Here is a 57,671-nt window from a genome sequence, read left to right on the forward strand (position 1 = left end):
ACAGCCCTGCCAGGCGTCAGATACGCAGACGAGTCAGAACCCCGCGACACACCAAGGCAATCACCGATACGCCCGCTGCGCGGGCTACTCGATCAGCATGGAGCGCCTGTTGCGCGGGCTGCTCGATCAGCATGGAGGGCCTGTTGCGCGTCCCTGGCGCACAGCGATCGCGTCGTCGGGCCCCGACGCTAAAGTGACGTTCTGTCGATATTCGAGACGGGTCGCCTCCGCCGAGACGCACCTTCTGAGCTTCGGGCCGCCCGCCTCTCGAGGGAGAAGGAGCCGTCATGAGCGACGAGAACGTGCCGGGACCTCGCACTGAGCGCCTGCGAGCGGGGGTGTACGCGACACGGGACGCCAACGGCACGACCGTGATGGCGTGGCCACGAGCCCTGGCGCTCGGCGACGGCGCGGACGTCGACGAGCGACTCCGGCAGCTCGTCGAGGGCGGGCCGGGCGGTGCCGACGATGCCGTGACTGCGCGGCTGCGCGAGGAAGGCTGGCTCGTCCAGGAGTTCGGGGACGACGACGGTCCCGGCTTCGTCGTCCGCCCGCTGCGGGCCGCGGTCGAGCCCGCTCCTGAGCCGTCCGCCGACCTCGACCTCTCGAGGTTCGCGGTGGTCCGCCGCGACGGCGCCGACCTGCTCGTCGAGTCCCCGCTGGCCAGCGCCGAGATCGTGCTGCAGCGGCGATCGCTGCTCGCCGACGCACTCTCGGGCTCCGGCGGTCTCGCCGCCGCCCTGCGCCGCGAGCTCCAGCGGCACGGGTTCCTCGCGCTGCCGGGCGGACCGGAGGACACCGAGTTCCGCTACCGGCAGTGGGCACCCCACGAGCTGCTCTTCCACGACCGCAGCAGGCAGGGCTATCGCGGCCCGGCCGCCGACTTCGGAGGCACCTGGTGGGGTGGGAAGGCGGGTTTCCCTCCGGAAGGCGCCGCCCCGGTCCCGTTCGGCGGGCGCCGGGTCGCACTCCCCGCGGTCGATCTCGCCGCCCTGCGCGCGAGCGACCCGCCCTACGCCGAGGTCGTCGAGCGCAGGGCGTCCCTGCGCGAGCACGACGACGCCGCGCCGATCGACGTCGCCGAGCTCGGCGAGCTCCTGTTCCGGACGGCCCGGGTCCGCGGGCTGCGCATCGACCACGGGACGGAGGTGGTCAGTTCGCCGCGCCCGTCCGGCGGCTCGCTCGCGGAGCTCGAGCTGTACCTCGCCGTCTCGCGCTGCGCCGGGCTCGGGCCGGCGTTCTACCACTACGACGCGCACCGCCACGAGCTCGAGGAGGTGTGCGGCATCGGCGCTCCCGCCGTGCGCCGGATGGTCCAGGTCGCGAGTGGGGTCGCGGCGACCGGGGTCACCCCGCAGGTCCTGATCGTCGTCTCCGCCCGTGTCGGCCGGGTGATGTGGAAGTACCAGAGGATGGCGCTCGAGCTCGTGCTGAAGGACACCGGGGTGCTCTACCAGGCCCTCGCCGGGGCGTGCAGCGCGATGGGACTGGCGGGCTGCCCGCTCGGCACCGACGACCCCGTCGCCTTCGCCGAGGCGACCGGTCGCGACCCGCTCCTCGAGTGCAGCGTGGGCCAGTTCATCGTCGGCTCGACTCCGCGACCGGTGCCGGCGGTGACGCGATGACCCTCACCGTGGACACCAGCGCCTGCGTCATCGACCACGAGGGGCGCACCTACGGCATGACCGCCGCCGGTGACATCGAGCTGACCGGCGAGGTGGCGGGCTGGATGCGCGTGATCGCGGCGTGGATCCTGGCCGGGGACGACGTCGAGGAGCGGGCGCGGTCGCTCGATCCCGCCCGGGCGGATCAGGTCCGGCGCGTGCGGAGCGCGATGCTCAGCCTCGGCCTCCTCCGGGAGGCTCCCGTCGCCGGTCGCGTCCGCCTCCTCGGCGAGACAGAGCTCCTGCAGCGCGCGGTGGCGCGGAGCGGCCGTGCGCTCCCCGAGTGCTCGCTCGCGGTCGGCCCGGTCGGGGGGCGGTGGCTGATCGACGAGGTCCGCGAGCACCCGGAGCGGACGTACGGGGCGGTGCTGCTGCGTGACGGCGCGGCGCTGGTCGTCGGCCCGGCGCCCGGCGCGGAGCTGCTCCCGGTGCTGGTGGCAGCGGCAGAGCGCGGGGTCGAGGCGGGCAGGCCCGAGGGGCACGTGCTCCGGCTGGCCGTCGCCCAGCTGGTCCGCCGCGCTGCCTCCGGTCGCACGGATCCGTGGCGGGCCACGACGGTCACTGCGGACGGAACCGTGCTCACCCGGATCAGCCCGCACCCGTGGCAGGCCGGGCAGCCGGAGGCGACCGGCCCGTTCGAGGAGCGCGCGATGACGCTCGTCGATCCCGACTTCGGGGTCGTCCGGCTGATCGAGGAGGCGGACCTGCCGCAGGTGCCGCGGCACCACTCCCGAGCGCTGGTCGCCTGCGACGCCGTTACCGACCGGCGCGACGTCGAGGTCGTCGGCGAGGGCGCGGACTTCGCGGAGGCACGGGCGGACGCCGTGCGCCGGGCACTCGCGATCCGCGCGGAGTCGGTCCTCGATCCGCGCCGGGTGCTCGACGCCGCAGGACGCGCCGTCGCCGCGCCGACCGCGACCCTCGAGCAGCTGCGCGCGGCGGTCCGCGACATCGTCGCCGCACCCGCGGAGTGCACCGTGCCGGGCCGGCGCCTGGCCGACAGCGCGACCGTCCGGATACCGGTCTCCCTCGCCTTCCGCTGCTCGGACGCCCCTCCGGCGACTGGCGGCCTCGGGGTCGCCGCCACCGAGGAGGAGGCGCTGAGGCTCGCCGTCGAAGCGGCTCCCACCTCCGATCCGCGGGCGGTCGTGGTCGACCTGGACCACGATCCCGTCGTCGCGCGACTCGGGCTCGTCGTCCGGAAGGTGGTGATCCTGCCGTGAGCACGGGTGAGATCGACGCTGCGGACGCCGCGGACGGACTGCTCCAGGGCGCACTGGCCGGCGTCGGCGCGGCGAGCGGGGTCGTCGTCCGGGCGTCCGACACCTGGCGGATCCCGAGTCGTCCTGCCGCGGACGTCCCGTGGCTGCCCGTGCACGTCGAGGTGAACCGCATCGTCATCGGGCCCCTCGTCCGCCCCGGACTCCCGGGCTGCCCGCGGTGCCTGGCGCTCCGGCGGGAACGCCTCGGCGGCGCGGAGCCGTGGCGGGTGCGGCTGACGGCGGAGTACGCGGAGCAGCTCGAGAGCCGCCGCCCCGAGGCGCTCGACGAGCTGGCGACCGACGTCGCGGCGATCGCGCTCGAGCGCCTCCTGGCCCGGGAGCGCGAGGCTGCGGGTGCCCAGCGCCGGGTCGCGGTGGTCCGCCTCGACACCCTGGCGGTGGAGTTCCACGCCTTCCTCCCCGAGCCCCTCTGCGTGCTCTGCGGCGACCTCCCGGAGGACACCGCCGCGGCTGCCCAGCACGTCCTCGCGCCGCAGCCCAAGACCGTTCCGTTCGGAGCGCGGATCCGCGACGTCGTCGGCGAGGCCGACGCCCTCTGCTCCCTCTACATCGACCCCTTCTGCGGGACGATCGCCGCCACGCGGCGCGGGGACGAGGGCGGGCTGGTCATGGCGGCCGCGCCGATGCCGATGCGGCTCGACGGCCTCGTCGAGCCGGGCTACGGACGCGGCCGCGACTACCGGTCCGCCGAGGTCACCGCGGTGCTGGAGGCGCTCGAGCGCTACGGGGGAGTCGCCCCGGGCGGACGCCGGTCGACGGTGCGCGGGAGCTACCGGGATCTCGCCGCCGAGGCCGTGCATCCCGACGTCTTCGGCCGGCATCCGGACGAGTCCTACGACGATGCGGCCTTCCGCTACCGGCGGTTCGACGAGGACGTGCCGATCCAGTGGGTCTGGGCGCACTCCTTCGCCGAGGGCCGCGCGCGCCTGGTCCCCGAGGCCCTCGCCTACTACTTCTCGCAGCGACTGCGCGGGGACGACCCCGTCTCCTACTACGAGGTCTCGAACGGCTGCGCGCTCGGCTCCTCCTGGGAGGAGGCCGCCCTGCACGGCCTGCTGGAGACGGTCGAGCGCGACGCCTTCCTCTGCACCTGGTACACCCGCAGCACGCCGGCCGGCATCGACCTGAGCAGCTGCCGCGACCCGCTCGTCGCGGAGCAGGCGGCGGCGATCACGGCGGCGACCGGCTACGACGTCGCCGCCTTCGACGTCACGACGGACTGGGGCATCCCGGCGGTGTGGCTGCTGGCGACGCGGCAGGGCGGCTCCGGACCGGCCGCCCTCAGCACGGCCGGGGCGGGTTTGGACCCCGAGCGCGCCCTGCTCGGCGCGATGAACGAGCTCGGCCCGATCCTGGCGGACCTCCTCCGGCGCTACCCGGGCGAGGAGGCGCACGCCGCGGAGATGGTGCGCGACCCCTCCGCCGTGCGCACGATGCTCGACCACTCCGCCCTTTACGCGCACCCGGACGCCCGCCACCGCCTCGACTTCCTCCGCGGCGGTCCGACGATCCGCACCGACGACATCGGCGGAGCGGATCGCGTGCGCCCGGACGCCTCGGACCTGGCGGTCGATCTCCGCGCCGCGGTGGACCGGATCGGCGAGGTGCTCGTCGTCGACCAGACCACGCCGGAGCACCGCGCGGGCGGATTCGCCTGCGTGAAGGTGCTCGTGCCGGGCGCCGTGCCGATGACGTTCGGCCACCGCAATCGCAGGATCGACGGGCTTCCCCGGCTCCTCGAGCTGCCGCGTCGGCTCGGTCGGCTCGACCGCGACCTGCTCCCGGACGAGCTGAACCCCGATCCGCACCCGTTCCCGTGACGCCGTCATCAGGGAGCGGAGCTGACGCGTCGACCGACCCGGGTCTCCGCCGGGGCTCGGAGGTCGCCCATCCGCGCCGACCCGAGACCGCAGACCCGCGGCGGCGCGAGCGCATCCTCGACGCGATGCGCGATCTCGTCCTCCGCTGGGGCTACCGCAAGGTCTGCATGCAGGACGTGGCCGACGCCGCGCACGTCGGCAAGGGCACGCTCTACCTGCACTGGAGCAGCAAGGACGAGCTCCTCGACGCCGTCCTCGTCCGCGAGGCGGGCCGGATCGACGCCGAGCTCGGGGCGGCCCTCCTGCGCCGGCCGGAGCTGGTCGCGTTCGGCCTCACGGCCGCGATGCTCTACCACGGGACCATGGCGGTGCCGCTGCTCAGCGCCTACAACCGAGGGGACAGCGCGGTCCTCGGCTCGCGCGGCGCCCGGCCCGGAGCGCCCGACCGGCTCGGGCTCTCGCTCGTCTCCCGGCTCTCCGATCCGGGCTACCTCGGCGCCCTCAGCCGCCACCACCTCGTGCTCGGCGACGCGCGCTCGGAATCCGGGCGGCTGGCGGTCGGAGCGGTCGTCGGCGGCTTCGTCCTGCGGCCCGAGGGCGCCGGCGACGCGGATCGCAACGGCGACTGCGCCCGGCTCCTCGGCACGGTCCTGCAGCGGTCCTTCGGGCAGCCGACCCACGACCGGCACGCCGAGTACGCAGCGGCGGTGGCCGAGACGGTCTCGCCGGAGGGCCGGTGGGCTGCCCCTCCGGCGTCGCCGCGGACGGCAGAAGGCTCCCGTCCTGCGTGAAGCGGGACGGGAGCCCGGTGCGGCACGCGGAGGGACGCGTGCTCGCTTGCCGCGTCGAAGGGGCGACCGGCGCGCCCTCGGCGCTCAGGCGGCGGGGCCGCCGCAGCAGATGTAGCAGACGCAGTTGGAGTCGGCGAGCTCCTTCATGCCATGACCGGCGGTGAGGGACTCGACGACCCCGCCCTGGTCCGCCACCTCGAACACGGTCATCGGCAGGTCCCGGACGTCCGTCAGGTGCTTCTCGTTCATGGTCTCTTCTCCTTCACTCGGTGCGCGTCGCGCCCGGGTCGATCCCCGAGGCGTCTCCTCGACCCTGCGCCGGTCACCGTCGGGCCCACCCCTCCGATGAACGGGTGACCGGGATCCGAGCTCGGTCACCCCACCGCTCGGCGCATCCGTGGTGGCGCTGCCATCCGCCAGATGGCGGGCGAAAGCGCGTCGCTGTCCGGATGACTCCGGGCCGCTGCGTCGGCAGAGTGGCCGGTGGCGTCGATCCCCTCGCGAGGAGTCGCCCCACCCGCTCTGCCTGTCGAAGGAGACACGATGCACGTCCACGGACCCACCACGAGATCCCGCCGCCTGACGTCGGCACTTGCCGCGGCCGTGGTGGTGCTGCTGCCGCTGACCGGCTGTCAGAGCGCGACCCCGTCGCCCCCGGCCGGCGAGCGCCCGGCCGAGTGCGACGGCGTCGGGCTCACCCGCGTCGGCTACTCGCCGTACTCCAACTCGGGCGGCTACTTCCCGCTGGTCGAGAAGGGACTGCAGAGCGTCCTCGGCGACTGCGGCATCGACGTCGTCACCTCCGACCCCGACGGCGAGTCCGGCGAGCAGGTCTCCGGCATCGAGAACCTCGTCGCGGCCGGCGCCAAGGCGGTGATCGTGTGCCCGACGGACCCGAAGGCGATCTCGCCGGTGGCGCGCCGCCTGGCGGGGCAGGACGTCCTCGTCATCGGCCTCGCGACCGACATCCCCGAGGCGGATGTCGTCTTCAACCTCGACGACCGCGCCTTCGGCGAGCTCGAGGGCGAGAGCGCCGGCGGCTGGCTCGCGGCGAACCGCGCGGACGAGAAGCCCACCGTCGCGATCCTGCACCAGGACTCGGGCGGTGCACCGCTGATCGCCCGGCACGAGGGCGTGATCGCGGGGCTCGACGCGGCGCTCGGGGAGGGGGAGTGGACGCTCGTCAGCGAGGTCGAGGCGTATCAGGAGGACACCGGCAACGCGCAGACCTCGACCGTCCTGCAGGCGCACCCCGATCTCGACCTGATCGTCGGCCTGAACGACTCCAGCGCGCTCGGGGCGCTCTCCGCGGTCAAGGCCTCGGGACGCACCCCCGGCGAGGACGTGGCGATCGTCACGGGCGGCGAGGACGCGCGGATCCTCCAGGGCGTCCTGTCCGGGGAGGTCGTCTCGACGGTGGGACTCTTCCCGGTCCAGCAGGGCGAGATCATCGCCCGAGCGGTCCTCGAGCTCTCCTCGGGCGGCGACGTGGAGCGCGAGCAGATCGTGCCCGTCGAGCTCGTGACGGCGGAGAACGCCCAGGGGATCCTGGACTCCCTCGGATGACGGCACTGCACGGCAGCGCCCCCGTCCTCACCGTCTGCGGAGTGAGCAAGTCCTTCGGCGGGGTCGCGGCCCTCACCGGCGTCGATCTCACGGTGCACGCGGGCCGGATCCTCGGACTGGCCGGCGCCAACGGGGCGGGCAAGTCCACCCTGATCAACATCCTGACCGGCCAGCTGCCACCCGATTCCGGCGAGCTGCGGGTGGACGGGGAGCCCGTCTCGTTCTCCAGCCCTCGGGAGGCGCAGCAGAAGGGCATCGGCGTGGTGCGCCAGGAGCTGGATCTCGTTCCCGATCTCACGATCGCCGAGAACCTCTTCCTCGGCGACGAGCGGGTGTTCCAGCGGGCGCTGCGGCTCGACCGGCGGCGGATGCGCGAGGCCGCTCGCGCGCTGCTGCGCCGGATGGGGCTCGAGAACGACGTCGACACCCCGGTGTGCGACGTGTCGATCGGCGACCGCCAGCTGATCGCGGCCGCCCGCGCGCTGCGCAGCGCCGGATCCGTCCTGCTCCTGGACGAGCCGACGTCCTCGCTCACGCCGTTCGAGGCGGCTCGCCTCTTCCGCGTGATGCGCTCGCTCAGCGACGAGGGCGTCGGCGTCGTCTTCATCTCGCACCGGCTCGACGAGGTCGTCCAGCTCTGCGACAGCATCGTCGTGCTGCGGGACGGGCGCGTCGCCGGCGAATTCGGCGCCACCGCGGCCGTGCTGCCGCAGGTGGTCGACGCCATGGTGCCCGGGTCCGCCGCTGTCACCCGGGTCGAGCGGGCGGCCGTCTTCGGCGAGCCCGCCTTCGTCGGCAGTGCTCTGGTGGTCAAGGGACGCCCGCCCGTCGACCTCGCGATCCGGCGGGGCGAGGTGCTGGGCGTCTTCGGGCTCGTCGGCGCGGGCAAGTCGTCGATCGGCCGCTCGATCGCCGGGCTGGAGGCCCTGCAGTCCGGCTCGATGCAGCTGGCCGGCCGGCCCTACCGTCCCCGCTCCGCCGCCGCCGGCTTCGCCCGCGGTGTCGCGTACCTCTCCGAGGACCGCCGCAGCGAGGGAATCCTGCCGCACCTCAGCGTGCGGCGGAACATGATCGTCCGGGCGCCGCGGAACGTCGCTCGAGGCGGCGTCTTCGACCGGCGCGCGGTGACCGCCCTCGTCGCCGAGATGACGTCCCGGCTGCGGATCAAGGCCGCGAGCGACGCCCTCGACATCCGCTCGCTCTCCGGGGGCAATCAGCAGAAGGTCCTCGTCGGGCGCCTGCTCGCCGAGGACCTGTCCCTGCTCGTCCTCGACGAGCCCACCCACGGCATCGACGTCCGGGCCAAGGCCGATCTCATCGACACGGTCTGGGATCTCACCGCGCAGGGCGTCGCCGTCCTGCTCATCAGCTCGGAGATCGCCGAGCTGCGCGCCGCCTGCGATCGGATCGTCGTCGTCCGCAACGGCGCCGTCGTCCGGGAGCTCCCGGCGACCACCGCCACCGAAGGAGAACTCTTGTCCGCAGCGACCGGAGGCGTGTCATGACCCGCCTCGACACGCCCGTTCCCGGAGTGGCCCGCGCTCCGCGCCGCGGGTTCGACCAGGAGCGCCTCGCCACGATCGTCCTCCCGGTGGCGCTGGCCGTGATGATCGTCGTCTTCGCCGTCAGCTCGACGACGTTCTTCACCGTGGACAACCTCTTCGTCGTGCTGCGGCAGTCGGCGGTGCTCGGCGTCGCGGCGATCGGCGCGACGATCATCCTGATCGCCGGCCGGCTCGACATCAGCCAGGGCGCGCTGATCGCGGCGTCCGGGATCACCTGCGTCTCGCTCCTGCAGGCCGGGCTGCCGCCGCTCGTCGCCGTCCTCGGGGCGATCGCGCTCGGGGCCCTGCTCGGCCTCGTCAACGGCGTCCTGACCGAGAGCCTCCGGATCCCGGGGTTCATCTCGACGCTCGCGGTGGCGCTGGTGGTGCGCGGTGCCGCTCAGGTCTGGACCAGCGGGCAGTCGATCGCGGCGCCGGTCGTCGAGGGCTTCGACCTCCTGCTCTGGGTCGGCACCGGGTCGATCGGCCCGCTCCCGGTCGCGGTGGTGCTCGTGACCGTCCTCTACGTCGTCGCGTGGCTCGTGATGCGCACGACGACCTGGGGACTGCGGTCCTACGCGATCGGCTCGTCCGGGCGGGCCTCGAGGGTCGCGGGGCTGCGGGTGAACCTGCACGCGATGCAGGTCTTCGTGGTCGCCGGGGCGCTCTCGGCGGTGGCCGGCGTGCTCCTCGCGGGGCGGCTCGGCTCCGGATCCGCGAACAACGGCCAGGGCGCCGAGTTCGACATCTTCGCCGCGGTCGTGCTCGGCGGGACCTCGCTCTTCGGCGGCCGCGGCAGCATTCCGCGCACGGCGCTCGGCATCGTCTTCCTCTCGACGCTGAGCAACGGCCTCGTGATCCTGAATGTATCGTCCTACTGGCAGGGCATCGCGACGGGGACCGTGCTGGTGCTCGCCCTGGCGATCGACCGGTTGCGAGCACGCGATGACGAGTGAGGCTGTGACGCATGGAGGGTCTTCTCCGGCGGCTGTCCGAGGGCGGCGAGAGCGGTGCGGACGCGCTGCGCGTCGTCAGCTTCTTCGACAAGCTCCAGCAGTTCCGGGCCGGGATCGACGAGCTGGTGCGCTCGACGGCGATGCTGATCGGGACCGAGGCGGGGTTCGCTGGTCCGGGCGGTGGCTGCGGCTTCGACAGCCTCGGACGCGCGAGGCCGCACGATCCGCCGACCGGCGCGATCAGCACGACGATCGGCGGGGACACGGCGGACGCCGGCCTGGTCTGGGTGGTGCCCGCGAGCAGCGACCCGGACATGGCGCAGCTGATCCTCGAGCGCATGTCCCTGACAGCGGCCACGATCCTCATCCGGCAGGCCGACGCGGCCCGGCTGGGCGACGGCGAGCCGCTGCGGATGCTCATCGAGGCGCTGCCCTCGATCACGGAGCACCGGGAGGAGGCGCTCCGGCGGCTGGGCTTCCGGCCGGACTGGCGAGTGCGCGTCGTCCTCGCCCGGGGCGCGAGCGGACCGCTCTCGGATCCGCGCGGCTGGCGGGAGTGGTGCGGGCCGGAGCACCGCTGCACCGCTCCCGTGCGCTTCGGGACGGCGCACGCGGTGCTGCTGCACGGTCCCGGGACGCGGCCGGGCACGCTCCCCGAGGGCGCCGAGACCGTCGCCGTCGGCGCGACGGCCTCGGCGCTCTCGCCGCGGGACTCCTACCTCTCCGCGCTGCGCACGCTGCGGCTGTGCTCGCCGGTGCTCGGTCCGCGCGCGCTCGCGCACGACGCGCTCGGCTCGTTGCGCTGCCTCGCCCGGGTCTCCCCGGCGGAGGCCGCCGGCTCGGAGCTCGTGCAGCGGATGCAGCTCCTGGTGCGGACGCCCGTCGGTCTGGGCGAGATCCTCGCCCTGGACGCGTACTGCCGCCACGCGAACGTCCGCGCGGCGGCGACGGAGCTCCTGCTGCACCACAGCTCGCTGGGGCACCGGCTGAAGAACGTGGGCGCGAAGCTGGGGATCGACGTGTTCGACGCCGTGCAGCGCAACGACGCGTGGCTCGCGCTGCAGCTGCTGCGCATCGCCGAGGCGGAGCCGGACGAGGCGTGAGCGCCCTGGGCGCGGCAGGCGGTGGCCGCCGTGGACGCTGAGCTCGCCGCCGCCACCGAGCTGATGCTCCGGCCCGATCTGAACGACGTCGAGGGCACCCGGCGACTGATGGGCTCGTCGACGATGCAGCCGTCGTCCGCCGAGGTGGAATTCGGCGGGTCCGTCGCGATCGAGTCGCGCTCGGTGCGCCTCGACGGACACGACATCGGCCTCCGGCTCTATCGCCCGTCGGCGTCCGTCGGGTCCGCGCTGCTCTTCCTGCACGGCGGCGCCTTCGTCGCGGGGGACACCCTCTCCGAGAACGCCCGCTGCCTGCGCTACGCGGGGGACGCGGGCTGCCTCGTCGTCTCGGTCGACTACCGTCTCGCGCCGGAGCACGCGTATCCGCACGGCCTCCGCGACTGCCGGGCGGTGCTCCGGTGGATGATCGAGCGAGCGGCCGAGCTCGGGATCGATCCCGCCCGGATCGCGGTCGCCGGCGTCAGCGCCGGCGGCGCACTGGCGGCGGGAGTGAGCATGCTCGCCCTCGACGAGGGGGAGCGGGTGCCGCGGGCGCAGCTGCTGCTGTTCCCCGTGCTGGACGACCGCCTGCACAGCTCGTCGATGCGGGAGTTCGACGCCACGCCGGTCTGGGACAACCGCAACGCCGCGGTCATGTGGCGGCTCTACCTCGCCGGTGCGCCGGCCGACGAGTACGCGGCACCGGCGCGACGGGAGTCGCTGATCGGACTGCCCGAGACCTATCTCCTGGCCGCCGAGCTCGATCCCCTGCGCGACGAGGCGCTCCGATTCGGAGCGCGGCTCCTCGAGGACCGGGTCCCCGTCGATCTGCGGCTCTGGGCCGGCACGTACCACGTCTTCGATCAGCTGGTGCCGGACGCCGCCGTGTCGCAGGCCAGCCTCGAGGATCAGGTGCGGTTCCTCCGGCGGACGCTGCGGCCCTGAGCCCGGGCGTCGGCGCGTCGGTCAGCCGGTGTCGTCGCCCGGGCGCGCGGCGTCCACTGCTCGCGCGGCCAGGCGGGCGAACGCCGCGCGGAGCTCGACCGGCTCCACATCGGTGATCGGCGCGTCGAAGCGGGCGATCGACGCGGCGACGCCGGGCCAGGACCAGGAGCCGACGCGGATCCGGCAGCGGCCGTCCGGCTCGACGCTCAGCGTGCCGTCGCCGAGGTACGGGGCGATCTGCACGGCGTCGGCGTCGAGGATCGCCGAGCCCCCGCACGGCCAGGTGTCTGCGCCGGTCGAGCCCTTGAAGCGGGCTGAGAGGAACGCCGCGGGGTCGCCGCCCGGCACGGACCGCGGGGTGAAGCTGGCGCCGGTGTGACTGCGGAGCCGGATCCGGTCGACCCGGTAGGTGCGCCAGTCGTCGCGCTCGGGAGTCCAGCCGATCAGGTACCAGCGGCCGCCGGCAAGGACGAGGTGGTGCGGCTCGGTCGTGCGGGCGGCGGGTTCGGCGTCGGCCGGTCCTGCGAAGGAGTCGTAGTCGAACCGCAGGGTCAGCGCGTCGCGGATCGCGTCGCCGATCCGCAGCAGCACCCCGGCGTCGGCGTGCGCCTCGGCCGGGCGGGTCGCGGTGCCGGCGCTCGCCGCGAGTCCGTCGATCCGGTGCGCGAGGCGGCTCGGCAGCAGTCGGCGGATCGTCCGGAGCGCCCGCTCGGCCGCCTCGTCGAGGTCGGTGCCGAGGGCGCCGGCGGTCCGCAGCGCCAGGGCGATCACGACGGCCTGCTCGTCGTCGAAGAGCAGCGGCGGCAGTTCCGTGCCGGCGGCCAGGCGGTAGCCGCCGTCGGGGCCGCGCGTGGTCTCGATCACGTAGTCCAGTTCGCGCAGCCGCTCGACGTCGCGCCGGACGGTGCGCTCGCTCACCTCGAGTCGCCCCGCCAGCACCGGTGCCGACCAGTCGCGGCGCGACTGCAGCAGCGACAGGAGGGTGAGCAGCCGCTTCGAGGTGGAGGGCGAGGAGGAGGTGGGCACGGATCGATCATCGCGCGCGAAGCGGACGTTCCCTGGCCGGTACCGACGAGATCGTGTTCTCAAGCCCCGGAAGAACGGGGAGAACCGCGGCCCCACCACCGCGCAGCGAAGGAGCACACCCATGACCGCAGCAGTCGTCGCCCACCTCAACTTCACCGGAGCGGCCCGCGCCGCCCTCGAGTACTACGCCGCCGTCTTCGGCGGCCGGGCCGTCGTCCGCACATACGGCGACTTCGGGATGCCGGCGGGCCTGCCCGACACCGATCGCGTCGTCCACGGCCAGGTCGTCGGCGCGGGCGGCTTCACCGTGATGGCGTACGACGTCCCCTCGAGCGAGGCGGACCTGCAGGCGGGAGCCACGCGCCGCGAGAACGGCACGACGATCACCGACCGTCCCTTCTTCCTGGCCCTGCAGGCCGCGACGCTCGGGGAGGCGACCGGCCACTGGGACGCGCTCATCGACGGAGCGAGCGTCGTCGAGCCGCTCGCGGCGTCGGCCTGGTCGGCCGGCTTCGGCATGCTCACCGACCGCTTCGGGGTGGTCTGGGCGATCAGCGTCGTCGAGCAGCAGGGCTGAGCGCGGGGCGGGTGGCCGTGTGGCGCGGCCGCCCCTGCCCTCCGGCGCGAATTCCGGGCGACGGATGGCTTTCCGGAGCGCTCTGGGTACTATGTCCCGACGCGGTGGGAGTCCCCTCCTCCGCGCCCGCGGGTCCCAGGCCCGCCCTCAGCTCCACACCCCAGCCCCACCACCCCCAGCCCACAGACGAACGGGAGACGGATGCGCACGACGCGCCCTTCGACGGACCACTCCGCCGCGGACGAGTCGGCGCGCACGCCGCGACCCCACGTCCGGCACGGACGGCAGAAGCGCCACAGCCTGCCGCGGACCCTCGTCAAGGCCGCTGCGACCGTCTCGGGAGTGGGCATCGTCGCCTCGATCTCGATCGTCGCGATCGCCGCGACGCTGCTCGTGCAGTCCGCCCAGCCGTCCGTCAGCCTGCACCCGATCGCGGCGGGCTCCGAGGTCGCGGCCGGCTCGGTCCCCGAGATCGGCGCCCTCGAGGGCGGATTCAACGTCCTCGTCGTCGGCAGCGATTCGCGCCAGGGTCAGGGCGACGCCTACGGTGACCCGGACGAGGAGACCAGCGTCCTCAACGACGTGAACATGCTGATGCACGTCTCGGCCGACCACAGCAACGCGACCGTCGTCAGCTTCCCCCGCGACATGTACGTCGACATCCCGTCCTGCGTCAACGCGGTGACGGGGGAGACCATCCCCGCCCGCTACGACACCAAGATCAACGAGGCGATGGGCAAGGACGTCAGCCTCGGCTGCGTCGCCGGCGTCGCGGAGGAGCTGCTCGGCGTCCGGGTCGACTACGGCGCGGTCGTGCAGTTCAACGGCGTCATCGAGATGTCGAACGCGATCGGCGGAGTCGACGTCTGCGTCGCGACCGAGATCGCGGATCCGTACACCAACACCTACCTCGAGCCCGGCGTGCACTCGCTCGAGGGCATGGCCGCGCTGCAGTTCCTCCGCAGCCGGCACGGCATCGGCGACGGCAGCGACCTGACCCGGATCAGCAACCAGCAGGTCTTCCTCTCCTCGCTGGTCCGCCAGGTCAAGAGCGCCGACACGCTGCTCAACCCGGTCGCGCTCTACGGACTCGCCAAGGCCGCCCTGGGCAACATGACGCTCTCGACCGAGCTCAACAACGTCAATACCCTCGTGCAGATGGGCCTCGCGCTCAAGGACGTCGACATCGCGAACGTCGTGTTCGCGCAGTACCCGACCGGCTCGGTGTCCGGTGGCGTCGTCCCCGACCGCACCGCGGGCGACGTGCTCGCCACCGCCCTGCAGACGGACCAGCCGATCGCCCTCACCGGTGGCACCGGCGCCGGCGCGACGACCTCGGGTGAGCCCGCGGCTCCTGCGGCGACCGAGGCCCCCGCCGCCGGCCCCGCCACGACCGACCCGCTCGCGACCGCGGAGGCGACTCCCGGCGCGACCGCCGCGCCCGGCACGCCCGCGGCCGGCGCACCGGTCGAGCTCCCGGAGGCCATCACCGGCCAGCCCGCCGATCAGCAGACCTGCTCGGTCGGGTTCTTCGGCTGACGCCGGAGGCGGAACCGATGACCGACCCCGTCGTCTCGCGCCGGACAGCGGCCCGTCACGGGCGGCTGCGGCCGCACAGCGGACTCCGGTTCGCCGGGCGGATCCTCGCGGCCTGCGTCGGCGTCGGCGTGCTCAGCACGATCTCGATCGTGGTGATCGCCCTCTCGATGATCGCGGGCAGCGCGCGTCCCTCCGTCGACCTCGGCATCGGCTCGACCGACGCCGGCTCCGCCGTCCCGGAGATCGGCGCGATCGAGGGCGGCGTCAACATCCTGCTCGCGGGCAGCGACAGCGCCGAGGGCTCCGCGGCGGGCGCGTACGGCGACCGCTCCGAGAACCTCAACGACGTCACGATGCTGATGCACATCTCCGAGGACCACTCCACGGTCGAGGTGATCAGCTTCCCCCGCGACATGTACGTGCCGATCCCGTCCTGCACCGACCCGGCGACGGGCACCGTCTCGGACGCGCTCCGCTCCGCCAAGATCAACACCTCGCTGAGCTACGGCGGGCTGGCCTGCACCGTGCAGACCGTGGAGCAGCTCACCGGCCTCGACATCCCCTACGCCGCCCTCATCCAGTTCGACGGCGTCATCGAGATGTCGAACGCGGTGGGTGGGGTCGACGTCTGCGTCGCCACCCCGATCGAGGACGAGTACACCGGCCTGAACCTCACCGCCGGCACGCACACGCTGGTCGGCGCCGAGGCGCTCGCCTTCCTGCGCACCCGGCACGGCGTCGGCGACGGCAGCGACCTCACGCGCATCTCCAGCCAGCAGGTGTACCTGTCGTCGCTGGTGCGCAAGGTGAAGGACGCCTCGACGCTCTCGAACCCCGTCGCCCTCTACGGCCTCGGCAAGGCGGCCGTCTCGAACATGCAGCTCTCCACCTCGCTCGAGAACGTCAACACCCTCGTCTCGATCGGCCTCGCGGTGAAGGACGTGGACCTCGCCAGCGTCGTCTTCGTCCAGTACCCGACCTACATCGACGGCGACGGCGTCTACCCGAGCGAGGAGGCGTCGGCGACGCTGAACGCCGCCCTCCTGGCCGACCAGCCGATCGCCCTCACCGGCAACACCGGCGGCGGCTCGGAGTCGGCCGACGGGTCGACGCCCGCCGCGACCGGCTCGGCGGCTCCCTCGGATCCGGCCACCTCGGACGCGGCCACCTCGGACCCCGCTGCGACCGCGGACCCGGCGACGCCGGCTCCGGGCGAGACCGCCGTCGCCCTCCCGAGCGACGTCACCGGCCAGACCGCCGACCAGCAGACCTGCACCGTCGGCCGCACCCTCGACGAGCAGTAGCGCCGCAGCGCCGGGTGTCACGCCCGGCTCCCGGGTGCGGTTATAGTGGTCGTCGTGCGTTCGCCTGGCGGGCGCTCAGGAGACGTCGCATAGTCCGGTCGAGTGCACCACCCTGCTAAGGTGGAGAACCCTTTATTGGGTTCCGTGGGTTCAAATCCCACCGTCTCCGCACTCCTCGAGAGCCCGCTTCCCCGCGGGCCGATAGCCCTCTGCTCCTCCGGTGCCTGCATCATCGAGGGTCGTGCAGCACTCGTCTCAGCGCATCTTTCTCGCTCGACCGGCTAGCCTGGCGGGATGTCCAGTGCGATCCTCGAGGCCCTGTCCGCAGCTCCCGCCCGGCGGGACGTCGCGTCGATCCGCGGAGCCCTCGCGGAGGTCTCGATCGGCGACTCGGTGCGGGTGCTCGTCCGCTCGCCGCGCTACGGGCTCTACGGCATCGAGGGCGTCGTCCGGCAGGCGGTCGGCGGAGAGCTCGTCGTCGCCGACGTCTTCCTCAACACGGGGACCGAGATCCAGAGCATCGCGCTCGCACCCGAGCCGGAGGCGGGAGCCGACGGGAACCGGTCCGTCGACGGGCTCGCCCACGGAGACCCGGTGCGGGTGACCTTCTCGACGCCGACGATCGGCTCCTTCACCGTGACCGGGCCGCTCACCGCCGGCGGCCGCGACCCCTACCTGCTCGTCGGCAGCTGGATCGTCGCCGAGGACGCGAGCGCCGCCCGCCACGTCGACCGGATCGAGCGGCTCAGCGACGTCGCCCTGCACGTCAAGCACGTCCCCGGGCACCGCTCGGCCGCCGTCGAGGAGTAGCGGGCACGCAGCGCGACAGCGCCGGGCGTCAGGTCTGGCAGCGCGGACACCAGTAGGTGACCCGCAGCTGCAGCTCGTCGTCGCCGAGCTCGCCGCGGCGGATCGCGGTGCCGCAGCGCCGGCACGGCTTGCGGTCGCGGCCGTAGACCCACAGCTGCTGCCCGGGGCGGAGGTTGCCCGTCGTCGTCCGCTCGATGCGCTCGCGGTTGACGGTGATCAGCTTCTTCGCGAGGGCGATGGTGCGGACGAGGTCGCCGCTCTCGCCGACGGGACGCGTGGGCAGCACACCGCGGAGGAAGCAGAGCTCGGCCCGGTAGACGTTGCCGAGCCCGGCCATGATCCGCTGGTCGAGCAGCGCCAGGCCGATCGGCCGCTCGGGGTCGGCGGTGAGGCGACGGAGTGCCTCGTCGGCGTCCCAGTCCGCACCGAGCAGGTCGGGGCCGAGGTAGCCGACGACGTCCTCCTCGGCGGACCGCGGCACGATCTCGAGCAGGCCGAGTTCGAAGCCGACGGCCTGCCACTCGTCCGTCTCGAGCACGATGCGCGCCTGGAAGGCGGGGCGGTGCCACTTCGGCCGGTCGCCGGTCAGCGAGTAGAGGTGCCAGCTGCCCTCCATCTTGAGGTGGGAGTGGATCAGCGCGTCGCCGATGCGCATCAGCAGGTGCTTGCCGCGCGGGACGACGGAGTCGATGGTCTCGCCGGTGAGGTCGACCGTCGCGAACTTCGGCACGCGGACGTCGCAGCGGGTCAGCACCTGGCCGTCGAGGGCGTCGGCGAGGTTGTGGGCGGAGCGGTAGACGGTGTCACCCTCGGGCACGGGCGGTCCTCTCGTGGCGGCCGGCGCTCACGCGCGCAGCCTCAGGCCGCGCGGGTTCGCGACGAACCCGGCGGCGGTCAGGGCGTCGCCGAAGGGCGTGCCCAGGGCGAAGACGCCGTCGATCTTCTCGACGGTGAGCTTCTCGACCCCACGGGAGCGGACCAGCTGCGCGAGCGCTCCGGCCGCGTCCGCCAGGACGGTCTCGTCGGCCGAGAAGGTCAGCGCCGTCTTGCCGCCGCGCTCGAGGTAGACGGCGAGCTCGCCGTCGACGACGGCGACCAGAGCGCCCGCCTTGCGACCGGGCCGGTGGCCCTCGCCCTGCGGCCACGGCAGTGCCGCGCCGAAGGGGTTCGCCGGGTCGGTCGCGGCCAGCGCGAAGACCGGTCGCGCGCGCTGCTGGGCCTCGTCCTGCGGCGCGAAGGTGCGGAGCCGATCGACGCTGCCCGCGGTGCCGAACTGCGCGGCGCCGAGCTTCTCGATGAAGTAGCCGCGGCGGGCGCGGCCCTGCTGCTCGAAGCCGCTGAGCACCTTGTAGGCGAGCGCGAAGCCGCCGAGCACCCCCTCGGCCTGGACGGAGCCGCGGGTGACGATGCCGTAGCGCTCGAGCAGCGTCTCGCCGAGCGCGTGCCCGCGGATCGTCGCGTCCGACTCCGCCAGCGGCACGATCGACCAGCGGCCGCCCGCGGTGGGCGGGCCGACGCGGGTCGCCATGGTGGGCCTGGCGGTCATCCGGCCGCGTGGCGCCCTGGCGCGGGCGGGGGCACGCGGCTGCCGGTGCGCGCCCCCGGTCGAGCCGACGAGGGTGCGCAGCGGAGCGAGCGTGTCGTTCGTGAGCAGGCCCGCCCAGACCAGCTCCCACAGCGCCTCGACCAGCGTCTTGTCGTCGGTGGAGCCGACCGCGTCGGAGAGCTGGCGGAAGAAGTAGCCGCCGCCGGAGCCGAGCACGCCGACGATCTCCTGCTGCAGCTCGCCGAGCGGCACCGCCTCGGCCGCGGGGACGGGCAGCGTGAGCCCGGCGGTGTCGGCGAGGTGTAGGCTCACCCAGCCGTCGTTGCCGGGGAGGGTGCCGGCGCCGGCCCAGAGGACCTCGCCGGTCGCGGTCAGCTCGTCGAGCATGGCGGGCGAGTAGTCGCGCACCCGCGCGGGGAGGATCAGCGACTCCCAGGCCGAGGCGGGGATGGGCGCGCCCGCGAGCTGGTCGATGACGGAGGCGACGCCGTCGATGCCGCGCAGCGAGCCGCCGAGGTGCTGCCAGGCCGGCAGGAAGCGGCCGTAGGCGGCGGCGTCGACCGGCTCGACCTCCTTGCGCAGCGCGGCGAGCGAGCGGCTGCGCAGGCGGCGCAGCACCTCGGAGTCGCACCACTCCGAGCCGGTGCCGTTCGGGCGGAACTCGCCCTCGGAGACGCGCCGCTCGCCGGAGAGCCGGCGAAGGGTGTCGTTGACGACCGCGACGCCGAGGCCGAGCCGCTCGGCGACCGCGACGGCGGTGAACGGGCCGTGGGTGCGGGCGTAGCGGGCGACGAGGTCGCCGAGCGGGTCGCGCACCGGGTCGATGAAGGCGACGGGGACGCCGATGGGCAGCGGCACGCCGAGGGCGTCGCGCAGGCGCGAGGCGTCCTCCATCGCGGCGTAGCGCTGCTCGCCCGCGAGACCGACCGGCAGGACGCGCTTGGCGCGGACCAGCTCGGCGACGATCGCCTCGAGCGTCCCGCGCGCGATCGGCGCGGCCTTCGCGACGTCGGCCGACGTCACCGACTCGTCGACCAGCCGCTCGCCGAGCTCGTCGATCGTCAGCGGGCCGAGCAGGCGGAGCAGGTCCGCCGCTCCCTCGAGGCCGCGCAGGCGCCGCTCCGGCTCGACCCGCTGCAGCTCGCGCTCGATCTGCGCCAGGACGAGCGGGTCGAGCAGCTCGCGCAGCTCGGCGCGGCCCAGCAGCTCGCCGAGGAGCGTCGCGTCGACCGAGAGCGCGGCGGCGCGGCGCTCGGCGAGCGGGCTGTCGCCCTCGTACATGAAGGCGGCGACGTAGCCGAACAGCATCGAGCGGGCGAACGGGCTGGCCGTCGGCGTCTCGACCTCGAGGATCTGCAGCTCCCGGCCGTCGAGCCGCGCGGCGAGGCGCAGCAGCGCGGGCAGGTCGTAGACGTCCTGGAGGCACTCGCGCACCGTCTCGAGGATGATCGGGAAGGTCGGGTAGGTGCGGGCCACGTCGAGCAGCTGGGCAGCGCGCTGGCGCTGCTGCCAGAGCGGCGAGCGCTTGCCCGGGTTGTAGCGGGGCAGCAGCAGCGCCCGCGCCGCGCACTCGCGGAACCGGGCGGCGAAGAGCGCGGAGCCGCCGACCTCGCTGGTCACCAGCTGCTCGAGCTCGTCGCGGTCGAAGAGGAAGAGCTCGGCACCGGGCGGCTCGGACTCGGTGTCGGGGATCCGGACGACGATGCCGTCGTCGCCCGCCATCGCGGCGCCGTCGACCCCGTGCCGCTCGCGGACCCGCGCGCCGATGGCGAGGGCCCAGGGGGAGTGCACCTGCATCCCGTAGGGCGAGTGCAGCACCAGACGCCAGTCGCCCAGCTCGTCGCGGAAGCGCTCGAGCACGAGCGTGCGGTCGTCCGGGATGCGGCCGGTGGCCAGCCGCTGCTCGTCGAGGAAGGACAGCAGGTTGTTGGTCGCGTACTCGTCCAGGCCCGCGGCGGTGCAGCGCTCGCGGGCGGTCTCGACCGCGGCGCCGCCGATCTCGCGGGTGAAGGCGCCGATCGCCTCGCCGAGCTCGGCCGGCCGGCCCTGCGAGTCGCCCTTCCAGAACGGCAGGCGTCCCGGCTCGCCGAAGGCGGGCGTGACGATGACGCGGTCGTAGGTGATCTCCTGGATCCGCCAGCTGGTCGCGCCGAGCGCGAAGACGTCGCCGACGCGCGACTCGTAGACCATCTCCTCGTCGAGCTCGCCGACCCGGTTGCCGGTCGAGCCGGGCTCGCCGACCATGAACACGCCGAACAGCCCGCGGTCGGGGATCGTCCCGCCGCTGGTCACCGCGAGGCGCTGCGCTCCGGGCCGGCCGGTGAGGGTGTTCTCGTCGCGGTCCCAGACGACGCGGGGCCGCAGCTCCGCGAACTGGTCGGAGGGATAGCGGCCGGAGAGCAGGTCGAGCGTCGCCTCGTAGGCCGAGCGCGGCAGGGCGACGAAGGGGGCGCTGCGGCGGACGGTGTCGAACCACTCGTCGACGTCGAGCGATTCCAGTGCCGTGGCGGCGACCGTCTGCTGCGCGAGGATGTCGAGCGGGTTGGCCGGGACCATGATCGCCTCGATCAGGCCGGCGCGCATCCGCTCGGTGGTGACGGCGGAGTGCAGCAGGTCGGCCCGGTGCTTGGGGTAGAACGAGCCTCGCGAGACCTCGCCCACCTGGTGCCCCGCCCGGCCGACGCGCTGGAGCGCACTCGCCACCGACGGCGGGGTCTCGACCTGCACGACGAGGTCGACGGCGCCCATGTCGATGCCGAGCTCGAGGCTCGAGGTGGCGACCACGCAGCGCAGCCGGCCCGACTTGAGGTCGTCCTCGATGATCGCCCGCTGCTCTTTGCTGACCGAGCCGTGGTGCGCGCGGGCGAGGAGCGGCTCGTCCTCGGGAGCGGCCTGACCGGTACCGCTGGTCGCTCCGGCGGCGCCCATCGTCGCGGCGGGGCTCCGGCGGGCGGAGGCGCCGACCGCCTCACCGAGCAGCGCCCCGACCGCGACCGGCTCGCCGGCCTCGCGGGCGCGCTCGGCCTCGGCCTCGCGCCGCTCCGCGTAGATCTCGTTGAGCCGGGCCGTCAGCCGCTCGGCCAGCCGCCGCGAGTTCGCGAAGACGATCGACGAGGTGTGCGCGAGCACGCGGTCGACGATCGACTCCTCCACGTGCGGCCAGATCGAGCCGCTCTGCGGACCGGTGGCGCCCATGGTGGAGCCGTCCTGCGAGGCGGTGGAGCCGAGCTCGGACATGTCCTCGACGGGGACGACGACGCTGAGGTCCCACTGCTTCTCGGAGACCGGGGCGACGATCGTGACGGGGGAGCGGCCGGCCAGGAAGCGCGCGACCTCCTCGCGCGGACGGACCGTGGCCGAGAGCCCGATGCGCTGCACGGGCTGGGGCAGCAGCGCGTCCAGCCGCTCGAGCGAGACCGCGAGGTGCGCGCCGCGCTTGGTGGAGGCGACCGCGTGCACCTCGTCGACGATGACCGTCTCGACCCCGCGCAGCGACTCCCGCGCGGCCGAGGTGAGCATCAGGTAGAGCGACTCGGGGGTGGTGATCAGGATGTCCGGCGGCGTCTTCTGCAGCACCCGGCGCTCGGCCGCGGGGGTGTCTCCGGAGCGGACGCCGACCGTGACCGTCGACGGCGCGCTGCCGATGCCCTCGGCGCTCAGCCGGAGCGCGGTCTGCGTGACGCCGACCAGCGGCGAGCGGAGGTTGCGCTCGACATCGACGCCGAGCGCCTTCAGCGGCGAGACGTAGAGCACGCGGGTGCGGTGCTGCGGGTCCTCCGGCGGCGGGCCCTGGACGAGCCGGTCGATCGCCCACAGGAACGCCGAGAGCGTCTTGCCCGAGCCGGTCGGAGCGACCACGAGGGCGTGCGCGCCGCTCGAGATCGCCGCCCATGCGCCCTCCTGGGCGGCCGTCGGCGCGGGGAAGGCGCCCTCGAACCAGGCCCGCGTGGCGGGGCTGAAGCGATCGAGGACGTGCGGCATGCGTGAATCCTCCCTGCCACCACCGACATTGCCGTGCGCGGGCCCCGCGGGCGAGCCCTTGACGAGCGGTCGCCGCGGCGGGACCTCGTCGGGCGGCACCGGAGTCAGGCGAAGCCCAGCCGCACGAAGGTGCCGATGTCGGCGAGCTCGGCCTGGCTCACGCCGTGGGCCACGCCCTCGTAGACCCTCGCGTCGAGCGCGGTGTGAGCCGGGAACCACTCCGCCGCCGCCGCGACCAGCTCCGGCGGGATCACGGCGTCGAGCGTGCCGCGCCCCCAGAACACCGGCGGACGCTCCTCGGCGAGGACCTCGTCGGCCGCGTCGCCCTCCGCCAGCGGCACCACGAAGCCCGAGAGGGCCACCGCGAACGCGAACCGCCCGGGGGCTCGCCGCAGCAGCTGCACGGCCAGTGCCGCGCCCTGCGAGAAGCCGAGCAGGCCGACAGGACCGTCGTGCTCGAGCGCGTCGAGCCAGTCGAGGACGCCCTGTGCGGCCTCCTCGACCGCGACCGGGTCGGTCCGGGGCTGATCCGGATCCAGCGGCACCCGCAGCGGCCACCAGGCGTTGGCGCCGCCGTCCAGGGCCAGTGGCGCCCGGAGCGAGGCGAGCACCGGCTCCAGCGGCAGGTAGGCGCCGAGCGAGAACAGGTCGCCCTCGTGCGAGCCGTAGCCGTGCAGGAGCACCAGGAGGGGCCGCCCGGCCCGGTCCTTCGCGGAGGAGGACCACAGCACTGCGTTCGCGTCGATAGCCATCGGACCATCATCGCCGAGCCCGCCGGATGCGAGCCGAAACCGGACTGACATGAACGTCGGGTAAGAATGGCCCTATGAGCGTGCGTACCCCTGATCCCAACTCCGGGTGGCTGTCCGACGATGAACTCGCCGAGATCCGCCGTCGGCTCCCGCTGCTGTACGTCGAGGCGGTGCCCGTCCGCGTCGACGGACTCGGCCAGGTGACCGAGGTCGGGGTGCTCCTGCGGGCGACCGCCTCGGGGCAGATCACGCGCACCATCGTCTCCGGCCGGGTGATGTACGGCGAGACCCTCCGCGACGCGCTCTTCCGCCACCTCGAGAAGGACCTCGGCCCGATGGCGTTCCCGCTGCTGCCGGCAAGCCCCCTGCCCTTCCACGTCGCCGAGTACTTCCCCATGCCCGGCATGGGCCCCTTCACCGACGACCGGCAGCACGCCGTCTCGCTCGCCTACGTCGTCCCCGTCACCGGCACCTGCGACCCCCGCCAGGACGCCCTCGAACTGACCTGGATGACCCCCGACGAGGCCTGCTCCGACGCCGTCTCCGCCGAGATGGAGGGCGGGCGCGGCGCGTTGCTGCGCGCCGCACTCGCATCGGTGGGGAAGCTCCGGTAGCGCGCAGCGTGCCTCCTCGCGCGCCGCGGGGCGGCGCGCCGCGGTCGGCTCTTGCAGGTGGTCGGGCCCCGTAGAGCGTCCGACGTCCGCCTGGCGGAATTCGCTGGCACGCGAATTCCTCTTACGGCTCGAAGCGCGCTCTCGCGCCGAGACTAGGGGCGAGGGGCTTCGCATTCGCTGGCACGAGGCAGCCGCCTCCATTGAGTCGTCCGGTGCGGCGCGGGGCGGCGCGCGACATGCTGGCCGAGTAGCGCGGAGCGCGTCTCGAGCGGCGAAGCCGCTTCGCGTCTCGGTGGTGAGGAAAAGGACACGGCGGCGCCGCGTCATGGTGGTCGAGTAGCCCTGCAGGGGCGTATCGAGACCCGCCGTCGCCAGCATGGGCGGGTCTGCAGACTCGTCTTTTAGCGATGGTGGATCTCGATACGCCCGCTCCGCGGGCTACTCGATCAGCATGGCTTTCCCATACGGACTTGGTGAACTTTCCTAGGAGACCCGCCGTGACCTGGCAGGCATCGTCCGCGGTCCTCTGGTCTCAGAGGTCTCGGTGCGGGTGGGCCGCGCTTGCGCGCGAGCATCCCGTCGAGAGGTGCGCCTCAAGCGGGCGACCCGTACACAACGAAGGCTGAAGAGCGTTCTCACGTCCTTTTTCGTGCGGAACGGGCGGTTCAGCCTTAGTTGTGCACACCGCTGACGACTGAGAGACGACGAAGGCCGGGACTCCGACCCGCGACTGTGTCGCGGAAGGACTCCCGGCCTTCTTCATGTCTCTTCGTGCAGTCGTCGCGGCACGCGCACGTCGTCAGACGCTGCGCCCCCGGACCAGCCGCCCCTCGCAAGGCGGAGCGGCGATTCGCGTGCCAAGCGAATCGCCGTAGCCGGTGGCGAGACGCTCTAAGGAACGCAACCACCCGCCCTGCCGACTGCGGCGCGCCGCTGCGCGGCGCGCGAATCAGCCTTGAGCGCGTCGCGCAGGGCGGCGCTCGGCGCCGGCCGGGGCGGAGCTGCCGGAGCCCGAGCCGGTGCTGTAGTACGAGCGCGAGCCGCCCGAGGTGGTCGCTGCGGCGGCGGAGCGGCCGCGGCCGCCGCGCTGTCCGCCGCGAGCGGCGCCGTCGGAGCTCCCGCCGGTGCCGCGGCGGGGACGGTCGGAGCCGGCGCCGGCGGGAGCCGCCGAGCGCTCGCCGCGTCCGCCGCGGGGCGCGGTGCCGCCGTCGGTGCGCGCGGCGCGCTTGCGCTGCGCGTTGGCGCCCTGCGAGCGGCCGCCCTGCGACTGGCCGCGGACGGGCTCGACGACGGCGGTCGGGGTGACGTACGCCGCGACGTCGCCGACGAGCTTCGACACGGCGGCCGAGTCGGCGGTGACGAGCTGCGGGGTGACCTGGATGGCGGCCTTGCGCAGGAGGGTCTTCACGTCGCCGCGCTGGCTGGGCAGCACGACGGTGACGACGTCGCCCTCGCTGCCGGCGCGGGCGGTGCGGCCCGAGCGGTGCAGGTACGCCTTGTGCTCCATGGGCGGGTCGACGTGGATGACCAGCTCGACGTCGTCGACGTGCACACCGCGGGCGGCGACGTCGGTGGCGACGAGCACCTTGACGGTGCCTGCGCCGAAGGCGGCGAGGTTGCGGTCGCGGGCGACCTGCGAGAGGTTGCCGTGCAGGTCGACGGCGGGGATGCCCTGGCCGGTGAGCTGCTTGGCGAGCTTCTTCGCGTGGTGCTTGGTGCGCATGAAGAGGATGCGGCGGCCGGTGCCGGACGCGAGGGTCTTCACGAGGGCGTTCTTGGCGTCGAGGCCGTCGACCTCGAAGACGTGGTGGGTCATCAGCGCGACGGGCGAGTTCGCCTCGTCGACCGAGTGCAGCACCTCGTTCTGCAGGTACTTCTTGACCAGCTTGTCCACGCCGTTGTCGAGCGTGGCCGAGAACAGCAGGCGCTGTCCGCCGCGGGGGGTCTTGTCGAGGATGCGCGTGACGACGGGCAGGAAGCCCAGGTCGGCCATGTGGTCGGCCTCGTCGAGCACGGTGATCTCGACGGCGTCGAGGTTGACGAAGCCCTGCTTCATCAGGTCCTCGAGGCGGCCGGGGCACGCCACGACGATGTCGACGCCCTGCTTGAGCGCGGCGACCTGGCGCTGCTGCGAGACGCCGCCGAAGATCGTGGTGGTGACGATGCCGTAGGCGTCGGCGAGGGGCTGCATGGCCGCGGTGATCTGCGTGGCGAGCTCGCGGGTCGGCGCGAGGATCAGGCCGAGCGGGCGGCCCGGGCGGCGGCGTCCGCCGGCGAGGGCGCCGCCGAGGCGGGCGACCATGGGGATGGCGAAGGCGAGGGTCTTGCCCGAGCCGGTCTTGCCGCGGCCGAGCACGTCGCGGCCGTTCAGGGTGTCGGGGAGCGTGTCCACCTGGATCGGGAAGGGCTCGGTGATGCCGTTCGCGGTCAGGGCGGTGACGAGGGGTGCGGGGACGCCGAGTGCGGCGAAGGTGGGGATGGTCGACATGGATGGTGCCTTTCGGGGCATCATGCCGATCTGACAGCGCAGGCGGTGGCCGGGCGCGGGTGATCGGCTGTTCGGGCGAAGGTGACGGTGGTCACATCCGTTCGCCGTACGAAGCGGTGCGCGCGGCCGGGGGCCTCATGCACGTGCGCCAGATGGTCGGGATCCAGAGGGATCCGCAACGGAAAATGGGCGTTCTACGACGCGGGGGAGCGCAGTCGTCGCGCTCGCACCCTCCCACCCTAGTGGGTGCCGATCCATCCCCGCATGGTCGACTGCACGCGGGAGCCGTCGAGGTCGGCCAGCTTCAGGCCGACGAAGTCCCGCGCCCAGTCCGAGGTCTGCACCCGGAAGGGCGGCTCCGGGTCGCGCAGGGTCTGCAGGATCACGGCGGCGACCTCCGCCGGCTCCTGGGCATGGCTGGAGGAGAAGGCGGAGGCCGTGCGGTCGAGGTAGGCGCCGAGCGCGCCGGCGTACGGGCCGGCCTCGGCCATCAGAGCGGAGGAGTCGATGCCGACGTTCTCGACGAAGCTGCTGCGGACCGCGCCCGGCTCGATCAGCGAGACGTGCACGCCGACGGCCGCGGCGACGGGCGCGAGCGCCTCGAAGAAGCCCTCGATCGCGAACTTCGCGGCGCAGTAGTCCTCGTTGAAGGGCTGGCCGACGGCGCCGCCGACGCTCGACACGGTCACGATCCGCCCGCGCGAGGAGCGCAGCAGCGGCAGCGCGGCACGGGTCACGGCGACGGTGCCGAAGAAGTTGACCTCCATCACACGGCGCAGCTCGGCCGGGTCCTCGAGCTCGGTGATGCCGACGTGGCCCGCGCCGGCGTTGTTCACCAGGACGTCGAGTCCGCCGTGCACGGACTGGATCCGCTCGAGGCACGCGGTGACGGAGTCGGCGTCGGTGACGTCGAGCCGCTGCACGTCGAGCTCCACCCCGGCCCCGCCGATCGCCTCGCGCAGTCCGTCGGCGTGCTCCACGTCGCGGACCGTCGCGACCACCTGCCAGCCCGAGCGGGCGGCCTCGATCGCTGTCGCGCGGCCGATGCCGGTCGAGGTTCCGGTGACGAGGAGGACGGGTCGGGGCATGCTGATTCCTGCTTTCCGGCGCGGGGGCGCGCCGCCCGGAGGCTATCGGCGGAGCCTCCGAGAACGGTCAGCATCGGCGGGCGGGATCTCGATACGCCCTCTGCGAGGGCTGCTCGATCAGCATGTCGCCGCCGCGTCAGCCCTTGTAGCGCTCGCCCACCGGCACCTCGACCGGCAGCGTGTTGCCGGCCTGCGCGAGCGGGCAGGCCCAGGCCGGGTCGTACGCGCAGGAGGGGTTGTAGGCGAAGTTGAAGTCGAGCACGAGCGTCGACGGCGTCGCTCCGGTGCCGAGGTCGGCGCCCTTCACGGTGTCGAGCAGGTAGCGGCCGCCCCCGTAGGTGCCGCCCGGTGTTCCGGCCAGCGCGTCCTTGACGGGCACGAAGAGCCCGCCGCCGTAGGAGCCGAGCTTCCAGACGTCCAGGGTCCCTGCGGAGGGGACCTCGACGGTCCCGACCAGCTCGAACGGCACGACGCCGTCCGTCCCGGTCTCCACGTCCATGCGCCGTGCCTCCTCGGCCGGCGCGACCTCGAGCTCGAACCGCCAGGCCGCGTCGTACGGTGCGATCGGCAGCGAGCGGAAGTGCGCCCGGTCGGCGGGCAGCAGCGGAGTGGCGGGGTGTCGGTCGAACAGCGCGTTGCGCGCCCGGATCCACGACGCGTGCGCGGCGAGCAGGTCGACGTTCGAGAGCCTGCGGACCTCGGCGTACATCGCCTGGACGTGGCGGCGCCAGTCGGCGACCTCGATGGCGGAGGCGAGCCGGCGCCGCGGCGACACGGCGCCCTCTTCCTCGCTGCCGTCGTCCTCGCCGGCGGGCCAGCGGAAGCGCAGCAGGTCCGCGCGGGACAGCTCGACGGCCTCCTCGGCCGATCCGTCGGGGCTCACGGTGCGTCCTCCCCTCGGGGGCGGGTATCGGCGCCGACGTCGTGACGCCAGGTCGGGGCCAGCGCGCGGATGCGGATCCCGCGCCACTGCCAGAACGCCCACATCGACGGCCAGAGCGCCGGCGAGGCGAGTCCGGCGCTGAACTCCAGCCGGTCGCGGAAGAGCGTGCGCCCGTCCGGGAGCGGCGCGACGGCCATCCGGTGGTCCCACGCGGTGATCAGCCGCAGCGCGCCGGAGAGCGGAGCGCCGTTGTCGCGGAGGATCCGGACGTCGGGCATCGACGGGACGCGGCGGTAGGAGAGGTCGATCTCCTGCGCGCCCATCGGCACGATCCCGAGCGCGTCCATCGCGACGTCGTGCGGCCCGAGGCCCCAGGTCGGCCGGAAGCCGCCCTCGTCCAGGGACGCCGCGGTCAGGAACGGGGACATCACCTCGCGGAACACGGCCGGACTCTGCAGGGCGCGCCAGGCGGAGTCGGGGTCGGTGTCGAGCACGTGCTTGAGCATCACCTTCACGGAGTCCATCCTCCTCCGGGTTCTTCCGGGCGGGAACCGGGTGCGCGCCGGGCCGCGGGCGTGTAGGCGGCGGCGGAGCGGTCGGTACCGTGGAGGAGTGAACGCCGCGCTCCCCGACTCCGACCGCACCGCCGCCGCCCCGGCCACCGCCTTCGACCAGGGGTCGTACCAGATCCGCTTCGACTGGGGCGCCCGCGGTCTCCGCGCCCTCGCCCCCGCGCACATCACCGTGCTGGTCGACGCGCTCCCGGGAGGAGCGGACGACGCCGTCGACCCCGACGCGATCGACGGCCACGTCGTCCGCGCCGGTCTGGCCGACCGCACCGCCGTCGCCCGCTGGATCCTCGAGCGCCAGCACGAGAACGGCGGGCGGACCAGCGTCAACGTCGTCGCCGTCGGCGAGGTCGACGCGGCGGGCGAGCCGCGCTTCGCCGTGGAGGACCAGCTGGCCGCGGGCGCGCTGATCGACGCCCTGATCGGGCTCGGCATCGACCACGTCTCGCCCGACGCGGCCGTGGCCTCGGCCTCCTACGAGGGACTCCGCCGGGCGTGCGTCCACCTGCTGACCGCCTCCGCCACCGGCCGCCTGCTCACGGCGCAGGGCCGCGGGGCGGAGATCTCCGCCGCCGCCCGCGTGGACACCGTCGACACGGTGACGGTCCTGCGCTCCCCGCGCTGACGGACCGGGCCTGAGCGTCTCCGCAAGGGGTGCGGCCGCGCTCGACCCGCGGGGCCGGAGCGGCGTAGCGTTCCCCGGGAGCGGAGGACCGCCTCCGCCGATCGTCTCCGCGACAGGAAAGCTGGCCCGAATGAAAGCCGTCCTCAACGACGTCGTCATCGCCGACGCCCCCGACTCCGACCTCATCTCCATCGAGGGCAACTGGTACTTCCCGCCCACGAGCGTGAACAACGACTACCTGGTGCCGAGCAGCACCCAGTACACCTGCCCGTGGAAGGGCGAGGCGCAGTACTACGACGTGAAGTCCGACGACGGGATGCTCAAGGACCGCGCCTGGTCCTACCCGACGCCGTACCCGACCGCGTTCGACCGCGTCGGCAAGGACTTCTCGGGCTATCTCGCGTTCTGGAAGGACGTGAAGGTCGTCGACTAGCCCTCGACGCGGTCCGCGCGCTCGGCGCTCCGGCGCCGGTGCGCGCGGACCTTCGCCCGGTTGCCGCAGCGCTGCATCGAGCACCAGCGCCGCGAGCCGGCCCGGGAGGTGTCGAGGTAGAGGATCCGGCAGTCCTCCGCGTCGCAGCGGCGCAGCCGCCCCGGAGTGCCGCCGCCCAGCAGGTCCACCGCCTCGCGGGCGAGGGTCGAGAGTGCCTGCCGCGCCGCCGCGTGCGAGCGGCCGGCCTGGCGCGAGCCGCCGGAGAGCGACGGCGGGACGTCCGGCATCGCGGCGAAGAGATTGACGACGTCGACGTCCGCCGGGTCGCCCACGACACCCCGCTCGGCGGCGACCGCCAGCCGCGAGACCGCGCCGCGCAGCATCAGCGCGTCGTCGAGCCGCGCGTCGCGGGCGGTGGCGTCGACGGCGTCGAAGCGCTCGGCGAGCCACGCCGCCAGGGCCTCGTCGGAGTCGAGGCGCTCGCCGGGGATCCCGCGCAGCGGCCCGGTGCAGGCGAAGTCGAGCGCGAGGCTGCCGGAGTCGAACCACCAGCGCAGTCCGCCCGCGTCGACCAACCACTGCCCGGTGCTCGGCACCCGGCCGCGGACCACGCGATGCGGTGCGCCCTCGCTCACGCCGAGCGCTCGCTCGCGGCCGGTCGCGCCGGCACCTCGCGGCGCCGCCACTCAATCGCGTTCGCGGCCTCGAAGCGCCGGGCGCACCTCCCGCAGGCCAGCGGCCGGCTCGGGCGGCGGTGCCGGTAGAAGAGGTGCCCGCTCGGGCAGCTGCCGACCCACGGGGCCAGCTCGTCCGCGGTCGGATTGCTGTGCGTGCGGTCGCCGGTGTAGCCGAGCGCGGTGGCGATCCGCCGCCACGCGGGCCCGTGCCCGGCCTTCGGGCCGGCGAGCGCGTGCGCGACCTCGTGCAGCAGGGTCTGGTGCACCTCCTCGTCGCTCCACCGCGCGGCGAGGTGCCGCGAGACGGTGATGCGCCGGTCCTTCCAGTGGCAGGCGCCGCCGCGGGTGCGGGCGTGATCGAAGGCGAAGCTCCACGAGGCGTCCAGGTGCTCGCGCAGCAGCGCGTCCGCCCAGCGGGCGACCTGGTCGAGCTCAGCCATCGGTCGGATCGGCTCCGGGGCTCAGGCCTCGTCGCCCTCGGCGCGGCGGCGGCCGCGCACGGCGCCGTCCGCCCGGGGGCCGCGGGTCGACTCGTCCTGGAACTCGGAGGCGGCGGCGAAGCCGAGGCGCGCGACCTCGAGCTCCTCCTCCTCCACGCCGACGCGCTCGCCGAGCGCGGTCGCCGCGTCGAAGTCGCGCGCGGCCTGGCTGTACTCGCCGCTCTCGAAGAGCGCGAGCCCGCGGTGCTTGAGCGCGAAGGAGTGCTCGACGTGCCACTCGTGCGTGCGCGCCTCCTCGACGCAGAGCGTCAGCTCGGAGAGCGCCTCGTCCGAGCGGTCGCGCAGCTGCATGAGGCGCGCGCGGCGGACGCGCGCGGTGAGCAGCTCGGCGCGGTCGCCGGAGAAGCGGGTGCGGCGGACGGCCTCGGTGGCGATGTCCCAGGCCTCGTCGAGGCGGCCGAGCAGGCGCAGCAGCTCGGCCTTCTCGGTGAGCGCGGCGAGGGAGCGCAGCGCGCCGATCTCCTCCAGGCGGTCCTGGGCGGCGTCGACGTCGATCTCCTCGCGGAGCGTCGCGGGGTCGTGGCGGATGATGATGCTCAGGGCGGTTCTTCCTCGTGGATGCGGATCCGGATCGGCGCACGCTGCGGCGAGAGGACGGAGGGGGCTCTGGCCCCCGTCCACTGTACGGGCAACCGGGCCGGGCCGCCCGGCCCGGACGCGCGGGGTCGAGGTCGGCCCCGGCGACGTTCCTCGGCCCCGGCGCCGCTCCTCAGCCCCGGCGGACCTGGAAGATGCTGCGGGCCGGCAGCGGCGAGGGCGTGGCGGTGTCGTCGGTGACGACCGAGGCACCGCCGAGGAAGTTCTCCAGCTCGCGCCCCTGCACCAGCTTCGCGGGCGCGGGATCGGAGGCGAGCCGCCGCGGCAGCCCGTCCACCGGCAGCGGAGAGGGCGAGGCGAGCATCACCACGTTGCCGAAGCGCTTGGCCTTCAGCATCTGGGTGTCGGTCATGATCGCCGTGTGCGCGAAGACCGCCGCGAGCGTGGCGGCCTGGGCGCGGGCGAAGGCGAGCGCGCCGCCGTCGGCCACGTTGACCGCCACGACGCCGGTGGGCGCGAGCAGCGGCGCGATCTCGCGGTAGAACTCGGCGCTCGTGACGTGCGCGGGTGTCCTGGCCCCGGAGAAGATGTCGACCACCACGACGTCGACCGTGCCGAGCAGCCCCGGCGGCAGCTTGCCGAGCACCTCGCGGGCGTCACCCTGGCGGATCCGGATCTGCGCGCCGCGGGGCAGCGGGAGCGCCTCCCGCACCAGGTCGACGAGCGCCGCCTCGATCTCGACCACCTGCTGGCGCGAGCCGGGCCGGGTCGCCGCGACGTAGCGGGGGAGGGTCAGCGCGCCGGCGCCCAGGTGCAGCGCCGTCACGGCCTCGCCCTCGGGCGCGAGCAGGTCGATCGCGTGGCCGATCCGCCGCACGTACTCGAAGGAGAGGTGCGTGGGGTCGGCGAGGTCGACGTGCGACTGCGGGGTCCCGTCGACGACGAGGGTCGCCGCGTCGGAGGAGTGCCGGTCGGGCTCGATCTGCGCGAGGAATCCGCTGGCGAGCACGGCGCGGGGGTGCTCGGAGTCGTCGCCGCGTCGGCGACCGGTGCGTTCGGCCATCCGACCAGTCTGCCGTGCCGCGCAGGAGGGGAGGCGGAGCGGGAGAGGAGGAGCAGGAGAGGCGGGGAGGAAGACGGAGCGGGCGAGACCCTCGACCCGGCCGTATACCCGAGGCCCGTGCCGGGCGCAAGCACCTGCACTTGCGCGGCGTGGCGCAGTGCATCTATAGTTGTACTTTGCGCTCCCGAGTGCCGAGTCGTCATATTGCGGTCGACCAGCCATCGGAACCCGGCATCAGATGGTGGATGCCGATGCCACACTCTAGCCCCCGCCCCGAAGGCCGCGTCAAACCGGTCGCTTCGTCGCTGCGGCCGCGTCACCGCGGTCACGGAACGGGGAGCAGGACGTGTCGGCCCGCCCGGCGGGAGCCCACTCCACACATCCCACAGATTGAGACCCGCGAGGGTCTACGGAGGTTCCTTCCTTGGCTGCTGCGCCCAACGCAACCACCACCTCACCCAAGAACGGACGCGGAGCTTCGCGTCTCTCGTTCGCCAAGATCAGCGACACCCTGACGGTTCCGGATCTGCTCGCGCTGCAGACCGAGAGCTTCGACTGGCTCGTCGGCTCGGAGGCGTGGAAGACCCGCGTCGCCGAGGCGAAGGCCGTCGGCCGGGAGGATCTCCCCGCCAACTCCGGACTCGACGAGATCTTCGAGGAGATCTCCCCGATCGAGGACCTCAGCGAGACGATGCAGCTGAGCTTCACGAACCCGTACCTCGAGCCCGAGAAGTACACGATCGAGGAGTGCAAGGAGCGCGGCAAGACCTACGCCGCTCCGCTGTACGTCGAGGCCGAGTTCATGAACCACCTCACGGGTGAGATCAAGACCCAGACGGTCTTCATGGGCGACTTCCCCCTGATGACGGAGAAGGGCACGTTCATCATCAACGGCACCGAGCGTGTCGTCGTGTCCCAGCTCGTCCGCAGCCCGGGCGTGTACTTCGAGCGCCAGCAGGAGAAGACGTCCGACAAGGACATCTACTCCGCCCGCGTCATCCCCAGCCGCGGTGCCTGGCTCGAGTTCGAGATCGACAAGCGCGACCAGGTCGGCGTCCGCATCGACCGCAAGCGCAAGCAGTCGGTCACCGTCTTCCTCAAGGCCCTGGGCCTGACGAGCGAGGAGATCCTCGAGCAGTTCGCCGGCTACGAGTCGATCGAGCTGACCCTCGAGAAGGACAACATCCTCACCAAGGAGGACGCCCTCCGCGACATCTACCGCAAGCTCCGCCCGGGCGAGCAGGTCGCCGCCGAGGCCGCCCGCGCGCTGCTGGACAACTTCTACTTCAACAGCAAGCGCTACGACCTCGCCAAGGTCGGTCGCTACAAGATCAACCGCAAGCTCGGCATCGACAAGGCGCTGTCCGACTCGGTGCTCACGGTCGAGGACATCATCGCGACCATCAAGTACCTGGTCGCGCTGCACGACGGCCGCACCAACCTGCCCGGTGTGCGCGACGGCGCCGCGGTCGACCTCCGCCTCGACGTGGACGACATCGACCACTTCGGCAACCGCCGCATCCGCGCGGTCGGCGAGCTCATCCAGAACCAGGTCCGCACCGGTCTGTCCCGCATGGAGCGCGTCGTCCGCGAGCGCATGACCACGCAGGACATCGAGGCGATCACCCCGCAGACCCTGATCAACGTCCGCCCCGTGGTGGCCGCGATCAAGGAGTTCTTCGGCACCTCGCAGCTGTCGCAGTTCATGGACCAGAACAACCCGCTCGCGGGTCTGACCCACAAGCGCCGCCTGTCGGCGCTCGGCCCCGGCGGTCTCTCCCGTGAGCGCGCCGGCGTCGAGGTCCGCGACGTCCACCCGTCGCACTACGGCCGCATGTGCCCGATCGAGACCCCGGAAGGCCCGAACATCGGCCTGATCGGCTCGCTCGCGTCCTTCGCGCGCATCAACTCGTTCGGCTTCATCGAGACCCCGTACCGCAAGGTCGTCGACGGCGTCGTCACCGCGCAGATCGACTACCTCACCGCGTCCGAGGAGGACGAGTACCTGGTCGCCCAGGCGAACGCCCCCCTCACCTCCGACATGCGCTTCGCCGAGGGCAAGGTCCTGGTCCGCCCCAAGGGCGGAGAGGTCGAGCTCGTCGACGCCGAGCGCGTGCACTACATGGACGTCTCCCCGCGCCAGATGGTGTCGGTCGCGACGTCGCTGATCCCGTTCCTCGAGCACGACGACGCGAACCGCGCGCTCATGGGCGCGAACATGCAGCGTCAGGCCGTCCCGCTGCTGCGCAGCGAGTCGCCCGTCGTCGGAACCGGCATGGAGGGCTTCGCGGCCATCGACGCCGGCGACGTCATCACGGCCGACAAGGCCGGCGTGGTCCAGGAGGTCTCCGCCGACTCCGTCACCGTCCAGTTGGACGAGGGCGGCACGCAGACCTACTTCCTGCGCAAGTTCGACCGCTCGAACCAGGGCACCTCGTACAACAACCGCGTGGTCGTCTCCGCCGGTGAGCGCATCGAGGTCGGCGAGATCGTCGCCGACGGTCCCGCGACCGAGAACGGCGAGCTCGCGCTCGGCAAGAACCTGCTCGTCGCGTTCATGCCGTGGGAGGGTCACAACTTCGAGGACGCGATCATCCTCAGCCAGAACCTGGTGAAGGACGACGTCCTCTCCTCGATCCACATCGAGGAGTACGAGGTCGACGCCCGCGACACCAAGCTCGGCAAGGAGGAGATCACCCGCGACCTCCCCAACGTCAGCCCGGAGCTCCTGGCCGACCTGGACGAGCGCGGCATCATCCGCATCGGCGCCGAGGTCCGCCCCGGCGACATCCTCGTCGGCAAGGTCACGCCCAAGGGCGAGACCGAGCTCTCGGCCGAGGAGCGCCTGCTCCGCGCGATCTTCAACGAGAAGAGCCGCGAGGTCCGCGACACGTCGCTGAAGGTGCCCCACGGCGAGCAGGGCACCATCATCGGCGTCAAGGTGTTCGACGCGCAGGACGGCGACGACGAGCTCGGCTCGGGCGTCAACCAGCGCGTGGTCGTCTACATCGCCCAGAAGCGCAAGATCACCGAGGGCGACAAGCTCGCCGGCCGCCACGGCAACAAGGGCGTCATCTCGAAGATCCTGCCGGTCGAGGACATGCCGTTCCTCGCCGACGGCACCCCGGTCGACATCGTGCTCAACCCGCTCGGCGTCCCCGGCCGGATGAACTTCGGCCAGGTCCTCGAGATCCACCTCGGCTGGATCGCGAAGCAGGGCTGGAAGGTCGAGGGCAAGCCCGAGTGGGCCAAGCGCCTGCCCGAGCACGCCCGCGAGGCCGCTCCCGGCACCAAGGTCGCCACCCCGGTGTTCGACGGTGCGGCGGAGGAGGAGCTCGCAGGGCTCCTCGACTCCACCACCCCGACCCGCGACGGCGAGCGCCTGATCGGCTCGTCCGGCAAGACGCAGCTGTTCGACGGCCGCTCGGGGGAGCCCTTCCCGGACCCGGTCTCGGTCGGCTACATGTACATCCTGAAGCTGCACCACCTCGTCGACGACAAGATCCACGCGCGCTCGACGGGCCCGTACTCGATGATCACCCAGCAGCCGCTCGGTGGTAAGGCGCAGTTCGGCGGCCAGCGCTTCGGCGAGATGGAGGTGTGGGCCCTCGAGGCCTACGGTGCCGCCTACGCGCTGCAGGAGCTCCTCACCATCAAGTCGGACGACATCCTCGGCCGCGTGAAGGTGTACGAGGCCATCGTCAAGGGTGAGAACATCCAGGAGCCGGGCATCCCGGAGTCCTTCAAGGTCCTCATCAAGGAGATGCAGTCCCTGTGCCTGAACGTCGAGGTCCTCTCGGCCGACGGCACCGCGGTCAGCCTGCGCGACACGGATGACGAGGTCTACCGCGCCGCGGAGGAGCTCGGCATCAACATCTCCTCCCGGTTCGAGTCGTCCTCCGTCGACGACATCTGATCCCGCGCCAGCATCTGACGACTCCCCGTCTCTGACGAGACACCCTGTTTTCCGACAAGGAGAAAACATTGCTCGACGTAACAACTTTTGACGAGCTGCGCATCGGCCTCGCGACGGCCGATGACATCCGTCGCTGGTCGCACGGTGAAGTGAAGAAGCCCGAGACCATCAACTACCGCACCCTCAAGCCCGAGAAGGACGGTCTGTTCGGCGAGCAGATCTTCGGACCCTCGCGCGACTGGGAGTGCTCCTGCGGCAAGTACAAGCGGGTCCGCTTCAAGGGCATCGTCTGCGAGCGCTGCGGCGTCGAGGTCACCAAGTCCTCGGTCCGCCGCGAGCGGATGGGCCACATCGAGCTCGCCGCCCCCGTCACCCACATCTGGTACTTCAAGGGCGTTCCCTCGCGCCTCGGATACCTGCTGGACATGGCGCCGAAGGACCTCGAGAAGGTCATCTACTTCGCGGCGTACATGATCATCGACGTGGACGACGACGGCCGTCACGCCGACATGCCCGGCCTCGAGAACGAGCTCCGGCTCGAGATCAAGACCCTCTCGGACCAGCGCGACTCCCGCATCGCGGACCGCCTGGCGCGCCTCGAGACCGACCTCGCCGCCCTGGAGGCGGAGGGCGCGAAGAGCGACCAGAAGCGCCGCACCAAGGACGGCGCCGAGAAGGAGATGGGCCAGATCCGCAAGTCCTTCGACGAGGACATCGCGCGACTGGAGAGCGTGTGGGAGCAGTTCCGCACCCTGAAGGTCGGCGACCTCAAGCCCGAGGACGCCGTCTTCAACGAGCTCGTCGACCGCTACGGCGTCTACTTCGAGGCCTACATGGGCGCCGAGGCGATCAAGAAGCGCCTCGAGCAGTTCGACCTCCAGGCCGAGGCCGAGACGCTGCACCTGCAGATCGCCGAGGGCAAGGGTCAGAAGAAGATCCGCGCCATCAAGCGCCTGCGCGTCGTCAACTCGTTCCTCGCCACCGGCAACTCGCCGGCCGCGATGGTCCTCGACGTGGTCCCGGTCATCCCGCCGGAGCTGCGCCCGATGGTCCAGCTCGACGGTGGCCGCTTCGCCACCTCCGACCTGAACGACCTGTACCGCCGCGTCATCAACCGCAACAACCGCCTCCGCCGCCTGCTCGACCTCGGTGCCCCCGAGATCATCGTGAACAACGAGAAGCGCATGCTCCAGGAGGCGGTCGACGCCCTCTTCGACAACGGCCGCCGCGGCCGTCCCGTCACGGGCACCGGCAACCGCGCCCTGAAGTCCCTGAGCGACATGCTCAAGGGAAAGCAGGGTCGCTTCCGCCAGAACCTGCTGGGCAAGCGCGTCGACTACTCGGGCCGCTCGGTCATCATCGTCGGACCGCAGCTCAAGCTGCACCAGTGCGGTCTGCCCAAGCAGATGGCGCTCGAGCTGTTCAAGCCGTTCGTCATCAAGCGCCTGATCGACCTGTCGCACGCGCAGAACATCAAGGCCGCCAAGCGCATGGTCGAGCGCTCGCGTCCGCAGGTCTGGGACGTGCTCGAGGAGATCATCCGCGAGCGCCCCGTCCTGCTCAACCGCGCGCCCACCCTGCACCGACTCGGCATCCAGGCCTTCGAGCCCCAGCTGGTCGAGGGCAAGGCGATCCAGCTGCACCCGCTCGTCTGCGCCGCGTTCAACGCGGACTTCGACGGCGACCAGATGGCCGTCCACCTGCCCCTGTCGGTCGAGGCCCAGGCCGAGGCGCGCATCCTGATGCTCGCCTCGAACAACATCCTCAAGCCCTCCGACGGCCGCCCGGTCACCCTGCCCACGCAGGACATGATCATCGGCCTGCACCACCTGACGACCATCCGCGAGGGTGGCGCCGGTGAGGGCCGCGCGTTCTCCTCCGTCTCGGAGGCGATCCTCGCGAAGGACCAGGGCTCGCTGCACCTGAACTCGAAGGTCCGCATCCGCATGTCGGACGTGTACTTCGCTCAGGGTCAGAGCCCCGAGGGTGTCGAGATCGACGACAAGGGCAAGGTCACCGCGCCCGTCCTCCTCGACACGACGCTCGGCCGCGCCCTCTTCAACGAGGCTCTGCCGGTCGACTACCCCTACTTCGAGCAGGTCGCCGACAAGACGACCATCTCCGGGATCGTCAACGACCTCGCGGAGCGCTACCCGAAGGTGGAGGTCGCCGCCTCGCTCGACCGCATCAAGGACGCCGGCTTCTACTGGGCCACCCGGTCCGGTGTGACCGTCGCCCTCTCGGACATCCTCACCCCGCCCTCGAAGCCCGTCATCATCGCGGGCTACGAGAAGAAGGCGGCCAAGGTCGAGTCCGAGTACGACAAGGGTCTGACCACCCAGGCGGAGCGCCGCCAGGAGCTCGTGAAGATCTGGACCGAGGCGACCGACGAGGTCGCCAAGGCGATGCGCGCGAACTTCCCGATCGACAACACGATCAACCGCATGGTCACCTCCGGTGCCCGTGGAAACTGGCTGCAGGTGCGCAACATCGCCGGCATGCGCGGTCTGGTGAACAACCCGAAGGGCGAGATCATCGCCCGACCGATCATCTCCTCGTACCGCGAGGGACTGTCGGTCGCCGAGTACTTCATCGCCACGCACGGTGCCCGCAAGGGTCTGGCCGACACCGCGCTCCGCACCGCGGACTCGGGCTACCTGACGCGTCGACTCGTCGACGTCTCGCAGGACGTCATCATCCGCGAGGACGACTGCGGCACGACCAAGGGCCTCGACCTGCCGATCATGCTCCAGGACGCCACCGGCGCCTGGATCCAGGACTCCAACGTCGAGAACTCCGTCTACGCCCGCTCGCTCGCCACCGCGGCGACGAACGAGGCCGGCGAGGTCGTGGCCGAGGCCGGCGAGGACGTCGGCGACGTCCTCATCGAGAAGCTCGTCGGTGCCGAGGTCCGTCACATCAAGGTGCGCTCGGTCCTGACCTGCGAGTCGGCCGTCGGCGTCTGCGCGGCCTGCTACGGCCGCTCGCTCGCCACCGGCAAGCTCGTCGACATCGGAGAGGCCGTCGGCATCATCGCGGCCCAGTCGATCGGCGAGCCCGGCACGCAGCTCACGATGCGCACCTTCCACACCGGTGGATCGGCCTCGGCCGACGACATCACGCAGGGTCTGCCCCGCGTGCAGGAGCTCTTCGAGGCCCGCACCCCCAAGGGTGCGTCGCCGATCGCGGAGGCCGCCGGTCGCATCACGATCGAGGACACCGACCGGGCCCGCCGGGTCATCCTCCAGCCGGACAACGGCGACGAGGCGGTCATCTACCCGGTGCTCAAGCGCTCGCAGCTCCTCGTCGAGGACGGCCAGTCGGTCGTGCTCGGTCAGCAGCTGCACGTGGGAACGGTCGACCCCAAGGAGGTCCTGCGCGTGCTGGGCGTCCGCGAGGTCCAGAAGCACCTCGTCGGCGGTGTCCAGGGCGTCTACCGCTCGCAGGGCGTCCCGATCCACGACAAGCACATCGAGGTCATCGTCCGGCAGATGCTCCGCAAGGTCACCGTCGTCGACCACGGCGACACCGACCTGCTGCCGGGTGAGCTCGTCGACCGCTCGCGCTACAGCGAGGTCAACCGTGCGGCTCTGACCGAGGGCAAGCGGACCGCGTCCGCTCGCCAGGAGGTCATGGGCATCACCAAGGCCTCGCTCGCGACCGAGTCGTGGCTGTCGGCCGCGTCCTTCCAGGAGACCACCCGCGTCCTGACGCAGGCGGCCATGGAGGGCAAGCGCGACCCGCTGATGGGCCTCAAGGAGAACGTGATCATCGGAAAGCTGATCCCGGCCGGAACGGGTCTGCCCCGCTACCGGAACGTGTCGGTCGAGGCGACGGAGGAGGCGAAGGCCGAGCGGTACCCCAACCGCATCTTCGCCGACGACGCCGCGTTCAGCGACGCGGACCTCTCGTTCGTCGACTTCGACTCGTTCTCGAGCGACGGCTACGAGCCCGGCAACTACAGCTGAGCACGGTCTGAGTGACGAAGGGCCCCGCCGGGAGACCGGCGGGGCCCTTCGTCGTCCGCCCAGTCACCGGTCACGTGGCGCGATGAACGATTTGGCTATTCAGACTGCTCGGTTGGACGTCGTAGTCTAAATCCTTCGATAGGGACCGTCTGGTCACTCTCAAATAGCTTGATGGGAGCCCTTGTATCCTTGTCGGAAACCAGTGCAAGCTGCTCAAAATGCTCAGCCACCTGATGAGGGGTCACACCCCATTGCTGAAGAACGTGTTCCAATAGCAATGCCGTTGAGCCGGATTTGCCATACTGGTACCACCAGTTGCGTGGGTTCCATTCTCTTAGGCGCAGATCCCCAAAGTCACCAAAGCGCGAGTCTTTTGCCGTCTTCTGAATCTCTTCCGGGAAGAAGTTTCGCGAACCAAGACGAATCACTATAGCGTTATCTGGCAAGTCCAGTTGCCGCCCCTGCTGGCGTTCGCGAAAGACGAGGCTTCCTGAGTCGCTGTGATAGGTGTTGATCTCCCAATCCGGGATGATTACCACTTCGTTTCGCGTTGATAGCCAATCCCCAAGCTGGTCAGGCGATATTTCTCCTGACCGTAAAATTCCGCAAGGCATACTTGGCAAAGAAACGCCGACAGAGCGACCGAGGTCGGCGGCCCCATACCGGGTCGAAGATGAGGCGAATCTCTTCCGGTCCATCAGGTCAATCTGAGTACTAGCCCATCGCTGTAGCTCGGATGGGTTGGCTAGAGGAAAGGAGGAGTTGCGATCAGCTTTGAGCGGTGCGCCTGAAAAGGCGCCAAGGCAGTTGTAGACATAGTCGCTGAGCAAGCCGCCAACATATGTTTTGGCGTCTGGTGCCGGCCACCACCACACGTCAGCTGTCGATTCGTTTTCTAAACCGCTAGCCAGAACCGCCCTACCAATTACGCGTCCATCTTCGTCGAACAAAGACTGCTCATTTTCAATGAAGTACTTTCGCCATTCGATGTACATCTTTTGATAATTCGGGTTCTTCATATCGAAAGTGTAGATACGATCGAAAAGCTGGTCGGCGGGTAGTGTGCTCCACTCGTTGGCTTCAATAAGTCTCTTCGCGTCTCGATCGTCCGGTCCCTCGAACTTCAGATCAACGTCCAGCAAGGCACACATGTTAATCAACATATCCCGCACCATTTGCGAAACGGATTGCTCAATTGCATCCGTTTCCAGTAAGCCCTTTTCGGAGAGCGGAGGATTTTTTAATCTTAGTCTGACGAGGGTGCCATTCTGAGTGAGCTCCTCGCGCACAGGAACGTTTCGGAAAAGTGGCCTACCGGCCAAACCATCTTCAAAGACCAGCATTGCCGTCTCCGACGAACCCTGCCTATATCGCAGAGACTTAATTTCCACGCGATCCGCAATCATAAATGCAGAAAAAAAGCCAATCCCGAACTTTCCGCGAGGTCGAAAAGACGCCGCGGGTAAATCAGCGAGGTCCGAGTTGGTTGTAGCTTTCCATTGTGACCTGCCGAAGTCCAACAATGACTCAGCCATCTGATGCTGCGTCATACCGATGCCGTGGTCTTCGACTTCAAGCCAGTCGGATCCACCGTGCTGGTAAAGCCTGATGCTCACTGCGGGAACATCGCGTTGGGAATGGGCTGCATAGAGGTGACTGGCATCTGCCGCATTCGCGATCAGTTCCCGCAGGGGGATAGTTGGATTGTCGCCATAAAGTTGAGCTCCACCAAGCGTTTCCACCACGGTGTTGACTTTCGAGACTTTCAGGGTTGCGTCAATCGGGGTCCAGCCCTGGGTCTTGACGAGTGACGCGAGTCGTTCTGGCGTCGAGACTCCGGCCACCGAATTCACCTTGAACGGTTTGCGGCCGAGGTCGCGACACACGGCGTCTACTTGTTTGAGTTCAAAGTCAATCATTTTTAGTGTGTCGTAGGCGAGCCACCACGCGCGCGATTCTGACTCAGGAAATGATCTACTGGATGTGTATTCAAGTCGAGACTTGTTTACAATGGGGCGGTTGAGTCGTTGTTGAAATACCCAGTGATCTCTGCTCACTCCGACCTGCGGTCGAAACGCGTGAAGCATTAGCGGGGCGCGCCTACTGTCGATATGACTGGCGTCTGCCAGGCGCAGAATGCAAGCAAGCTTGAGCGGGTCTATGTTCCACTCGCCGGGGAGTGAACCGTCTGTCCCGTGTTTGTCGGCCACAAAAGATGGAAGCTCGTCGACGGAAACCCAATGACTCTGGGCAATTCGTCCAATATCGTCCCCAAAGAAACGACGGAGATCTTCCTGGGCAAGAAGTGTTACTTTGCGTCCTGAATCTGTTTCGAATTCTTGGTCCACTAGGCGCGCGGCCTGCTCTGCATGTCGCAGCCTCAGTGTCGTCACCAGAGCAAGCTCGCGATTCGATGCGTCTTCCGCCGCTGTTGGAGGATCTGTCACGCCGGATTCCAGTACACGTGCAAATGTAGGATCTGCTTCGACGGCGTCCTTTCCACCAGGATATGAATTGAGGCCCATCCCGAGATCGTGCAGCAAGAAAGCGCCGCCAAGGATGAATGCTTCCGCCGGGTTCAGAGGGAAATCATCGTCGACGATCATCGAGGCCATATCCCAGAGCGAGTCTATATGCTCGATGCCGTGGTCCGTGAACATAGGCATGGAGATCTTGATGTCTTCGGCGAGGAGTTTTGCGTTACTTCGAAAGTCGAAATAGGCTTCTCGAAGTCGATTTACTGTAGGTTGATTCTCGCCGAAGTCAGTAGAGCCGAGAGTTCGTCGCCAAAGTGATGACGTCTGATAATCGTATGGCATTGCCCGTCCTGTATATGTCAGTACCCGTGGCCATGGGGAGCTCTTACGCTCCATTGCGGAAGCGTGACAGCCTTCGTGTCGCGGGTCAAGAAAGCTGATCCCGGCCGGAACGGGTCTGCCCCGCTACCGGAACGTGTCGGTCGAGGCGACGGAGGAGGCGAAGGCCGAGCGGTACCCCAACCGCATCTTCGCCGACGACGCCGCGTTCAGCGACGCGGACCTCTCGTTCGTCGACTTCGACTCGTTCTCGAGCGACGGCTACGAGCCCGGCAACTACAGCTGAGCACGGTCTGAGTGACGAAGGGCCCCGCCGGGAGACCGGCGGGGCCCTTCGTCGTCAGCGGCACCGTGCGGGCACAGCGACGCGCGACGGGTGCCTCGCGCGCCGCGCGGTAAGGGCACCCTGACTGGGGGTCCGTCGATTCCCGACAGAGAGCCCGAACGGGGGCGTCCGGATGATTGACTTCTGGGACGTTCGTCCGGTCGATCCCCTGAACCCGCTCAGCAGGGGTCGCGGCGGTGAGGAAACGTGCGGATGAGAGTCCTGATCGCCCTGCTGGCCGCCCTTCTCGTGGTGGTCGGTGCCGTCGTCGTACCGTCGGGCACCGCGGTCGCCGCGGCCGCCGCAGCCGCCCCTCCGCCGGCGACCTGCGGCATCGCCGAGCTCGCCCCGGTCCTCCCGGGCGACGAGGTCGAGTCCACGGCGGCGGCCTCGCTGGTGCCGATCCTGGTGCTGCACGGCTGGCTCGGCACCGCGACGCACGACGCGTCGCGCACGGGCGCCTTCTCGCACCTGGTCGACCTGATCGCCACCAACGGCGTCGACCAGCCGGTCACCACCTCCCAGCGCTCGCTCATCGGCGCGTTCCAGGACACCGAGGGCGCCGTCGTCTACACCTTCGACTACCGCGATCTCGCGGCCCGCTGGGTGACCGATCCCGGCATCGCCGACGCCCTGGCCTCCTCGATCGCCTGCCTCACCGCCGCGACCGGCCACCGGGCCGTCGTCGTCGCCCACTCGATGGGCGGCCTCGCCGCGCGCCAGGCCCTCAGCCAGAGCGTCGACGGCGTGCCGGTGGAGTCGATGGTGCGCGAGGTCGTCACCTTCGGCACGCCCAACACGGGCTCGGACCTCGCCCTCCGCCTCGGCCAGATCATCGACTCCACCGGCACGGTCAGCCCCGCGGTGGTCGGCGGACTCGAGCCGCAGTCGCGCCTCGGCCTCTCGGCGCTGCTCGCCTCCTGCGGCGCGGCGGCCTCGCAGGACGCGGGCAACGCGGGGGAGTGCACGGGCATGCCCATGATCGACGCGCTGTCCTCGCAGGCGGGGATCGCCCTGCGCACCGGCTCCACGCAGCTCGCGGCCCTGCCGCCGTGGCCGGAGAGCGTGCGCGTGGTCTCGCTCGCCGGCGACATCCGCGTGACCATCGCCTCGGTCCTGGGCTCGCGGACGGGCTCGGTGTCGCTCGGCGACATCATCGTCGCGCCGCCGTCGGCCGAGGCGGGCGTCGACGACTACGTCGTGTCGACCTGCTACTACACGCTGCTGTCGATGCCGGACGTCCCGTCGGTGCTCGCGGAGCTGAACCCGATGGCGCGGCTGGGCGACGCGCTGCGCTTCTCCGCGATGGTGGTCGCCATCGACGCCAGCCCCTGCCACCACGCCAAGCTGATGCGCAACGTCGAGCTCGCCGGCCACGCCGAGGCGGAGGTCGCCGGTGCGGTGGCGGACGAGCTCGGCATTCCGCGCCTCGGCGCCGTGCGCGCCGGGCAGCACCTCCTGCCGTTGTCGGACGAGCCTCGCCGCCCCTTCCGCCCCTGACCGGCGGGACATGATGTCCGGAGTTTTGACGCCGCCCTGATCGAGCGCCTACGGTCGAGATCGGCCGAAGGGGCGGCCGCCTGGGGGACAGGCAGCGCGGCTCGCGCGGCTCGCACGCCGAGCGCGAGCCGCGCCCGTCCCGCGCGTCCGGCTGCCTCTGTGACCTCCCGAGTAGCCGATGTGCGCGACGACTGTCGGCGATCGTCTACGCTCGGGTGCACCGGGGACGCCGAAGCCGCCCCGCTCACCCGCCTCCGGAGGCACGATGGGCACCGACACCCCGCCCGAGGTCCCGCCGCGACCGGCCCGTCTGAGCCGTGAGCAGGTCCGGACCCGGCTGCTCGACGCCGCCCTCGCGCTCGTCCGCGCGGAGGGCCTGCGCGTCGGCGTCTCGCACCTGCCGCTCGAGGACGTCATCCGCTCCGCCGGCGTGCCGCGCAGCACGGTCTACCGGATCTGGCCCACCCGCCAGGCGTTCTACGACGAGCTGGTCGCCGCGATCCCCGAGCGGATCCTCACGGCCCGGCTCGACCCCACCTCGCTCACCGCGGGGGACGCGTACCTGCATCGCCGCCTCGCCGAGCAGCCGACCCCCGAGCAGATGCGCGAGATCCTCGTCGCCTCGCTCACCGTCGCGATCGAGGCGAACTACGACAACGTGTTCGCCTCCCAGCACTGGCGTAACTTCGTCGCCCTGATCGGCGCGGTCGACTCGCACTCGGAGTCGGCCCGCGTCGCGATCCACGAGGCCCTGCACTCGCGCCAGGTGCACTTCATCGAGAACATGGCGAAGTACTACCGGCACACCCTCGCCGAGGCGGGCCTGCGCCTGCGCTCGGGCCGGGAGGAGGAGTACGCCGTGCTCGCCTCCGCGATCTCGTCGTTCGTCGAGGGACTCTGCGTCGCCCGGATCGCCGCGCCCGAGCTGGTGACCGGACCGATCGATCCGGGCCGGCCGGACTCGCCCTCGCTCGTGGTGGCGGGCACGCTGATGCTGATCGACGGCTTCTGCGAGCCCGTGCCGTCCGCGCCCACCGGGTCCGCACCGGCGGAGGACGCCGCGCTCTAGCGGTCGGCGGGAGGCTCGTCCTCGGCGACCGGCTCGAGCATCCCGTCGACGATCGAGCGGATCGTCCAGGCGGTGAGGCTCCACTCGACGGGCTCGCCGTCCAGGCCGGGCGCCGTGACGACGGCGTCGAGCTCGTCGTCGAGCAGCCGCCCGCGGTGCACCAGCCCGTCCGTGACGATCGCGGTGAGGTGCGCGAGCTGGAGCGTGGTGAAGCCGGGCCGGAGTGAGGCGCTGAACTGGTCCAGGACGTCCTGGTAGTAGTCGCGCAGCCGCTGGCTGAGCATCGTCTCGAGCCGGCGGGCGGTGGCGCGCACCGCCTCGCGCGCGGGCCCCTCCTCCATCGAGAAGGTGCACGCCAGCAGGGCGTTGTAGGAGGACCAGTCGACGGAGGCGCGAAGGGTCTCCACGCTGGAGTTCGCACCGATGCGGATCATCTCCCAGGCCACCTGACGGCGGCCCGCCGCGGTGCCGAGGTGGGCGGAGGAGCGCTCGTAGACCTCGGTCATCGCCCGCTGGGCGTCGGGATCCGCGCCGTCGGCGAAGCGGTCCGCGACGAAGATCTCGCCGATGAGGTCGGCGACGAACTCCTCCCGCGTGCTCCAGATCCGGTAGACCGAGCTGCGCGGCACGGCGGCCAGGCGGATGTACTCCTCCATCGGCAGGTGGGCGAAGCCGACCGTGAGCCCGTGGGCCGAGATGACCTCGCGGGCGGCGCGGAGCATCCGGGTCCGCACCTGGTCGGCGGGGATCCGGGTCGAGCGGAGGGCGGTCTCGTCGGAGTCGTTCATCGTCACGGAGACTAGCCCTCCTGGGCGGAGTGCGAGCAAGGAGGGGGATCCGCGGTCGGCGGAGATGCGCTGATGGTCGTCGGGACGGAATGTCCCGTGCGTGGCTCGGCCGGTCCTCCTTTCGCTACGGTTCGATCCAGGACGGACCCGACCGTCCTCGCAAGGGGTTTCCGTGGCGGAATTCGAGAAGTTCGCTGTGACCGTGGTGAGCGGTCTGTCCATCGAGCGCGCGGCTCTCGCGGCGCTCCTCGTCGACGTCCTCCCGCACCTGAGTGCCGCGGACCCGGACGCCGCCGAGGCGGACACGATCGCGGTCCTGGACCTCGACCGGGTCGCGCCCGAGGTGCTGACCAGCACGCTCGCGGAGGTCAGCGCGCGGCATCGCGGCCTGGTGGTGCTGTCCGCGTCGGACTCGCTCGAGGCCGTCCGCGCCGTGCTCCGCCTCGAGCGCACCGCCTTCGTCTGGAAGGGCGACGAGCCGGGCGAGCTCGTCGCGGCCCTGGTGTCGGTCGCGTCCGGCCGCTCCTGGATCTCGGAGGCGGCCCGGCACCGCTTCCTCGCCGCCGGCGAGCACCGCCGGCCCGTGCTCAGCCGGCAGGAGAGCCGCGTCATGCGCTCCTACGGGTCCGGCACGGCGGTCAAGGACGTCGCCCTCGACATGCGGATCGCCGAGCACACCGTGCGCACCTACATCAAGCGGATCAAGGCGAAGTACCTCGACGCCGGCATCGCGCTGGAGTCACGGGTCGACTTCTACCGCCACCTCGACGGGCATGACGTCGCGATCCGCAACGGCCGCGACCGGGTGCGGCCCGGCCTGCAGGAGACGGGCGGCGGCGTGCGTGGCGAGATCGCCTCGTGAGGCGAGCAGGATCGCGTTGCCGCTCCCGCGCCCCTCGGCGTAGCTGAGCGGACCGACGGCGGCGACCACCGGCAGCACGCGCTGCACCTCCCGCCGGAGCCGCCGCAGGCGCCGGTGATCGGCGTCGTCGGCGACGTTGACCGCGAGCAGGCCGACGCCCTCGACCAGCCCGGCGAGACCGCCGAGCACCTCGGTGCGGTAGAAGGGCTCCGGGATCTCGTCGCCGTCGTAGACGTCCAGCACGACGAGGTCGGCCCGCGGCACGGCGAGGGGTCCGGCGGCGTCCGCGGTGACGCTGCGCAGCCTCGTCCCGGTGGGGAGCGGTGCGTGCGCCAGCACGAACTCGACCAGCCCGGCGGCGCGCTCGACGACCGTCTGCTCGGAGCCAGGGCGGGTGGCGGCGACGTAGCGCGCGAGCGCCAGCGCGCCCGCACCGAGGTGGAGGACCGTCACGGGCGCTCCCGCCGGCCCGAGCGCGTCGACCGCGGAGCCGAGCCGGGCCAGGTACTCGAGGCCGAGCTGCTCGGGCGCGCGGAGATCGATCAGGGACTGCTCCGAGCCGTCGATCTCCAGCACCAGCGAGCCCTCGCGGATCGGGTCGGGCTCGAGCGAGACCAGTGCTCCACCGGGGAGACGGGCGGAGGGGGGCACCCGCCCACGCTAGCGGGAGCTCCCGCCTCGCGCCGGACCGCGGCCGCGGCTACGGTTGCAGCCATGGTCGCCCTCATCCTGCTCGACGTCGACGGCGTCCTGAACCCGTCCGTCTCGAGCGACCGCGCGGCGGGCGGCCACCGGCTGATGCTCGAGCCCGAGCGCGAGGACCTGGTGCGCCGCCTCGCCGCCGTCGGCACGATCGTCTGGGCCACCACCTGGCCGCCGAAGCTCACCTCGGTGCTCGCGGACGATCTCGGTCTGCCGGCCGGCACCGAGGCGATCGTCTTCGGCGGTGGCCTCCCGCGCGACCCGCGCTTCCCCGGGCAGACCGGCAAGCTCCAGCCCGTCGCCGTCTGGCTCGAGCAGGCAGAGGACAGGTTCGCGATCGACGCCGTCGTCTGGATCGACGACAACCTCCGCGGCGACGCCTTCGACTGGGCCCGCGAGCAGGAGACCCCCTTCCACCTGATCGTGCCCGAGGCGGCCGCCGGCCTGACGGCGGACGAGGTCGCCGGCGCGGAGTCGTTCCTCGCGGGGCTCGGTGCCCGTCCGGCGTCACACGGCGACATCCGGGAATAGCGGTCCCCCTCCCGCTGGTTGGGTGGAGGGTGCGGACGCGTGCGATCGATCGCCGTCCGCTCCTCCCCACCCCACCGAACCGTGCGCGGCTCCGGCCGCGATCCGGTCGTGAGACACCGCGATGCACCGAAGGAAAGACACTGTGACGCTCCTCCCCGCCCGCACCTCGCTGCGCATCCTGCTCGGCACGACCGCGGCCGCCGCCGCCCTCGTCCTCGCCGGCTGCGCCCCCGCCTCCACCGACGACGTGGTCTCCGGCTCCAGCGACGACAGCACCGCCTCGACCGCCTCCGGGCTGACGCTCGCCGAGGTCGAGGAGTCCGGGAAGCTGACCATCGGCACCGAGGGCACCTACTCCCCGTTCTCCTTCCACGCGGACGGCGGCACGGGCGACCTCACCGGCTACGACGTCGAGGTGATCACCGCGGTCGCCGAGAAGCTCGGCGTCGAGCCGGAGTTCGAGGAGACGCAGTGGGACGCGATGTTCGCGGGACTGGACGGCGGCCGCTTCGACGTGATCGCCAACCAGGTCTCGATCAACGACGAGCGCAGCGCGAAGTACGACTTCTCCGAGCCGTACTCGGTGAGCCCCGGCGTGGTCGTCGTGCCGGCCGACGACACCGAGATCACCTCGCTGGACTCGCTCTCCGGCAAGACCACCGCGCAGTCGCTCTCGAGCAACTGGTACACGCTCGCGCAGGACAGCGGCGCGACCGTCGAGGGCGTCGAGGGCTGGGCCCAGGCCGTCGCCCTCGTCGAGCAGGGCCGTGTGGACGCGACCCTCAACGACCGTCTCACCTGGCTGGACTGGTCGACGACCTACCCCGACCAGGCCGCTGGCCTCAAGGTCGCCGTGACGACCGACGACAGCTCCTCCAGCGCCTTCACCTTCCCGAAGGGCTCGGACGACCTCGTCGCCGCGGTCGACGGCGCCCTCGACGAGCTGCGGGCCGACGGCACCCTCGCCTCCATCTCCGAGCGCTACTTCGGCGCCGACGTCTCCCAGTAGCCAGGCCTCAGGCGGTGGGTCTCGATACGCCCCTCCGGGGCTGCTCGACCAGCAAGAAGGACGCCTGCGGCGCTGGTCGCCGCTTCCGACGGTCGGCTGCGACATGCTGATCGAGTAGCCCGCGCAGCGGGCGTATCGAGATCCACCGTCGCCGTGACGCGAGTCCGCAGACCACCGTCTCGGCCACGGTGGGTCTCGATACGCCCCTCCGGGGCTGCTCGACCAGCATGGGTCGGCCGACACCCCCGCTTCGCAAGGCCGAGCGGCCCCGAGAAATGCGTGCCAGCATTTCTCGGAAGCGGACGCGACCCGCTCTGCCCCACGCATCCACCTCGACAAGCCGACCGCGGTCTTCTCCCGCCTCCGGCGGGAGAAGACAAGATGGAACTGTTCTTCAGGTCGTTCTGGCCGATCCTGTCGGGCGGCATCGTCGGCACGATCCCGCTGGCGCTGTCGAGCTTCGTGCTCGGCCTGGCCCTCGCGCTGGCCGTCGCGCTGATGCGCCTCTCGCGGGTGAAGGTCCTGGCCTGGATCGCCCGGGCGTACATCTCCGTGATCCGCGGCACCCCGCTCCTGGTGCAGCTCTTCGTGATCTTCTACGGCCTGCCCAGCCTGGGCGTCAAGATCGACCCCTGGCCGAGCGCGATCATCGCCTTCGCCCTGAACGTCGGCGGCTACGCGGCCGAGGTCATCCGCGCCGCGATCCTCAGCGTGCCCAAGGGGCAGTGGGAGGCGGCGCACACCATCGGCATGGGCCGCGGTCTCGCCCTGAGGCGGATCATCCTGCCGCAGGCCGCGCGCGTCTCGGTGCCGCCGCTCTCCAACACGTTCATCTCGCTGGTCAAGGACACCTCGCTCGCCTCGCTGATCCTGGTGACCGAGCTCTTCCGCCAGGCGCAGAAGATCGCCACCGCCTCGAGCGAGTTCATGCTGCTCTACCTCGAGGCCGCCCTCATCTACTGGCTCATCTGCCTCGTCCTCTCCAGCGGCCAGAGCCTCCTCGAGAAGCGATTGGACCGCTATGTCGCCCGTTGACGCCTCCTCCGGCACCGCAGGCCGCCCCGCGGACGGCGACCGCCCCGTCCTCCGCGCCACGGGGCTGCGCAAGTCCTTCAGCGGCGTCGAGGTCCTCCGCGGCATCGACCTCGAGATCCGCCGCGGTCAGGTCATCGCGCTGATCGGCCCGTCCGGCTCGGGCAAGACGACGGTGCTGCGCTCGTTGAACAGCCTCGAGGTCCCCGACGGCGGCCTGCTCGAGCTCGCGGACGGCTCGGTGCTCGACTTCGGCGGGCCGGTCGGCAAGCGCGCCCTCACCGCGCTGCGCGACCGCTCGGCGATGGTCTTCCAGCACTTCAATCTCTTCCCGCACCTCACCGTCCTGCAGAACGTCACGGAGGGCCCGCTCCGCGTGCAGCGCCGCCCGGCGTCCGAGGTGGTCCCGGAGGCGGAGGCGCTGCTCGAGCGCGTCGGTCTCGGCGGCCGCGGCGGCGCCTACCCCTTCGAGCTCTCCGGCGGCCAGCAGCAGCGGGTCGGCATCGTCCGGGCCCTCGCGCTCCAGCCCGACCTGCTGCTCTTCGACGAGCCGACGTCGGCGCTCGATCCCGAGCTGGTCGGCGACGTCCTCTCGCTGATGCGCGAGCTGGCGGGCGAGGGCTGGACGATGCTCGTCGTCACGCACGAGCTGGAGTTCGCCCGGCAGGTCGCCTCCGAGGTCGTCTTCATGGCGGACGGGGTGGTCGTCGAGCGCGGCGCCCCTGCGCAGATCCTCCGCGAGCCGCAGGAGCCGCGCACCCGGCAGTTCCTGCACCGCCTGCTGCACCCGCTCGAGTAGCGCAGCGGCGTCCCCCGTCCCGGGGTGGGCGCGGCGGTCGCTCGTCCCGCGCGGACCCGTGCCTAAGCTGTCGGAGTGACGGGGAACAGCGAAGCCGAGACCACGCGGATGCCGACGACGGGCGACGGGGCCGAGCCGACCCGGGAGTACGTCTGGCCCGAGCCGGAGCCGGGCGGCCGACGTCCCGCGACCGGCGCCACCGCCGTGCAGGAGGCGCAGCCCGCGTCGCCGTCCCCGCTCGGCTCCGTCGAGCCGGAGCCGGAGCCCGCCCGCCGGAAGGGCAACCGCCTCGCCGGCCTGGCCATCGCCCTGCTCACCACCGCGGTCTTCGCCGCCCTGTACCTCGTCGCCCTCACCGCGATCCGCGTGCTGATCGACGCCGTCGAGGGCGACCCCGTGGCGATCGCGCTCGCGCAGGGCCCCACGGCCGTCTTCCTCCTCCCGGTGGCCGCCTTCTTCGTCGGCCTCGCCCTGATCGTCCTCGCCGTCAATCGCGCGGGCTGGTGGGCCTACGTCCTCGGCGGCTTCTTCGTCGCCCTGCTCGCCGGCGCGGCGGCCCTCGTCGGCGCCTGGTCCGCGGTCGGCGGCTTCGCCGTGCCGCAGGACCGTACCGCCGTCGTCGACTTCCTCCGCGACCCCGCGACCCTCCTCGCCGTCGCCGCGGCCGCCGTGCTCGCCCGGGAGGTCAGCGTCTGGGGCGGGAGCCTCATCGCCGGCCGCGCGCGGGGAGTGAAGCGCCGCAACGCCGAGCGCGACGCCGCCGCGCAGTCGTGACGCCCGCCGGCCCGGGGGAGCAGGGCCGCGGCGCCGGGCTCGGCTACGGCATCGCCCTCGCGGCGTTCGCGTCCTTCCTCTACCTCGCCCTCGTGGTCTGCGCGTTCGGCGTGCTCAGCCTGCTGCTGGACCAGGACGTCGTCCCCGAGCGCGACGCCGGCCCGATCCTCGGCCCGGTCGTGGTGGCGGTCTGCGTCCTCGCCGTCCTCGTCTCGATGATCACACTCGCCGCCCGGCCCGGCGTCAGCCGTCTCGTCGGCCCCTCGCTGCTGACGGCGGTCGTCGTCTACGCGCTCTTCCTCCTGGTCGGCGGCGCGATCTACGGCCTGGGCCTGGGGGAGCCGGGCGCCATCCTCCGCTTCGTCGTCGACCACGCCGCGACGCCGTTCGCGATCGCCGCGGGCGTGCTGGCCGGAGCGGTGCAGATCCTCTTCCTCGCGATGCTCGCCCGCCGCGACGCCGGCGGCGGGACCCCGCACTGGGGCTGGGAGGGCGACGAGCGCGAGTGAGGCTCCCGGGCGGCGTTCTCGCCCAGGGCGAACGCCGTCCAGTTGACCGCCCCCGTCACTCCCCGTAATATTCTTCGGGTGTGCGCTTTGTCGTGCGCTCGTGTCGTGCCTCCGGGCCGGCACAGTGCCGCGCTTCGCTCCACCGGGTCCGCGAGGACCCGCGGGTTCGTCCGATCGGGCGGCCCCCACGGCATACCCCTCCCCTTCCCCGGTTCCGCTCGTCGGTGCCGAGAGGGAGTCGGGTCCAGATGAACTCGGCCGTCCCGGTAGCGGGCAGGCCGAATGTCGACCATCGATCCGCTGTCACCGTGCAGCATTCAAGGAGCAAATCAGTGCCAACGATTCAGCAGTTGGTCCGAAAGGGACGCACGCCGAAGGTCACCAAGACCAAGGCGCCCGCCCTGAAGGCCAACCCCCAGCAGCGCGGCGTCTGCACGCGCGTCTACACGACCACGCCCAAGAAGCCGAACTCGGCCCTCCGCAAGGTGGCCCGCGTGAAGCTCTCCAACGGCACCGAGGTCACGGCCTACATCCCCGGTGAGGGCCACAACCTCCAGGAGCACTCGATGGTGCTCGTCCGCGGCGGTCGTGTGAAGGACCTCCCCGGTGTCCGCTACAAGATCGTTCGCGGCGCCCTGGACACCCAGGCCGTCAAGAACCGCAAGCAGGCTCGCAGCCGGTACGGCGCGAAGATGGAGAAGAAGTAATGCCTCGTAAGGGACCCGCTCCTAAGCGCCCCGTCGTCGCAGACCCCGTCTACGGCGCCCCGGTCGTCAGCCAGCTCGTGAACAAGATCCTCCTGGACGGCAAGAAGGGCCTCGCCGAGCGCATCGTCTACGGCGCGCTCGAGGGAGTCTCGACCAAGAACGGCCAGGACGCCGTCGTCACGCTCAAGAAGGCGCTCGACAACGTCCGTCCGACCCTCGAGGTCCGCAGCCGCCGCGTCGGCGGCTCGACCTACCAGGTCCCCGTCGAGGTCAAGCCGCACCGCGCCAACACCCTCGCCCTCCGCTGGCTCACCAGCTACGCGAAGGCCCGTCGCGAGAAGACGATGACCGAGCGTCTCATGAACGAGATCCTCGACGCGTCGAACGGTCTGGGCGCCGCTGTCAAGCGTCGCGAGGACACCCACAAGATGGCCGAGTCGAACAAGGCCTTCGCGCACTACCGCTGGTAGCGCACCCCGCGCCCGCCTCTGGCGAGCGCGACCCCCGGTCCCGCGGCGCGCGCCTCAGTGCGCGCGCCGCGGTCCCGGACCCGGCGGCGGATCCTCGGATCCGGCGTGGACGGGCGACCGCCACCATCACGATCCCAGCCGATCGGCCATGAACCCGTTGCGCTGGCTCCATCACCTATCGGAGGAACTCCGTGGCACAAGATGTGCTCACCGACCTGAACAAGGTCCGCAACATCGGCATCATGGCCCACATCGATGCCGGCAAGACCACCACCACCGAGCGCATCCTGTTCTACACGGGTATCACGCACAAGATCGGTGAGGTCCACGACGGCGCCGCCACGATGGACTGGATGGCGCAGGAGCAGGAGCGCGGCATCACGATCACGTCCGCCGCGACGACGTGCTTCTGGAACAAGAACCAGATCAACATCATCGACACCCCCGGTCACGTCGACTTCACGGTCGAGGTCGAGCGCTCGCTGCGCGTCCTCGACGGCGCCGTCGCCGTCTTCGACGGCAAGGAGGGCGTCGAGCCCCAGTCCGAGACCGTCTGGCGTCAGGCCGACAAGTACGACGTCCCGCGCATCTGCTTCGTCAACAAGATGGACAAGCTCGGCGCCGACTTCTACTTCACCGTCGACACGATCATCAACCGCCTCGGCGCCAAGCCGCTGGTCATCCAGCTGCCCATCGGCGCGGAGTCCAGCTTCGAGGGCGTCGTCGACCTCGTCGAGATGCGCGCGCTCACGTGGCGCGGCGACTCGAAGGGTGACGTCGCGCTGGGCGCGAAGTACGAGATCGAGGAGATCCCCGCGGACCTGGCCGACAAGGCCGCCGAGTACCGCGAGAAGCTGCTCGAGACCGTCGCGGAGACCTCCGACGAGCTGCTCGAGAAGTACTTCGGCGGTGAGGAGCTCACGGTCGCCGAGATCAAGGGCGCCATCCGCAAGCTGACCGTCAACTCGGACATCTACCCCGTGCTCTGCGGCTCCGCGTTCAAGAACCGCGGCGTGCAGCCGATGCTCGACGCGGTCGTCGACTACCTCCCCTCCCCGCTCGACGTCCCCGCCATCGAGGCGCACGACGTCCGTGACGAGGAGAAGGTCATCATGCGCCACGCGGACTCGACCGAGCCCTTCTCGGCGCTCGCGTTCAAGGTCGCGGTGCATCCGTTCTTCGGTCGCCTCACCTACGTCCGCGTCTACTCGGGCAAGCTCGACTCCGGCGCCCAGGTCATCAACTCGACCAAGGGCAAGAAGGAGCGCATCGGCAAGATCTTCCAGATGCACTCCAACAAGGAGAACCCGGTCGACTCGGTCACCGCCGGCCACATCTACGCCGTCATCGGCCTCAAGGACACCACCACCGGTGACACCCTGAGCGACCCGACCGCGCAGGTCGTGCTCGAGTCGATGACCTTCCCGGAGCCCGTCATCGAGGTCGCCATCGAGCCCAAGACGAAGGCCGACCAGGAGAAGCTCGGCACCGCGATCCAGAAGCTCGCGGAGGAGGACCCCACCTTCCGCACCGAGCAGAACCAGGAGACCGGTCAGACGGTCATCAAGGGAATGGGCGAGCTGCACCTCGACATCCTGGTGGACCGCATGAAGCGCGAGTTCAACGTCGAGGCCAACGTCGGCAAGCCGCAGGTGGCCTACCGCGAGACGATCCGCCGCACGGTCGAGAAGTACGACTACACCCACAAGAAGCAGACGGGTGGCTCGGGCCAGTTCGCGAAGGTCCAGATCTCCATCGAGCCGATGGAGGTCGAGGCCGACAAGACCTACGAGTTCGTCAACGGCGTCACCGGTGGTCGCGTCCCCCGCGAGTACATCCCCTCGGTCGACGCGGGCATCCGCGACGCCATGCTGGTCGGCGTCCTCGCCGGCTACCCCATGGTGGGCATCAAGGCGACCCTGACCGACGGCGCGGCGCACGACGTCGACTCCTCGGAGATGGCGTTCAAGATCGCCGGCTCCATCGCGTTCAAGGAGGCCTCGCGCAAGGCGCAGCCGGTCCTCCTCGAGCCGCTGATGGCCGTCGAGGTCCGCACGCCCGAGGAGTACATGGGCGACGTCATCGGCGACCTCAACTCGCGTCGCGGGATGATCCAGTCCATGGAGGACGCCGCGGGCGTCAAGGTCATCAAGGCCAACGTCCCGCTGTCCGAGATGTTCGGCTACATCGGCGACCTGCGCTCGAAGACCTCGGGCCGCGCGGTCTACTCGATGACGTTCGAGACCTACGCCGAGGTCCCCAAGGCCGTGGCCGAGGAGATCGTCCAGAAGAACAAGGGCGAGTAGCACTCGTCCCACCCCCGCCGCGGTTCTGCGGAACCGCGGCGGGCCTGGTAGTGTCGTGCGGGTTTGCTGCCGCGTTCTGCGCGCCTCGGATCCTCATCGGATGGCCCGCGCGACCACTGCCGGTAACATACCTACACAAAACCCCCGCAAGTCCTCCTGTCCTCGTGCCGCCCCGTGCGGCGTCGGATGCGGATGCTTGCACCTAAGTCCTGAGGAGGACCCACAGTGGCTAAGGCCAAGTTCGAGCGGACCAAGCCGCACGTCAACATCGGAACCATCGGTCACGTCGACCACGGAAAGACCACCCTCACCGCGGCGATCTCGAAGGTTCTGGCGGACAAGTACCCGTCCGCGACCAACGTCCAGCGTGACTTCGCGTCGATCGACTCCGCTCCCGAGGAGCGCCAGCGCGGCATCACGATCAACATCTCGCACGTCGAGTACGAGACGCCGAAGCGCCACTACGCGCACGTCGACGCCCCCGGTCACGCCGACTACATCAAGAACATGATCACCGGCGCGGCTCAGATGGACGGCGCGATCCTCGTGGTCGCCGCCACCGACGGCCCGATGGCTCAGACCCGTGAGCACGTCCTCCTCGCCAAGCAGGTCGGCGTGCCGTACCTCCTCGTCGCCCTGAACAAGGCCGACATGGTGGACGACGAGGAGATCCTCGAGCTCGTCGAGCTCGAGGTCCGCGAGCTGCTGTCCTCGCAGGGCTTCCCCGGCGACGACGCCCCCGTGGTCCGCGTCTCCGGCCTCAAGGCCCTCGAGGGCGACGAGGCGTGGACCCAGTCCATCCTCGACCTCATGGACGCCGTCGACGCCTCCGTCCCGGACCCGATCCGCGACAAGGACAAGCCGTTCCTCATGCCGATCGAGGACGTCTTCACGATCACCGGTC

General features: G+C 71.4%; 46 protein-coding genes, 1 tRNA gene and 1 pseudogene (1 of these 48 running past the window's edge). 33 read left to right on the forward strand and 15 right to left on the reverse strand.

Annotated elements, in window-relative coordinates:
• Nucleotides 1-287: 287 nt before the first annotated feature.
• From MT351_RS14835 to MT351_RS14850, 4 genes are all read left to right on the forward strand, one after another.
• The gene (locus MT351_RS14835) at nt 288-1,625 is read left to right on the forward strand and encodes a SagB family peptide dehydrogenase (RefSeq protein ID WP_132436063.1); all 1,338 of its coding nucleotides are present in this window, start codon (nt 288-290) and stop codon (nt 1,623-1,625) included.
• Nucleotides 1,622-2,887, forward strand: a complete 1,266-nt coding sequence (locus MT351_RS14840) for a hypothetical protein (RefSeq protein WP_132436062.1) — start codon at nt 1,622-1,624, stop codon at nt 2,885-2,887. Before MT351_RS14835 ends, MT351_RS14840 begins: the two co-directional genes overlap by 4 nt.
• The gene (locus MT351_RS14845) at nt 2,884-4,767 is read left to right on the forward strand and encodes a TOMM precursor leader peptide-binding protein (RefSeq protein ID WP_132436061.1); all 1,884 of its coding nucleotides are present in this window, start codon (nt 2,884-2,886) and stop codon (nt 4,765-4,767) included. Before MT351_RS14840 ends, MT351_RS14845 begins: the two co-directional genes overlap by 4 nt.
• A gap of 125 nt (nt 4,768-4,892) precedes the next feature.
• Nucleotides 4,893-5,558, forward strand: a complete 666-nt coding sequence (locus MT351_RS14850; protein WP_132436060.1) for a TetR/AcrR family transcriptional regulator — start codon at nt 4,893-4,895, stop codon at nt 5,556-5,558.
• Between the two features lie 84 nt (nt 5,559-5,642).
• Here MT351_RS14850 and MT351_RS14855 read toward each other — a convergent pair whose 3' ends face one another.
• A complete protein-coding gene (locus tag MT351_RS14855; RefSeq protein ID WP_123445007.1) occupies nt 5,643-5,807 on the reverse strand; it encodes a thiomuracin/GE37468 family thiazolyl RiPP peptide in 165 nt (54 codons plus the stop codon).
• A 294-nt stretch (nt 5,808-6,101) separates the two neighbouring features.
• Here MT351_RS14855 and MT351_RS14860 point away from each other — a divergent pair, with 294 nt between their 5' ends.
• Genes MT351_RS14860 through MT351_RS14880 form a run of 5 tightly spaced genes read left to right on the forward strand, consistent with a single transcriptional unit; the run spans nt 6,102 to nt 11,672 of the window.
• Nucleotides 6,102-7,124: a sugar ABC transporter substrate-binding protein gene (locus tag MT351_RS14860; protein WP_123735001.1), complete on the forward strand. Its 1,023-nt coding sequence runs from the start codon at nt 6,102-6,104 to the stop codon at nt 7,122-7,124.
• The gene (locus MT351_RS14865) at nt 7,121-8,629 is read left to right on the forward strand and encodes a sugar ABC transporter ATP-binding protein (RefSeq protein ID WP_132436059.1); all 1,509 of its coding nucleotides are present in this window, start codon (nt 7,121-7,123) and stop codon (nt 8,627-8,629) included. The genes MT351_RS14860 and MT351_RS14865 overlap by 4 nt, the downstream gene beginning before the upstream one ends.
• A complete protein-coding gene (locus MT351_RS14870) occupies nt 8,626-9,624 on the forward strand; it encodes an ABC transporter permease (protein ID WP_123733488.1) in 999 nt (332 codons plus the stop codon). The genes MT351_RS14865 and MT351_RS14870 overlap by 4 nt, the downstream gene beginning before the upstream one ends.
• Nucleotides 9,625-9,635: 11 nt before the next feature.
• Complete coding sequence (locus tag MT351_RS14875; RefSeq protein WP_132436058.1) at nt 9,636-10,727, forward strand: helix-turn-helix domain-containing protein; 1,092 nt, start codon at nt 9,636-9,638, stop codon at nt 10,725-10,727.
• A 30-nt stretch (nt 10,728-10,757) separates the two neighbouring features.
• A complete protein-coding gene (locus MT351_RS14880) occupies nt 10,758-11,672 on the forward strand; it encodes an alpha/beta hydrolase (protein WP_132436057.1) in 915 nt (304 codons plus the stop codon).
• Nucleotides 11,673-11,693: 21 nt separating this feature from the next.
• On the opposite strand, the gene MT351_RS14885 is transcribed toward MT351_RS14880, so the two are convergent.
• The gene (locus tag MT351_RS14885) at nt 11,694-12,698 is read right to left on the reverse strand and encodes a YafY family protein (RefSeq protein ID WP_243582556.1); all 1,005 of its coding nucleotides are present in this window, start codon (nt 12,696-12,698) and stop codon (nt 11,694-11,696) included.
• 121 nt (nt 12,699-12,819) lie between these two features.
• Between MT351_RS14885 and MT351_RS14890 the strand changes: the two genes are divergently transcribed.
• The 5 genes from MT351_RS14890 to MT351_RS14910 all read left to right on the forward strand — a co-directional run bounded on the left by MT351_RS14890 (nt 12,820) and on the right by MT351_RS14910 (nt 16,928).
• Nucleotides 12,820-13,275 (forward strand): VOC family protein, encoded by a 456-nt coding sequence (locus MT351_RS14890; protein WP_132436055.1) that lies wholly within the window; start codon nt 12,820-12,822, stop codon nt 13,273-13,275.
• A 201-nt stretch (nt 13,276-13,476) separates the two neighbouring features.
• On the forward strand, nt 13,477-14,814 hold the full coding sequence (locus MT351_RS14895; RefSeq protein ID WP_123735007.1) for an LCP family protein: 1,338 nt from the start codon (nt 13,477-13,479) through the stop codon (nt 14,812-14,814).
• Nucleotides 14,815-14,831: 17 nt separating this feature from the next.
• Nucleotides 14,832-16,118, forward strand: a complete 1,287-nt coding sequence (locus MT351_RS14900; protein WP_243582557.1) for an LCP family protein — start codon at nt 14,832-14,834, stop codon at nt 16,116-16,118.
• Between the two features lie 78 nt (nt 16,119-16,196).
• Nucleotides 16,197-16,287: transfer RNA gene (locus tag MT351_RS14905), tRNA-Ser, on the forward strand.
• 125 nt (nt 16,288-16,412) lie between these two features.
• Nucleotides 16,413-16,928 carry a hypothetical protein gene (locus MT351_RS14910; protein WP_123735009.1) on the forward strand — a complete coding sequence of 172 codons (516 nt, stop codon included), beginning with the start codon at nt 16,413-16,415 and terminating at the stop codon, nt 16,926-16,928.
• 28 nt (nt 16,929-16,956) lie between these two features.
• Here the strand turns inward: MT351_RS14910 and MT351_RS14915 are convergent, their stop codons facing one another.
• The 3 genes from MT351_RS14915 to MT351_RS14925 form a co-directional block, all read right to left on the reverse strand.
• Nucleotides 16,957-17,745, reverse strand: coding sequence for a DNA-formamidopyrimidine glycosylase family protein (locus MT351_RS14915; RefSeq protein WP_132436054.1), 789 nt, complete (start codon nt 17,743-17,745; stop codon nt 16,957-16,959).
• Nucleotides 17,746-17,772: 27 nt separating this feature from the next.
• Nucleotides 17,773-22,455, reverse strand: coding sequence for an ATP-dependent helicase (locus MT351_RS14920; RefSeq protein ID WP_132436053.1), 4,683 nt, complete (start codon nt 22,453-22,455; stop codon nt 17,773-17,775).
• Nucleotides 22,456-22,559: 104 nt separating this feature from the next.
• On the reverse strand, nt 22,560-23,207 hold the full coding sequence (locus MT351_RS14925) for an alpha/beta hydrolase (protein WP_132436052.1): 648 nt from the start codon (nt 23,205-23,207) through the stop codon (nt 22,560-22,562).
• 74 nt (nt 23,208-23,281) lie between these two features.
• Here MT351_RS14925 and MT351_RS14930 point away from each other — a divergent pair, with 74 nt between their 5' ends.
• On the forward strand, nt 23,282-23,821 hold the full coding sequence (locus MT351_RS14930) for an NUDIX hydrolase family protein (protein ID WP_123445016.1): 540 nt from the start codon (nt 23,282-23,284) through the stop codon (nt 23,819-23,821).
• 949 nt (nt 23,822-24,770) lie between these two features.
• Here MT351_RS14930 and MT351_RS14935 read toward each other — a convergent pair.
• The 4 genes from MT351_RS14935 to MT351_RS14950 all read right to left on the reverse strand — a co-directional run bounded on the left by MT351_RS14935 (nt 24,771) and on the right by MT351_RS14950 (nt 28,804).
• Nucleotides 24,771-26,309: a DEAD/DEAH box helicase gene (locus tag MT351_RS14935; protein WP_132436051.1), complete on the reverse strand. Its 1,539-nt coding sequence runs from the start codon at nt 26,307-26,309 to the stop codon at nt 24,771-24,773.
• A 239-nt stretch (nt 26,310-26,548) separates the two neighbouring features.
• The gene (locus tag MT351_RS14940) at nt 26,549-27,397 is read right to left on the reverse strand and encodes an SDR family oxidoreductase (protein WP_132436050.1); all 849 of its coding nucleotides are present in this window, start codon (nt 27,395-27,397) and stop codon (nt 26,549-26,551) included.
• Between the two features lie 136 nt (nt 27,398-27,533).
• The gene (locus tag MT351_RS14945) at nt 27,534-28,106 is read right to left on the reverse strand and encodes a DUF1684 domain-containing protein (RefSeq protein ID WP_123445360.1); all 573 of its coding nucleotides are present in this window, start codon (nt 28,104-28,106) and stop codon (nt 27,534-27,536) included.
• A gap of 170 nt (nt 28,107-28,276) precedes the next feature.
• Nucleotides 28,277-28,804, reverse strand: a complete 528-nt coding sequence (locus MT351_RS14950; protein ID WP_217274397.1) for a hypothetical protein — start codon at nt 28,802-28,804, stop codon at nt 28,277-28,279.
• A gap of 88 nt (nt 28,805-28,892) precedes the next feature.
• Here MT351_RS14950 and MT351_RS14955 point away from each other — a divergent pair, with 88 nt between their 5' ends.
• Nucleotides 28,893-29,474 carry a 2-phosphosulfolactate phosphatase gene (locus MT351_RS14955; RefSeq protein WP_132436049.1) on the forward strand — a complete coding sequence of 194 codons (582 nt, stop codon included), beginning with the start codon at nt 28,893-28,895 and terminating at the stop codon, nt 29,472-29,474.
• A gap of 130 nt (nt 29,475-29,604) precedes the next feature.
• Nucleotides 29,605-29,907, forward strand: coding sequence for a DUF427 domain-containing protein (locus MT351_RS14960; protein WP_123445021.1), 303 nt, complete (start codon nt 29,605-29,607; stop codon nt 29,905-29,907).
• Here the strand turns inward: MT351_RS14960 and MT351_RS14965 are convergent.
• The 4 genes from MT351_RS14965 to MT351_RS14980 all read right to left on the reverse strand — a co-directional run bounded on the left by MT351_RS14965 (nt 29,904) and on the right by MT351_RS14980 (nt 32,684).
• On the reverse strand, nt 29,904-30,542 hold the full coding sequence (locus MT351_RS14965; RefSeq protein WP_243582558.1) for a CGNR zinc finger domain-containing protein: 639 nt from the start codon (nt 30,540-30,542) through the stop codon (nt 29,904-29,906). The two genes, MT351_RS14960 and MT351_RS14965, sit on opposite strands and share 4 nt — an antisense overlap.
• Complete coding sequence (locus tag MT351_RS14970) at nt 30,539-31,024, reverse strand: SprT-like domain-containing protein (RefSeq protein ID WP_123735016.1); 486 nt, start codon at nt 31,022-31,024, stop codon at nt 30,539-30,541. The genes MT351_RS14965 and MT351_RS14970 overlap by 4 nt, the downstream gene beginning before the upstream one ends.
• A gap of 21 nt (nt 31,025-31,045) precedes the next feature.
• Entirely contained in the window at nt 31,046-31,705 is a 660-nt protein-coding gene (locus tag MT351_RS14975; RefSeq protein WP_185019941.1) for a hypothetical protein, read from the reverse strand.
• An 88-nt stretch (nt 31,706-31,793) separates the two neighbouring features.
• The gene (locus tag MT351_RS14980) at nt 31,794-32,684 is read right to left on the reverse strand and encodes a spermidine synthase (RefSeq protein ID WP_123733504.1); all 891 of its coding nucleotides are present in this window, start codon (nt 32,682-32,684) and stop codon (nt 31,794-31,796) included.
• Nucleotides 32,685-33,108: 424 nt separating this feature from the next.
• Here MT351_RS14980 and rpoB point away from each other — a divergent pair, with 424 nt between their 5' ends.
• On the forward strand, nt 33,109-36,600 hold the full coding sequence (gene rpoB, locus MT351_RS14985) for a DNA-directed RNA polymerase subunit beta (protein ID WP_123702077.1): 3,492 nt from the start codon (nt 33,109-33,111) through the stop codon (nt 36,598-36,600).
• Between the two features lie 68 nt (nt 36,601-36,668).
• A complete protein-coding gene (locus MT351_RS14990) occupies nt 36,669-40,568 on the forward strand; it encodes a DNA-directed RNA polymerase subunit beta' (RefSeq protein ID WP_132436048.1) in 3,900 nt (1,299 codons plus the stop codon).
• 95 nt (nt 40,569-40,663) lie between these two features.
• Here MT351_RS14990 and MT351_RS14995 read toward each other — a convergent pair whose 3' ends face one another.
• Nucleotides 40,664-43,387 (reverse strand): ATP-binding protein, encoded by a 2,724-nt coding sequence (locus tag MT351_RS14995; protein WP_243582559.1) that lies wholly within the window; start codon nt 43,385-43,387, stop codon nt 40,664-40,666.
• A gap of 91 nt (nt 43,388-43,478) precedes the next feature.
• On the opposite strand from MT351_RS14995, the pseudogene MT351_RS15000 reads away from it, so the two are divergent.
• The 3 genes and pseudogenes from MT351_RS15000 to MT351_RS15010 form a co-directional block, all read left to right on the forward strand.
• Nucleotides 43,479-43,670, forward strand: a pseudogene (locus tag MT351_RS15000) (hypothetical protein); the annotation flags it as partial.
• A gap of 252 nt (nt 43,671-43,922) precedes the next feature.
• Nucleotides 43,923-45,209, forward strand: coding sequence for a triacylglycerol lipase (locus MT351_RS15005; protein ID WP_132436045.1), 1,287 nt, complete (start codon nt 43,923-43,925; stop codon nt 45,207-45,209).
• A gap of 265 nt (nt 45,210-45,474) precedes the next feature.
• A complete protein-coding gene (locus tag MT351_RS15010; RefSeq protein WP_132436044.1) occupies nt 45,475-46,278 on the forward strand; it encodes a TetR/AcrR family transcriptional regulator in 804 nt (267 codons plus the stop codon).
• Here the strand turns inward: MT351_RS15010 and MT351_RS15015 are convergent.
• Nucleotides 46,275-47,066, reverse strand: coding sequence for a hypothetical protein (locus tag MT351_RS15015; RefSeq protein WP_127885906.1), 792 nt, complete (start codon nt 47,064-47,066; stop codon nt 46,275-46,277). The genes MT351_RS15010 and MT351_RS15015 overlap by 4 nt on opposite strands.
• A 172-nt stretch (nt 47,067-47,238) precedes the next feature.
• Here MT351_RS15015 and MT351_RS20355 point away from each other — a divergent pair, with 172 nt between their 5' ends.
• The 11 genes from MT351_RS20355 to tuf form a co-directional block, all read left to right on the forward strand.
• A complete protein-coding gene (locus MT351_RS20355; RefSeq protein WP_243582560.1) occupies nt 47,239-47,928 on the forward strand; it encodes a LuxR C-terminal-related transcriptional regulator in 690 nt (229 codons plus the stop codon).
• 714 nt (nt 47,929-48,642) lie between these two features.
• The gene (locus MT351_RS15025) at nt 48,643-49,161 is read left to right on the forward strand and encodes an HAD domain-containing protein (RefSeq protein WP_132436042.1); all 519 of its coding nucleotides are present in this window, start codon (nt 48,643-48,645) and stop codon (nt 49,159-49,161) included.
• A 142-nt stretch (nt 49,162-49,303) separates the two neighbouring features.
• A complete protein-coding gene (locus tag MT351_RS15030; protein WP_374204781.1) occupies nt 49,304-50,170 on the forward strand; it encodes an amino acid ABC transporter substrate-binding protein in 867 nt (288 codons plus the stop codon).
• Nucleotides 50,171-50,551: 381 nt separating this feature from the next.
• The gene (locus MT351_RS15035; RefSeq protein ID WP_123445032.1) at nt 50,552-51,205 is read left to right on the forward strand and encodes an amino acid ABC transporter permease; all 654 of its coding nucleotides are present in this window, start codon (nt 50,552-50,554) and stop codon (nt 51,203-51,205) included.
• Nucleotides 51,192-52,001, forward strand: coding sequence for an amino acid ABC transporter ATP-binding protein (locus MT351_RS15040; RefSeq protein ID WP_132436041.1), 810 nt, complete (start codon nt 51,192-51,194; stop codon nt 51,999-52,001). Before MT351_RS15035 ends, MT351_RS15040 begins: the two co-directional genes overlap by 14 nt.
• Before the next feature lie 75 nt (nt 52,002-52,076).
• Nucleotides 52,077-52,775 carry a hypothetical protein gene (locus tag MT351_RS15045; RefSeq protein ID WP_132436040.1) on the forward strand — a complete coding sequence of 233 codons (699 nt, stop codon included), beginning with the start codon at nt 52,077-52,079 and terminating at the stop codon, nt 52,773-52,775.
• Nucleotides 52,772-53,284 (forward strand): DUF6121 family protein, encoded by a 513-nt coding sequence (locus tag MT351_RS15050; protein WP_123735025.1) that lies wholly within the window; start codon nt 52,772-52,774, stop codon nt 53,282-53,284. The genes MT351_RS15045 and MT351_RS15050 overlap by 4 nt, the downstream gene beginning before the upstream one ends.
• Nucleotides 53,285-53,616: 332 nt before the next feature.
• Nucleotides 53,617-53,991 (forward strand): 30S ribosomal protein S12, encoded by a 375-nt coding sequence (gene rpsL / locus MT351_RS15055; protein ID WP_011186743.1) that lies wholly within the window; start codon nt 53,617-53,619, stop codon nt 53,989-53,991.
• Nucleotides 53,991-54,461, forward strand: a complete 471-nt coding sequence (gene rpsG / locus MT351_RS15060) for a 30S ribosomal protein S7 (protein ID WP_056037355.1) — start codon at nt 53,991-53,993, stop codon at nt 54,459-54,461. The genes rpsL and rpsG overlap by 1 nt, the downstream gene beginning before the upstream one ends.
• 191 nt (nt 54,462-54,652) lie before the next feature.
• Nucleotides 54,653-56,767: an elongation factor G gene (gene fusA / locus MT351_RS15065; RefSeq protein WP_123445036.1), complete on the forward strand. Its 2,115-nt coding sequence runs from the start codon at nt 54,653-54,655 to the stop codon at nt 56,765-56,767.
• A 225-nt stretch (nt 56,768-56,992) separates the two neighbouring features.
• A protein-coding gene (gene tuf, locus MT351_RS15070) for an elongation factor Tu (protein ID WP_123445037.1) crosses the window boundary here: on the forward strand, nt 56,993-57,671 show its 5' portion. The gene runs 515 nt beyond the window's last position; the window shows 679 of its 1,194 coding nt (coding positions 1-679); the start codon lies at nt 56,993-56,995; its stop codon lies off the right edge, out of view.

The organism is Rathayibacter sp. VKM Ac-2926 (genome assembly GCF_022815565.1).
In the GTDB taxonomy this organism is placed as follows: domain Bacteria; phylum Actinomycetota; class Actinomycetes; order Actinomycetales; family Microbacteriaceae; genus Rathayibacter; species Rathayibacter festucae.

What these genes read in the sequence shown, in the direction of transcription:
- MT351_RS14835 (WP_132436063.1), top strand. Translation starts at nt 288, where the DNA reads ATGAGCGACGAGAACGTGCCGGGACCTCGCACTGAGCGCCTGCGAGCG.
- MT351_RS14840 (WP_132436062.1), top strand. Translation starts at nt 1,622, where the DNA reads ATGACCCTCACCGTGGACACCAGCGCCTGCGTCATCGACCACGAGGGG.
- MT351_RS14850 (WP_132436060.1), top strand. Translation starts at nt 4,893, where the DNA reads ATGCGCGATCTCGTCCTCCGCTGGGGCTACCGCAAGGTCTGCATGCAG.
- MT351_RS14855 (WP_123445007.1), bottom strand. Translation starts at nt 5,807, where the DNA reads ATGAACGAGAAGCACCTGACGGACGTCCGGGACCTGCCGATGACCGTG.
- MT351_RS14860 (WP_123735001.1), top strand. Translation starts at nt 6,102, where the DNA reads ATGCACGTCCACGGACCCACCACGAGATCCCGCCGCCTGACGTCGGCA.
- MT351_RS14865 (WP_132436059.1), top strand. Translation starts at nt 7,121, where the DNA reads ATGACGGCACTGCACGGCAGCGCCCCCGTCCTCACCGTCTGCGGAGTG.
- MT351_RS14870 (WP_123733488.1), top strand. Translation starts at nt 8,626, where the DNA reads ATGACCCGCCTCGACACGCCCGTTCCCGGAGTGGCCCGCGCTCCGCGC.
- MT351_RS14875 (WP_132436058.1), top strand. Translation starts at nt 9,636, where the DNA reads ATGGAGGGTCTTCTCCGGCGGCTGTCCGAGGGCGGCGAGAGCGGTGCG.
- MT351_RS14890 (WP_132436055.1), top strand. Translation starts at nt 12,820, where the DNA reads ATGACCGCAGCAGTCGTCGCCCACCTCAACTTCACCGGAGCGGCCCGC.
- MT351_RS14895 (WP_123735007.1), top strand. Translation starts at nt 13,477, where the DNA reads ATGCGCACGACGCGCCCTTCGACGGACCACTCCGCCGCGGACGAGTCG.
- MT351_RS14900 (WP_243582557.1), top strand. Translation starts at nt 14,832, where the DNA reads ATGACCGACCCCGTCGTCTCGCGCCGGACAGCGGCCCGTCACGGGCGG.
- MT351_RS14910 (WP_123735009.1), top strand. Translation starts at nt 16,413, where the DNA reads ATGTCCAGTGCGATCCTCGAGGCCCTGTCCGCAGCTCCCGCCCGGCGG.
- MT351_RS14920 (WP_132436053.1), bottom strand. Translation starts at nt 22,455, where the DNA reads ATGCCGCACGTCCTCGATCGCTTCAGCCCCGCCACGCGGGCCTGGTTC.
- MT351_RS14925 (WP_132436052.1), bottom strand. Translation starts at nt 23,207, where the DNA reads ATGGCTATCGACGCGAACGCAGTGCTGTGGTCCTCCTCCGCGAAGGAC.
- MT351_RS14930 (WP_123445016.1), top strand. Translation starts at nt 23,282, where the DNA reads ATGAGCGTGCGTACCCCTGATCCCAACTCCGGGTGGCTGTCCGACGAT.
- MT351_RS14935 (WP_132436051.1), bottom strand. Translation starts at nt 26,309, where the DNA reads ATGTCGACCATCCCCACCTTCGCCGCACTCGGCGTCCCCGCACCCCTC.
- MT351_RS14940 (WP_132436050.1), bottom strand. Translation starts at nt 27,397, where the DNA reads ATGCCCCGACCCGTCCTCCTCGTCACCGGAACCTCGACCGGCATCGGC.
- MT351_RS14945 (WP_123445360.1), bottom strand. Translation starts at nt 28,106, where the DNA reads ATGTACGCCGAGGTCCGCAGGCTCTCGAACGTCGACCTGCTCGCCGCG.
- MT351_RS14950 (WP_217274397.1), bottom strand. Translation starts at nt 28,804, where the DNA reads ATGGACTCCGTGAAGGTGATGCTCAAGCACGTGCTCGACACCGACCCC.
- MT351_RS14960 (WP_123445021.1), top strand. Translation starts at nt 29,605, where the DNA reads ATGAAAGCCGTCCTCAACGACGTCGTCATCGCCGACGCCCCCGACTCC.
- MT351_RS14970 (WP_123735016.1), bottom strand. Translation starts at nt 31,024, where the DNA reads ATGGCTGAGCTCGACCAGGTCGCCCGCTGGGCGGACGCGCTGCTGCGC.
- MT351_RS14980 (WP_123733504.1), bottom strand. Translation starts at nt 32,684, where the DNA reads ATGGCCGAACGCACCGGTCGCCGACGCGGCGACGACTCCGAGCACCCC.
- MT351_RS14995 (WP_243582559.1), bottom strand. Translation starts at nt 43,387, where the DNA reads ATGCCATACGATTATCAGACGTCATCACTTTGGCGACGAACTCTCGGC.
- MT351_RS15005 (WP_132436045.1), top strand. Translation starts at nt 43,923, where the DNA reads ATGAGAGTCCTGATCGCCCTGCTGGCCGCCCTTCTCGTGGTGGTCGGT.
- MT351_RS15010 (WP_132436044.1), top strand. Translation starts at nt 45,475, where the DNA reads ATGGGCACCGACACCCCGCCCGAGGTCCCGCCGCGACCGGCCCGTCTG.
- MT351_RS15015 (WP_127885906.1), bottom strand. Translation starts at nt 47,066, where the DNA reads ATGAACGACTCCGACGAGACCGCCCTCCGCTCGACCCGGATCCCCGCC.
- MT351_RS15025 (WP_132436042.1), top strand. Translation starts at nt 48,643, where the DNA reads ATGGTCGCCCTCATCCTGCTCGACGTCGACGGCGTCCTGAACCCGTCC.
- MT351_RS15035 (WP_123445032.1), top strand. Translation starts at nt 50,552, where the DNA reads ATGGAACTGTTCTTCAGGTCGTTCTGGCCGATCCTGTCGGGCGGCATC.
- MT351_RS15040 (WP_132436041.1), top strand. Translation starts at nt 51,192, where the DNA reads ATGTCGCCCGTTGACGCCTCCTCCGGCACCGCAGGCCGCCCCGCGGAC.
- rpsG (WP_056037355.1), top strand. Translation starts at nt 53,991, where the DNA reads ATGCCTCGTAAGGGACCCGCTCCTAAGCGCCCCGTCGTCGCAGACCCC.